Source organism: Luteibacter sp. (assembly GCF_036500425.1).
Lineage (GTDB): Bacteria > Pseudomonadota > Gammaproteobacteria > Xanthomonadales > Rhodanobacteraceae > Luteibacter.
On record NZ_DASYCB010000056.1, the window covers coordinates 57672 to 115143 of the forward strand.

The following is a 57472-nucleotide window of genomic DNA, read 5'->3' on the forward strand; positions in this document are numbered from 1 at the left end:
TTACGCCGTCACTTGCCACCATGTCCTGGAAGGCTTTCGGGGCGAAGCGACCCGGCGAAATACGATCTTGTCGCCATCACTCCACATGCCGCGAATGGTGCAGCAGCTCCATCATTTGACAGGCCGCGAACTGCGGTGGTCTTTCCACAGCTGCCGAGACTTCATCGGGGAAGCTGACATGGACAACGCCGAGGCGATAGACCGCCTTCAGCGAGAAAATGCCTCCCGCCCAGACATCGCCATTGCGGACATTAGTGTCAGCTGGGAGATCCTAACCAGGGTGCGCAAAGACGTCGGGATCGAAGCGATTGATCTCGACTCATATGTTGAACCGGATTGGTCAAACGTCGGCGATGTGTGGATGGCTTTTGGGTTCCCGAATGACCATAAGGATGAACTGGGTGAACACGTTGCGGCGCCCATGGTTCATATCGCCGCCGAGCTGCAGTCGAAACCGTTTGATCCGAACAGGGAGGGCTTCGTGCTGTTGTCCGAGCTGGCAGCGAGACATGGGTGGGGCTTCAGCGGCGTCAGCGGAGGCCCTGCCCTTGTCCCATTTAATGACGACGACGAACGCGTGAGCTTCGTGGGCCTCACCTATGAGGGTGCACCAAGCAAAACGGGCCACGAAAGCGGAGACGAGCTCGTCGGCCCCGCCACCATTTTCCTGATGTGCCTACGACTCACCCCATCGGCGTTTGACGGCTGGCTGAAAGAAGCAAGGTTCGGCGTCAGTTTCGCGCTCGACTAAAAACTCTACCTGGAGGGCCTATGTACGCATCCCGTGCCGAGGTTGGAAAGCGGGGCAGTCAACGGAAGAGCCGGTACGAGAGGGTCGGCGTCGGTGCGTCGCCGCCGCTCGCGGCTTCGCGTTTCCCCTTCCGTCTAGCAAGGCGACGCGAATGCGCCCGGCCCGCGACGGCTTGATCGTCAATGGCCGAGCGCAGGCAAAGGGCAGCCGCGATTACCACGACGCCCGAGACAACAAGGGCCGCGTACCACGGGACACCAGGTAAGCTGCCTGCGGCCACGGGAATGCTTAACGAACTACCCAGTGCTTCCGCCCCGCCCCACGCAAGCCCCGTGATGGTATATGCGCCCAGAAGGTTTTTCGGGCCGAAGACCGATGCAGTCCAGGCGTCGAGCAACGGGGACCAGAAAAGTTCAGAGATGGTCAGAAGGACGATGGCGGCAAACAACAGCGGCCAGGCTGCCGTGCGGATGGCGCACAGGAGTACGAGCGAAAGGCCAATACAGCCACACGCGGCAAGATAGACACGCCACTGATGACTAACCCGGTCAAACATCGGGGCCGCATGTTTCAGGACGAACTGCTGCAGCCCGACAATCATCACGGCGTTGACCGCAAACGCGACACCGACCCATTCTTCAGCCGGCGTGCCGCGCGCATAGACGGGGAGGACCGCAAAGAACTGCACATAGGCAAGCCAGACCATGGCCGTGGCAACGACGAAGGTAATGCGCCTGCCCCATGCCCCTGCGCCGACCGTAACGTGGACAGCGACCGCGTCTGCCCGGACCTTCGGTAGGCGCAGGCACGAGATGCCCGCAAGGGCAACAAGGAGGCTGGCCGGCAACAACACGGCGAGCGTGCCGTGCGGAGCAGCCACCGACCCGGCGAGGCCGCCCACGGCCGCGCCGCCGTTGATAGCCCGGCTCAACGCCCCGAAGGCAAGCACACGCTGACGATCATCGGCCGCAGCGGCAATCGTCGCCTTGGTCAATACATTGGCCACCGCAACAGACAAGGCGTTCGCAAACAGTGCAACCGCAAGGAACCCAAGGGGCAATCGCGCACCCATGGCCACCATGCCGAGGACGAGAAACGCGGCCGCTGCAAGGTAGAGCCAGGGCAGCGGTCGGCGCGCACCAAGCACGTGCACCACTAACCCGCTGATAATGCCTCCGGCCCGCAGGCAGAGGACATAGATGCCAACGACCATGGCGGCGAGCGATGCACTGGCCAGGTGCCCATCGAGAATCACCACGGCAAGATAGGGAAGCACGGCGAAGGTCGCCGTACTGCTCAGTCCACGGGCGACCACCACGCGGAAGGCAGGCGAGACGCCCGGCTTAGCCATGTTCAATTCCACGGAGTTCATGCCGTTACCGCTGCTACGAAGACCCGCCCTTCCCGGTCCCGGGCTACAAGGTCCGTGGTCAGACGCTCGATCTCCCCTGCATGGTCCGACTCGATGATGACGATGGCGCCAATGTGCCGCCCACGGTCGTATGCGCTGGCGAAATCGCGCGCAATGGCGGGGCGCCCCTTGCCGCGGAAGTCTGTTATCCGCGCGTACGGCGTGGCCTCCCCGAGGTCGAGTGCATCCGGGCTTTCTGTAGAGATGTTGTAGAGGTACACCGCCGCCCCGTGCCTCGCGCGCTGGCTGACCCGCCCAGCATCGGTGACGGGCTTGCGCTCAATGAGCGGGGCGAGTGGGCTGCGCTCATAGCTCAGGGCGTAAAGGTCGGTGACCGGCTGGCCGGCATACCGGTTGTTGGTCTCGACGAGAAAGACCTCCTCCGCCATGTCCCAGAAGACCTCGTTGTGGGAAAAGCCCCAGCGCACCTTCAAAGCATCAAGACAGCGGCGGACATACGCGGTTACCACGGCAAAGCCAGGGCTGGCCGTTGTATCGAACGTGACCGTGGCACGGAACACGCCCTGGTCGTCTTTCTGGTTCTCGGAGATGCCAACGCATTCATGGACACCGTCAACGGAGAGGAAGTCGACGGTAAACTCACGGTACCGCGAGGATGCCATGTATTTCTGGACCACCACTTCCTGCACGGTCTGGTCCGGGTAGTAGCCGTTTGCATGGCCGAGGCGGCGGCGGAGGTAATCGACCAAAGCGCCATGATCCGCGAGGAGTTCGACGCCGGCCATGCCAGCGGTGTCCCCGGCCGGTTTGGCGATGAAAGGCGTGCCGAGGGCTGCAATGGCCTCTACCCTCGTTGCCGCATCGCCCTCCGAGCGAATACGAACGGTGGGCACACTGGGGACGCCGGCCCTACGTAGCGTCTCGTTGACCGCATATTTATTGAGACGAACGGCAGATGCCTCGAGGTCAAGGTCCAGACCCAGCAGATGGGCCTGGATGGCATCGGCGAATACGAGCGTCGAGTCGAGGCCGTTGATGACCGCCACCGGCTTTAGGCCCTCTGCCTGGAGAACCGTGCTGATGTCGGACACCTCCTCGACGTTCCCCTGCCGGTGCAGCACATAGTCGCTATGGGCCGCAAGCCAGACTGGGTCAATGCGGGTGCCCTCCGCGCCAGTGACGATCGAGACAATGCCGAGGCCGCGAGCCCGGACGTCCGCAAACATCGACACCGCCCACATCCAGGGATGGACAAAAACCACCACGTCACGCATGAGCCGCCTCCTCGAGCGTCTGGGCTTGTCTGTCCAGCGAAAGCTCCCAAGCGCGGAACGCAAGATAGTCACGATGGATATCCAACGACGATGCCGCGACCAGGAAAAAGGCTCCCGGACAGGTGGCCACATCGACGGTGGGTTCGAGCTGTGCGCCGTCGCGCGAGCGGAAGACGATGTTGGAGAACGTGGGCAGTGTTTGCAGGAAGGCGAGCGTCCGCGCATGACTGAACACACGACGGACCCCGGTCATCAGGTGTACGCAGCGGACGCTCTGCAGCAATGGATAGACCTCGGGTGCCTCCCGGAACGCGGCAGGTCGGGTGAGCAGGTCGACCAGGAGGCCGATCTGATCGTTGCCCGTGGCGACACGGATGGCTTGCGGGTTAGCTGCGCCAGAGACACGCGCAGCGGACTCGATGAGGCGTACACCCTGTGTGCCCCGCATCACCTCGGTGTGGCCTGCGCCATGGACCATGCCGAGGACCGGAAGGAGCCTCCGGACGTAGTCGATGACGTCCTTCGCATCCGCTGATACCGGGTCGCAGAGATCGTCGAAGTCATAGAGGTTGCGGCCTTCGTCCGAAAGGTACTTCGTGACGCGCCAGACCTCGCTGACCTTGTCCTCCCCTGCCCCGGAGACCGTGTTGACCACGTACTCCGTGCCATCGAGAAATTGCTGGACCACGACCTTTTCGTTGGTGGTCAGCATCACGGAGCGCGACGCGCGGATGGTCGAGACGGCTGCTCCCAGGGAAGCCGGCGAATCGCAGATGAACACGTTGTCGGACGCGGCGCTTTCCAGCGGCTTTGCGACCGCCCTCTCCAGACCGAGCCCGACCATCCAGTGCGCTGCCTGCTCCCCATCCGTGACCATGGCCTGGGCTGCGACGGCGAGCCCCGCCGCCCCGGCCGCTTCGACCATGTCGAACTTGTTGCGCCGAAGGTGGGTGCCCCCTGCGGAGTTGGTGGGCACACCAAGGCCTACAGCGAGCGCCTCTGCAAGCCAGACGCCCCACTCACTGCCAGCCACCACTTCGGCTGGCCCATACGTGGCAAGCGCGTCGCTGATGACCTTCACATCCCCGTCCCGCCCCAGGATGAATGAATCGGTGTAGATGTCTGGTACTTCGCCCCCGGCAAAGCGGGCAAGATATCGCTCATCAGAGAGCACGTGGACGCAGGATACCCGCGCGGCCAGCTGGCCAGCGAGCACCGCTCCCATCGAAAACCCGTCTACCACTACAACCAGACCGCCCATCACTTTCTCCTGTCCTCGTACCTGGGCCCGGCTACCGCATCGGGTAGCTTGAGCCCTGAATCTTCTTCTTGCGCTGACGCTTGGGCAGAAGGCTCCTGAGCCAGTTGAGGATATTCATGCGTTCTCCAGGGCGGGTTCGTTAATACGCGCTGTCGGGTCGGCGACAAAGGCATCGTGCAAAAGACGGGCCGTCTCGATGTATCCCGCATCGTTGAAATGAAGGTGGTCGACGAAAATGTTCTCCTGCGCCACCGGGGAAGCACCGAGTGCAGCGTTGACATCGAGGAACGGGACGCCGAGCGCCCGGCAACCTTCCTCAATGCCACGCTTGTAACGCGCGTAGACTTCGGGCCCAAGCAGGCTGCCGAACATGCGCCAGAAGTTATTGGCGCAGCAGTCAATGGCGTGGAACATCGCTTCTTCCTCGTCGTGAAAGCTGTCCTTGGTCCAGCGCGACACCGGCTGGAGTGCGTAGGAGAGCTTTGCGCCGGAAGGGGCGAGAAGCGCTTGCCACTGACCGAGGGCGTTGAGAACGCTGAAGATCGCACGATCGACCCGCTGGTCACGGTCGATGCCTTCATCCGTGATGACGGTATCCGCCGGGTTGATGTCAGGGCCGGAACCGCCAAAGCGCTTCTTCAACCTCGCCAGCATCGAGCCGTCCCGTCCACTGACGGCTGATGCATAGGAGTTCTTTCTCCGTCTCAGGTCGTCGTTGTACTGCTCCATGTAGTGACCGAACTCGTAAGAGTAGTAATACCTGCCGTGTTCGGTCGCGAGTTCGTCAGGCAGTCCTTCCAGGGTCAGGGTATTTGCACCGCTGAGCAGGATGACGTGACCAATACGCTTGAAACGATGCTGGTGCATGAGGAACAGGACGAGTTCCTGCGTAGAGTTGTAACCCCGGCCAGCGAAGTTCAACCACAGCTCACCCGTCCGTTCGCAAAGCCACGACGACACCGTCGATGCATCCGAGCTGGTGCCGGTGCCAAGAGCTGTAGAACCGCCGACGACGAGGTTGACGACGCGGTCGTGCGGAAACGCCGCAATGCTGTGCCCGCCACTTTCCACACTGTTGCGGCGAAACCCGAAGGCATCGGTGTTGATGACCGCGGAGCGGTAGTCCGTGAGGTGGAAGAACATCGTGTACGGCAGCCAACGCACCCCGAGGTACATGAACTCGTCGTACTCACGAAGCTGTGGGGTGAGCCGGTACACCTCGGCGACCGCTTCCTCATGGGTCATCTTGCGGAGCGTCGCGCTCATGCGGTGCCTCCAGCGTGGCCCTGATAGCGGAAATGGGTGGCTCGGTTCCTTCGAAAACGCAGGCGTAGCGGGTCCCAGGTCGCACGGGAGACTACCCCCACGGGCAGTATGACGAGGAGGTACAAGGGCAAGACAAGCGCAGCAACCAGGCTGGCCGATAATCCGTTTCGCATGAGGTTCATTCCTTTCAGGGCTCAGTCCAGGGCAAATTCAGTGCGCCAGTCGCAGGCGTCTTCCCAGTCCGGCTGGACCTTTTTCTCGATGATGAAGTTGCCAACAATGAGGTAATCCATCTCCGTACGCATGAAGCAGCGGTACGCATCCTCCGGACTCTGCACAATGGGCTCGCCACGTACATTGAAAGATGTATTGACCACGACAGGACAGCCCGTCTGGCGGTGGAAAGCGCGAACCAGCTCACGGAACGCAGGGTTGGCATCCTCACCAATGGTCTGCAGGCGCGCGGAGTAGTCGACATGGGTGACCGCAGGCACGTCAGAGCGGATCTGGCGGAGCTTGTCGAGGCCCGTTTCCCCAAGATCCGGCAAGGTCCGGCGCCGCGTGGACGTCACGGGGTGGACAAAGAGCATGTACGGGCTCTCCGCCTCATGGTCGAACCATTCTCGCGAGTGCTCCTCAAGAACCGCTGGCGCAAAGGGTCGGAACGACTCGCGATTCTTGATCTTGAGGTTCATCGTCGTCTGCATGGCGACGTTCCGCGCGTCGCCCAGAATCGAGCGCGAACCGAGTGAGCGCGGACCGAACTCCATACGCCCCTTGAACCAGCCGACAACGTTGCCGTCGGCGAGGTACGACGCGACCTCGTCGTAGAGGATCGTTTCACTGCACTCACGGTAGGTGGCGCCGACGGCCTCAAGGCGGCCGCGGATGTCATCGGCGTTGTATTCGGTGCCCAGCAGACTTCCGCTCATCGCGTCCCGGCCGTTAACCTTGCGCGGATTGCCCCTGCGGGTGAACCACTCGGTCAGGGCTGCACCAAGCGCTCCGCCGGCGTCACCCGCCGCTGGCTGCACCCATAGGTGGTCGAAGATGCGGTGCTCCGCGATCTTCCCGTTGGCCACACAGTTGAGTGCCACGCCGCCGGCCATGCACAGGTTGCGCGCGCCAGTCGTCCGCTGGAGACTTGCCGTCATCTTGAGCATGACCTCTTCGAGGACGACCTGGATGGAGGCAGCCAGGTCGAACTCCCGCGCCGTCAGAAGCCCCTCGGGCTCGCGGCGGGGGCCACCGAAGAGCGCATCGAACTTCGGCGTCGTCATCGTCTCCCCGACCGCATAGTCGAAGTAGGCCATGTCCAGCTGGAAGCTGCCGTCGTCCTTGATGTCGATAAGATGCTGGCGGATCTGCTCGGCATAGCGCGGGATGCCATACGGTGCAAGACCCATGAGCTTGTACTCGCCCGAATCGACCTTGAAGCCGCAAAACCAGGTCACGGCACTGTAGAGCAGCCCGAGGGAATGCGGAAAGCGAATTTCCCAGAGTTTCTCAAGTGTGTTCCCATGCCCGACCCAGCCCGTCGTTGTCGCCCACTCACCCACGCCATCGACGCAAAGCACGGCCGCGTGCTCGAAGGGACCGGCATAGAACGCCGATGCCGCATGGGATTCATGGTGTTCGACGTACTCGACGTGCCGGGCCATCCGCCCGAATGCCGCCTTGAAGAGCCCCTGGAGGTTAGTGCGTACGTGCAGTTTTCGGGTCAGCCAAGCACCGGCCGTCCGGCAGAACTCCAGGCCGCCACGTGGCGCGAATGCAGCGAAGGTGCCCACGATTCGCGAGAACTTCAGGCGAGGGTCTTCGTAGTAGAGCACCTTCTCGACGTCGCCAAGGCCGATGCCTGCGTGTTCAAGACAGAAACGGATGGCATGTTCGGGAAACGCGCTGTCGTGCTTGATACGGGTAAAGCGCTCCTCCTGGACGGCGGCGACGACGACACCGTCTTGCAACAGGACAGCGGCCGAATCGTGGTAGAAGCAGGAAATGCCGAGAAGGTAGCTGCTCATGCGGCAACCTCCACGTCCGCCGGCGCGGCCGTCACGTCGGTGGGCCACTGGCCGTCCTCGCTGCGAAGCGCATCAAACCGGCGGCTTGCGAGAAACTCCGGGCGCGGCGATGCCACATCGGAGAGCGCGTTCGACACCCGGTTGTAGGAAATAAAGATGGTGCGGCGGTCCCATGGCGATGCATTCGCGCTCGATGCGTGGAGCACGTTGCAATGGAATACGAGTACGCTTCCGGCTTGCCCCTTCGCAGCCACCATGCCATTGGCGTCGATCTCGCGGGACAGGTGCGAGCGTTCGAGACTGTACTTGAGGTCCCTGGCCGTGGTCGTCCGCCACTCCTCCCCGGGCGCCGTGGCCTGCTCGAGGGTACGGTGATGCTCGTCACGAAGCACGGATTCGTGGCTGCCCGGAACGAAGAGCGTGGGTCCGTTGAAATCGTTGACGTCGTCAAGAAAGATGGCGGCAGTGATCGCATGCGGTGCCCGCATGCCGTCTTCCGCCTGCCAGAACCAGAAGTCCGAGTGCCACTCCCACTGGTCGCCGACAAACGCCCGCTTCATGTTGATCTTGTATTGGTGCAGATAGACCGGCTCGTGGAGGATCTGCTCGGCAACGGGCAGGAGCTTCGTGGAGCGCATCAGGCCCGCCATGAGCGGGCTGATGAGATGCGGACCATTGAGGCTACGGGCGGCAACGCCATCGGCCTCAAGAACGAGGCCAGGACTCGGCTCCTCGATAAGACGCTCGGTCTCCGCCCTGAGCGTCGAGACCTCATCCGGCGAGAAAACACCGGGCAGCACGATAAATCCGTCGCAGCGAAACCGCTGCAACTGGTACGCAGACAAATACACTCCGTTCTCCCTTGCACCTGATGCGAACCATTCGTTCGCTCGATGGCATCCCCCCCAAACGGGAACACCGTTCCTTTTGTTTCCATGTTTTGGCGCTGACTGCGCGGCGATTCTAGGAATCAGTCCGCGATGTGTATGTAGTCCATCACCTACAAGACCGCGTATGGTCCGAGTGCGCTGTATCGCGTAATAAGTTACGGGCGACGGAGTACCTGGTCATCGGCATGGCCACATCTCTTTGATGGTCCGAGAGTTAGTGGTTTCGCCCGTCCTGAAACGTGGGTCCGTATTCGATCCGAGGCTCGCAAGGAAACGATTACGCAGGCGCTGATGTCGCAGAAACCCTTCCTTAAAAGCGTATGCATTTCCGGCAAGACTTCACCTCGGTCCCTACATCGGTTTGAGGGCCGCGCGACCCGGCGTGACCCAAGTCGTCATGCCCTATGATCCGTCCGGGCCACCATGGCTTCTAAAGGACCAGATTGATCATGAGTTCCCTCTCCGCGATCCTCTATTTCATCACCCAGCATCCGTTCTGGTCATGGCCCCTGTTCCTGCTATTGGGCGTCGCGCTGTCCTTATTGCTTGTCAAACGGACGCGTAAGAAGCGATGGTTTCTGCTGATCCTGGCCTTTTTCATTTATGGCCAGGTCAATCTCTTCGTTGCGCATATCTTCAATGCGATGTTCCTCGAAGCGTTCGGCGTCCAGGGAACGGCAGTTATTACGCATTCCGATGAAACCAGCTCGACACTCAACGACCAGAATATCTGGGATTACGATGGTGTCTTGCAGACCGCGGATGGCAGCGACGTGGTAGTGCAGTTTGACACCATGTCTGCCAGCATCTACCCCATTACCAACGCCATTAACATTCCGCCGCAGGGCGAGGCCTTCGTGGTGAAGTACATTCCGGGTTTTCCGCGCAACTTCGTGGTCATGCGCGACCTGTCGAGCTATGGCAAGAGAATGCTGATTGCCGAAGATCGCGAGCCCGTCGAGAAAGCCAGCACACAATTTGCCGTCAGTCCTGGGAACAAGGACTTCATCGCGGAATATCGGAGCGCCTTGACCACCTTCATCGACCAGCACCGCCATGACGCGGACCCCGGACTTATCCGGGACTATCAGGCGCGGCTCGATGCTCTGCCCCCGGCAGATTAAAAGAGCTGGCGCGCTCGGGTCAGCAGCGCGCCAAGGACAAGGGACAGCGGCGCGAGGACGAGCATAAACGCCACCGACAACTGATGGGACGTCACGCCATACCCCGACGTGCCGCCAAGACAGAAGAAGCCGAAGACCGTGGCGGACGTAAAGAGGACCATCGCGTAGCGGCGGGCAAGGCTCCTGGGAAACAACCACGCCAGCGCCCTCGGCTGGAACCGGAGAAAGAACCACAGGACTGCTACCAGGTAGGGAATGCCAACGAACAGCAGGACCTGCTGCGGCGTCCAGCCAAACCCGGGTTGCACCGTATGCATGTCCGCGTGTGAGGTAAACACGCGCAACGGCACGTAGGAGATCAGGTTGCCGACGCTCATAACAACGAGCCAGTAGGCAAAGCAGGCAAGCACCGAGAGGTCACGCCGACGCGCGAGGGCAAAGAGGCAAATTCCAAGGCCGAGGCTAACTGCCATGTTCCCAAGTGCAGACCCGGCGAGCGCAATCACTCCTGCGGCGATCGCGTGGCCGCTCGCAAAGATGGGCTGGTAGTTCACGTTCTCATCGACGTCGACGTGGAGCACGAGGTTCATCAGCGAGGGATGCCCCCAGTCAAGATCGAATGGATTGCTCTTCCACCCCAAGGCGAGAGCAGTAAATGTGTGGGCGAATTCGTGAGCAAAGAACGCGACGGAATGGGCTACCAACCAAAGCACCACGGTCATAAGGAGGAAGGTCGTCCATCTCTGTGCCATTGTCGCGCCCGTTGATTGAGGTGGAGGGTCCGCCATACGGCAGGACATTGCCGATTACTGATCGAATTGCTGAACGCTCTGCTGCATGATCTCGAGCAATGCCTGCCCTTCTACGTGAATCGGATTGAAAACACCAAGTTCGCCCATGATGTCAACAGAGTACGCCACCGCATCCGCGAGCCAAGCCATATAGATGCATACGACGAATCCCTCGCTTGCCAAGGCATGCAACCTCTGGAGCATGCCTGACAGGGGCACAGCGTCGTCCAAGGATTGCTCGGTGCTGAGCGGAAATGCTCTTGTCACGAGCTCCTCGAGGTCATCCGAATCCTCACGGAAGCGTGATTCGTCGTCTTCACCCCGACCGACGAAAACGGTATAGACCTTATCGTTGTCCCGCTGGCCGTCGAATTTTACGAGTGCGTTTGTTCCGGAACGCCTCACGACTGTCGCTGCCGCCAACACGTGGGCCGCCACGTTCAGCCAGTCGATTGCTCTGTCAAATCCAGCTTTGGCGGACTGCATACCGTTTATCCCTGCTGTTGATTGCCCATTCGATGAGCAATCCAGATCTCGAGCAGATGGACCTTTGCATAAACGCTAATAGGAGGCGCCGTACGCAACATTACGAAGATAGCCACGTGTTTTGACATTTATAAGGGGTCAAGCACTGGGCCTTCCGGTCACGTATTCCATCATCATCTTGAACATGTGCTTTCGCGAGATCTTTCCCGCTCTTTGCAAAGCGCGCAGCGCTTCTTTCACCGGATCGTCCACGTCTAATTCCTCCTCCACCAGACGGGTCACATGACCCGCCCACTTGTCGAGTGCGGATTTCGCGTACGACACATGGTGTTTCCTGGCAAGGGCAACGACTTTTGCCTCTATCTCAGCCCGATAGTCAGAGGTCTTGCCTCCAAGTTGGCCTATAACGCCGGGAGGTGGCGCAATGACCCGGACCTTGTGCCCTGCATGGCGCTGCTGGAGCTTCATCAGGCGGCCCTCCTATCTACCATAGCCACCATTCTCCCTTACCCACGATTCGTCAATATACATGCTTTAAAACAGTAAGTTATGACTCACCCATGCGGCCCCCACCACATCTCGATCAGCCAGGGCAGTGCACCCAGTGGATCTCCGAGAAGATGCCGCTAGGTCGTCAGTTTCGCATCGCCGACCGGTGATCTGCCTGCCATTCGATCCGTCGGCCCACGGGGCTCCAGTGCGATGGCTCCACGGCATGGCTTACCATGGCGTGGAGCTTCGCAACTCATGTGCACTCAGGCTTTCTTGAGAAAGCACACCTTAAGCACGAGGCCCTTGATCTTCTCCGAGCTCCCTTCGATGTGCTCCGCATCGCCTTCTACCAAGCGGATATTGCGGATGACCGTGCCTTGTTTGAGTGGAATGGATGAGCCTTTTACCTTCAGGTCCTTGATCACCACGACAGTGTCGCCGTTGTTGAGCACATTGCCATGAACGTCGCGTACTGGGGCGGCGCCCTCCTCGATGGTGGAAGATTGCTCTGGCCATTCGTGTGCGCAATCGGGACAGATATACATGCCTCCGTCACTGTACGTGTTTTCCATGCGGCAAATGGGACAGGCTGGAATGCCGGGCGAGTTCATGGGTAGATCTCTTCTCTGTAGAACGAGCGCAGCATTTTACGCTGCCTTTGTCGTCCCAGTGCTGGAAACGCGAAGGCGGAGCGAGTGGGCCCGACGCCAGTTACCGCAGCACTGCCTTGGAGCGAAGTCGGTGATGAACTGTTCGAGGAATACCGTGTTCATGAACGCCTGAGCGACCTCAATGGACGGGTTGTGACCAATGCGTTCGCGAAGGCTCGTCTCGGACTCTGACCCGCCCTTAGAGACATAGAGCAGCACCTGAGGCTCTTGAGCCGGGGCGGCAGGCCGGGCGCACGCTACGGCCTATCGCAACGCTGGGTCAAGCCCCCATCAGTTAGAGGGCATCTGCCAGATTTTCGTATGCGGACCGCCATGGGCACGCGCTACGCTAACGGACACCAACCCGACCATGGAGGTCTTATGCACGTCCGTCGCACCCTACCGTTTGTCGCCCTACTCGCCGGGCTGCTTGCCGGCCCCGCCCTCGCCGCCGCACCGCCTGCCACTGGCCTAGGTGAGTCCTTGCCGAACACCACCAACGTCCACGCGTTTGTCGCTCCGCAGCCGGACGGCACCGCCCGGCTGATGATCGTGGAATGCAAGGTCGATCCGATCAACTGCAACAAGGGAAGCCCCTGAGGCTTACTGCTCCTGAAGGACCGGGTGGGTGGCAGGCGAACGCTTGCCGCCCACCATCAGCCCCGCGGAGATGACCAACGCCAGGGCGATCTGGCAGTAGATGACCGCCGGGTCGCGCACGATGTGGCTGGTTAGCGCCAGGGCGATGCTGGCGCCCGTCCCGGCGATCGCCGTGCCGTGCCAGCCATGGCGCCAGGCCATGACCACCATCGGCAGGATCATCGCCAGCCGCGCGAACTGTTGGGCACCGGGTGCTTCGGCCGTGTTGGCCAGCCAGGTCAGCGCAACCAGCACCGGCACGACCCCTATGCACATGTCCCGCAACAAAGGATTGCGCAAGACGGCCGACACCAACGGCGTTGCCCGCCACCGGTCCTGGAGGGCGAGCATCGTCGGCACGAGGGTGAGGCTGCCGAGGTAACCGCCTAGCAGATACGCGCTGAAGCCGATCGACAACAAGGGTCCTGGCGAGCCGTCCTTCGATAGCGCCATCAGCGCGATCCACAGTGAGGCTGTGTCGCGCAGGGCGCTGAGCAGCGCGCAGCACAGCGCGGCGGTGATGACGTAGCTCATGCGGATGCGACCGTCGGGGTCGCGCAACGCCCCCCATTGCCGCAGGGGCTTCATGCCGGCCATGCACACGACGATCTGCGGCACGGAGGCGGCCAGCAGCCAGGCGGGACCAAAATCGTCGAAACAGGCCAGGGCGTTTTCCAACACCGGGAGGAATTCGCCGAGCGCCAAGGCGGGCCAGAGCCGCATCGGCACCAGCAACAGGCAGCACAAACGGAAACCGACCGTGAGTTCCCAGTGGGCCACGCTCAGCTCGTAGGCAATCCGGTAGAAGGCGGCATAAGCAGCCGCCACGGCAACATGTTGACCCCAGGCTTTCCAGTGCTCCTTGCTAACGCTCACGCCAACCCCTTTAGCGTCCGTTGTGTAGCTGCCGAGGGTGGCAGAAGTGCTCGGTAAAATGTTGCGATAAGGGCTGATCGACAGCACAAAGTGTGAGCGAGTGCCGAAAATGCGTTGCGGTTCTTGCCTGAAGTCGCACGCTGTTATGACTGAGGCGGCTGACCAAGCCATTTGGCAAGCGCCTCCCCGGCATTGCTTTCGGCGGGACAGGACAGCTCCAGTAACGACGGCTGGAGGCATGGACGGAATCCCGCGAGCACGGCGGAAACCTTGCCACGTTGTGTCTCATCGAATTCCGCAAACGCGTGAATGGTTGCCGCCGAACGAGCCTTGGGGATGAACAGGACATCGAACCGTGCTTTGCCGGACTGTTCAGCCCGGACGCCTTCAATCCGAAACGCTTTCTCGTCGATATTTATCGTCCGTGTCCCTTCCACTGGCCTTGGGGCACGCCCAGCGTACACTGAAAGAACAACGACATCATTCTCACGGAAGGTGTAGCGCCGAAAGTCCGCCGGCGCATCGTATGTAACCGACATCCCTTCAGGAAGCACCGCGCACACAGACCCCATGAAAACATCGCATCGCTCCCGGGAGAGATCTAATGCTGAGGCGGGTCCGGCATAGACGAATGCTATTCCCAACAGAGCAATGAAAGGCCTGCCCCGTAGAGTCGTTCTACTTGCTTTCATCGCGATGAGTGTTTCCTTTGAAGTTGGGGCGGCCTGGTATGGGTACCACACCCTGGGCAGTCCTACCAAGGAGGGGCGATGGCAAAGGAAAAGGCGAAGGTTGCTGCAGACGCGAGCGGGGCGTGGTTCGAGGAAGATTTCGTCCTGCGAACTCTTGGGAACTTCGGGCATGATTACGAGACCGCACTTACCGAACTCGTGGCCAATGCGTGGGACGCAGGTGCTGCTCGCGTCAACCGTGCTGGGCGGCATGCAAATCTATTTGACGAGTGCAACCTGAACCTGCAAGCATCAGGAGGTCGCCAAGGGAATGACACAGGGGGAAGTAGGATGAATAACTATTCAATATGCCTCATTTTTTTGACCGGTCTGATTTTTTCAGCAACTTCGGTGGCCCAAACTAAAAAAGTCACCTATTACTACAGTGATCAGCAGGGCACCGTACTCGCAACGGCTGACGAAAGCGGGAACATCATCGACCAGTTCGATCATCGTCCTTTCGGCGAAGAGGCCATGGCGCCTAAGACCGACGACCCCGGTTTTACCGGTCATGTCGAGGACACCGAATCCGATTTCATATATATGCAACAGCGGTATTACGACCCCACGGTCGGCCGCTTTGTGTCCGTCGATCCAGCACCTGTCGATACAGTAAAGCTCCACAACATCGCTCGATATACCTACGCGAATGACAATCCGTATCTTTTCATCGACCCTGATGGCCGTGAAGCGTCGCTTTACTGGGCTTCGCCAACGAACGTTACCGCAACCATCCGATACTCTATGTCAGGCGGACGCCTTCCGTTCGACCGAACAGCGATACGGCTACAAACAGAAAGCAGTCTTTCTGGCCTCGTCGATATCAATGGATCCATTGTTCGGGTTACAACGCACCTGGAATACACCCCAAGTTTGTCGGGTCAGAAAGGAATTGCTAACGTTAACGTCGTCAAAGATACAAACGGCGTCACAAAGAGCGGAAGATCGGAAACAGACAAGATCGGTGGGAACAACATGACGGTAGGCGCGACGGGCGCCGATGCAGCCGTTGAATCAACGGTAGCGCATGAGTTCGGACACATCGCAGGCGCAGGAGATCAGTACAAGGGTGGCATTGACGTAAGCGGTAATAGACTTTCCGCCGATGTTCCGGGAGGCCCGAATATCATGAAGGTTTTGGGCGACAACAAGGCGAACGATCAAACGCTGAAAGAGATCGTGAACTCGAATACAAACACCAATTCTTGTGCGGCTGGCATACATGCAGCTAGCGGCGGATGCTGATGAAAAAACTCATCTACTTTCTTCTTCTGCTATTGGGATCGCAGCCGCTTAACGCCAGCGATCTATCTGAAGCACCGAGCGCACCTCCCAACACCTGCTCAGCACGGTTCGGTGAATGGTGCGTATTGCAGGATGTATCGACAAAGTTTGTCGATAGAACTCAGGAAAGGGATGTCATCGAGTTGTCACCTGCAAATCCGCACCCTTATCAACAATCGATAGTTGTACTTGCAGAACATGGATGCCTTGAAGGTTTTTCCAGCGAGATGACGTATGCAGGGCTTGAACTTGACCGACCTTACGCTGGAGGAACCAAGGACGCCCTAAGTGTAAAACTAAGCCAATCTTGTACCCTGCGGATACTGCTCCCCCGCTGGAGCGGTGACTCCCTGGACTGGCCATACCGTACAGGCCTTTCACTTATTCGCCCTTGCCCTGATGAACAATGCAGAGGCCCGTCTATTGGCGACTTGAGGTCTAAATTTGAAATCAAGTATCGCCGCCAAATTATCCGTCCTTGATTTCAGCTGCGGTAAGACTCTGAACCGAGTCACCCTCCATATGCGCAAGAACATCAGAATGCATAGCTGCGCGCAGCGATCAAATTCCGAAAGGACCGGACCCGATGAATGGTCGCGGCGGATACGTCGATCCAGTCACGGGCGCACAACGTATTCTTTCGCATGGACTTGCGCGGGCACGAGCTACTGCCACGCCGCGCGCTCTCCCCTAGCGGCTTCATCGAAGTCGGCCGTGGCTGCACGACGGTGACACTAGATCGATCCGGAATATCGATCAACCGAACTTCAAGCCGTCCAGGCACTTCAATCCTAGGCCTCATCGAATCGGGTGGATGCATCAGCATGAGTGACATACCGAGCCCGAGGTGAAGCACCGTGGCGATGCCGAAGAAGACACCTCTGCCAACCCATCCGGGCCGGAACTTTCGCCATACAGTTACGGGCATCCCGGGCGAGTTCCTCTTGGATTGAAATATGCGTCCCATCAGATTTCGTGTCGTCCATGCGACCCACTCACGCGAGCATACGATGATGCTTCTATGCCGTGTCCTTGACGCTACTCACTGCATCCCAATGAGCCTCTGCTCTTGCATCGCTCATCTTCTGCAGGCCTCGCAGCGTCATGGCCGCGATTGCCTCTAGCGATAGTGAAAGCTGCTTGCAGTCAAGTTCTTCCGCCTCATGAACCAGATCGGCGAGTGTTGCCGTGACGCCTCGGGCGTATTGCAGCCACATCGTTGCGTCGTTTAGCAAGTCGTGGGTGGATGGCCGATATTCTGCGTGGCTCGGATCATCCACGGGTCGTACGTTTTCGCTTGGGGTCCTCATCTCGCTCTCCTTTTGTCGCCACACCGCGCTCTAACGTGGCACGACAGGCAACGTACCTGCCGCGCCACGGACCATAGGATCGCGGGTTCTCCGGCTCGCCCGTGTCCGGGCGCCGGGTGGCTTGATTGACGAAGTGGGTGCGGCGATGACCGTCCGTGAGGCGCACCAGGCTTGACGCCTGCCTCATTCGATCAAGAAATGCCTCAAAGATGGGCCTCGCCGCGGTTCTTCAACCGTGCCTGCGGCTTATGCAGGCGGTCCGTTGACCGGGGAGGTGTCGCCGGGGGGATTCGGCGGGCGAGCGAGTGCCGTATAGTCGGGGGTAGCCATAATCAACTCTTGTTTAGTCGGTTGTGGTTAGCGAGTCAGGGGTGCTCGAACACCTCTGGCTCGCGACTTTCACCGCCGAGGCGGTGGTTGCCTGCGCAGGCGGTTCGACGTTGGTGCGCGGGCGACGAGAGCAACGTATCAGATTGGGTTGGGGTTGTGTGGGGGAATTCTTGATGACTTGCGATGTGATGCGTGATGTCGTTGCCGAAGGTCTCTATGACACATCGAGCACGGCTCGGGATGATCAGTTCTTTGCCCACGAACTCATCCGATTTTTCAGAATAGTCTGATTCCCCTCGCACAATTTCCCAGCGACTTCGCCCGTCACAGGCCCACCACCGCATCGCCCGCCCCATAGTCCTCAGGAGGGGCGGAATCCGGCTGCACGCAGACACTCAGGCTTTCTTGAGAAAGCACACCTTGAGCACGAGGCCCTTGATCTTCTCCGAGCTCCCCTCGATGTGCTCAGCATCGCCTTCCACAAGGCGGATGTTGCGGATAACAGTGCCCTGCTTGAGCGGGATGGATGAGCCTTTTACTTTCAGGTCCTTGATAACCACGACAGCGTCGCCGTTGTTGAGCACATTGCCATGGACATCGCGTACCACAGCGACACCTTCCTCGATGGTGGAAGGTTGTTCTGGCCATTCGTGTGCGCAATCGGGGCAGATATACATGCCTCCATCACTGTACGTGTTCTCCATGCCGCAGATAGGACAGGCTGGAATGCTGGGCGAGTTCATGGGTAGATCCCTTCACAAGAAAGCGGGTGCATTATTTTCTCGCCATGAACGGTGCCGGGTAGAGGCATGTCTATGAGCGAGACGTTGTGACAAGGCGTTCATTATATCTTGCCCGCTTCTGCACCGGTCCCTGCGATATGCGACTATCCTTTCATAACCATAGGAGAGAGGTCGCCGGATATGCATAACAGAGCCAAGATCGGCCTGCTATTCGTCTGTGCCATAACCATCGGAGCGGAAGCCTACGCCATGTCTGAATCTCGCAGCGCACCGGGGACATTTCCCGTATCAGCGCCTTTCGCGCTCGATGCCGCGGGCAACAGCATCACCATCCCATTCGACGTCAATGGCGGCAATGTGGATGCCAAGCGGCACCTTATGATCGGGGTCGATGTGCCCCATGCAGCGGACTTCCCGGCAGTGGATGACGTCCGACTCCACGCTCGGCTGCTCCGTGTCCGTATCGTCTACGACGACCACGGCACCCATGTGCCGATTGAGACCGAAGACACCGAAACGATCATCGCCGGGAATACGGGTAAGGCACGCCCCCGTACCGACCCGACTGTGTGCCGTCTCCATCTTTATGCAGGTGTCGATGACGTATCGAACCTCTCGGCCTGTGGTTTCTACGCCAGGCGCGATGGGCATTACATCGCCGAGATATCGACGATCGAGCCGATGCCCGCTTTCAAGGGCGTCGCCACCACCATACGCGTAGACGATTACTACAACACCGGCGAGTAATGGAGGAACGTATATGGACAAGGATAGGTACACCGTAACGGTTTACGCCGCCGCGCCCGGAACGCCCCTTACACAAGAGAAGGAACCAGGCGCCACATCCACGCCTGGGCACATGTACTACACCACGCAAAAGAATGGGGAGCCTCCGCAGAGCTACGGCTTCGCCCCCGTCAAGCACGGGTCCATCGATGGTCCAGGCCATGTCGTGCGAGACGACGTCGTCAACTACAAGGACCCGCTGTATTCGAGAACCATGGAGATCTCGAAGGACCAATACGACAAGCTGAACAACTACGGTAATCATCCGAAGGAAAACGGCTTTGACACCTACTACAAGGATGCCCGGAATAACTGCGTCGACTTCACCTGGTCGGCACTGAACCACGCGAACATCAAGCGTACCGAGGTCGGCAAGGACAAACAGCCGGTCGAGAAGGACGGTCCGGATGCCCTGCGGCCCTCCCACAACGTGGATGGGCTCAAAAGCATCAAGGATCCCGTGCCGGGAAGCGACCTCAATTCGCAGCACAGCAATCCCATGCCGAAGAACCGGGGTCCGCTTCAGTGGATGCTGAGCGAGGAGAACCGCGGCATGGACGACCCGCTCCATCCGGGCAACGGCATGTACCGTCAGGCGTACAGCGGCGTCGAGGCGCTGAACGCCAAACATGGCGTGGCCGCGTCGGAGCGGGACAGGGACTTTGCCGGTGCGATTGCCGCGAACGCCAAGGCCCAGGGCCTGGACCGGGTGGACCACGTTATCCTAAGTGACGACGGCAGCAAGACCTTTGCTGTCCAGGGAAACCTGCAAAGCACGCATGGGCTTGACCGGCAGATCGCACAGATGCAAACCACTGACGCGCTCAGTACGCCATTAGCCCAGAGCAGCCAGGCGTGGGCCCAGCACGCTGCGCGATCCGACCTGGCTGCCAGCCAGCAACAGGCATTGGCCCAAACGCAAACGCAGAACGACGCACAGCAGAGCCAGCAGACAGCTCCGTCGATGCGGATGGCCTGACTGCTACGGCATGATTCCAGGCCACGTGCTTGCCACCAACCAAGGGGACGACTACATGAAGACCGCAAGGCTCATTGCCTTCGTAGCGATAGGTATGGCGGCCGCGGCGGGCATGCCGGCGCCCGCTACTGCACAGGGCGCGCCCACTGCAACGGATGCTGCAGCTGTCTACAAGGCGTTCCTGCATGATTGGATGGGCAAGAGCCACCAACCCATCAACGTGGCGCGCGTCGCCGAGCCGATGCACCCCGAGGGTGCCGACGGCGGTTGCGAGGGCCACCCCGAGATCGAGGCGCTCATCAAGCAGCCCGCTGAGCGCATTGATGATCTCAGCACGGTGCTCGGGCCGGATCCGTCCATCCACTATGTTGACCCGTCGACCTGGCACCCTACCGACCCGCAGCACCTGATCGCACAGGGAAAGTCGGTCAAGGCGGCCGTGAAGGAGGGCATGTCAGCGGCCTTGCTCACCTTCTCGGCGATCGCCTTCAACGAACGCCGTGACGTGGCGGTTTTCAACTACTCCTTCGTATGCGGCGGACTGTGCGGAAACGGCGGGATCACGGTCATGCGTAAGAAAGGGAGCACATGGGAACCCGATCCCCGGCAGTGCACCCAGTGGATTTCTGAGACGATGCCGCTAGATCGTCAGTTGCGCATTGCCTACAGGTGACCTGACCGGGGGTTGATCGCTTGGGCTTCCGGGATTGCCTTTTCTAGTGCCGTTACCGCTGACGCGACGAAATCACAGACAGGGCCCCTGACGCGTCACGGTCCAGGTCAACGAAGTGCCCGTCCGGAAATCGCGGGAGCCGCAGTGGTCGCTCATGCCACTCATCGTCTTTTGCGTAAGCTGTCCTAGCCCACGGGAAGTCGTGGTTCTCCGAGACATGTAATGAGGACAACCCAGTCACCGGGGTGATTCTGATTCCCCAGACATCCATGCGGCTTTCTTCGATGGTCGACTCGTCGTGCGGCAGCCAAAACCCCGGATAGATGGTTCGCGAATGATCTTCCGCCAAGGCGATCGCATCAGGGATGACCGCCCAGATCTCCGGCAACAGTTCGTCCGTTTGCGAAAGGCATGCGAGACACCCCTTCTGATGGGGGCACCGCACCCAAACCAGTCGACGCCCCACCTGGTACTCCGACCGGAAGAAGCCATCAGGGTCTTCGTAAAGGCCCAGCGGCTGTTCGTCTTGAAGCCTAACCACGCGATTCTCCCAGTCCATGAAGGTCTTGTCCGAAGCAGTACGATAGACGCTTTGGGCCCCTGATGTCGCGTTCATGAACCTGGCGTTTTGGCGGACGGCCAGCTCGTCGCAGTGGTGCGGCAGTATGCCCTGACCGACGGAACACGGCCGCCTTTTGCGAGTGCGCGGCGTTCCCGCATCGCCTGGACCTAAGCGTCGTCGGCGGGGTGACCTATGTGCTGGCGGATGGCATAAGCAACGAGCACTCGATGTCGCTTCACCACGAGGTCGGCGACGGTTGCGCGCGATGATCATTGAATATCCGCGTGGCCGCTCCAGAAACAATCCACGGTGAAGAAGTCCGCTGGCCTGCCGTTAACCCCTGGACGCACCGCACAGCCGCCGGACGGGCGCCCCCCGTTCCTGCAATGACCATGCCCTGCCCCATCTCGCGCTGAAGGACCATCGCCATGCCCTTTTACTTCAGGCACTCCATCAAAGCCGGCCCCTTCCGGGTCAACCTGTCGAAATCCGGCGTGGGCCTGTCCGTCGGCGTTCGCGGATTTCGCGTTGGGGTCGGCCCCAAAGGCCACTACATCCATGCGGGCGGCCACGGGATCTACTACCGGCAGACGGGCCAGTTCCGGAAATCAACACCCGTCCGGACGACGACGCCCCAGGCGATGCCCGAACCGGCCCGGGATACGCCCATGCCCGAGGCCTGGGTCACCGAGGATGGCGTGGTGATGCGACGTGTCATATCAGACACCATTGAGTCCATGTCTGGCGGGTCACGCCAGGACGCGGTCGACAGCCTCAACGAGGCACGACGCCGCCTCCCCCTCTTTGGCCCCAGCGCCGTCTTCGGAGTCGTTGCCAGCCTTTTTGCCATGGCCAATCTCGGCCAGACAGCAGCGGTGCTGTCGGTGGCCCTCCTCACCGGCCTTGCCGCATTTGCCCATCGGATTGACGCGGGGCGACGAGGCGTAGTCTTCGCCTACGACCTGAGCGACGCCGCAAAGGCGACGTTCGAAAACCTCACCAAATCCATGGACGCCGTTGGGCGCGCGCAGGGGCTCTGGTTCGTCGACGCGACGGGCGCGATCACCAATCTCACCGCCTGGAAGCGCAACGCCGGGGCCAGCCAGCTTGTGAGTAAGAAGCCAACGAGCGTGCGCTACGAGATGCCGCCAGGGGTGCACTCGAACGTCACGCCACCGTCCATCCGCGTGCAGAGCAAGACCCTGTATTTCCTGCCGGACTGCGTACTGGTAAGGGACGGCACGCGGTACGGGTCGGTTTCATACCAGGAACTGCAAGTTGCAACCCGGCCGGGCCGCTTCATTGTCGAAAGCGCGCCACGGGATGCCGAGGTTGTGGGCCACACCTGGCAGCACCCAAGAAAGGACGGTGGCCCCGACAGGCGCTTTGCCAACAACCGTCAGCTTCCGGTTTGCCTGTTTGAGGAATTCGGCCTTCTCAGCCCATCCGGACTCAAGGCAGCCCTCGTCGTTTCCCACCGCGCCGCGGCGTCGGCCGCCGACGCGGCGCTCCATGTGCTTGCGAGGGAAACCGTGGTCGTCAAGGCAACCGCGCCCGCGCTTCTCGACTACACGCCGTAATTCCGCCGCGCGCCCGGTACAGGCAACGACAAGTGCAAGTACCGCCGGACGATGACGCATGTACCCGGTCCAGCGCTTACGACCCAACGCTTCATTCTTGTTTCCCTCTGAATGACCACTACGATCGCGTGGGCTTCTTCATCGCTGCCAGCTAAGGGCGAGCCTCATCCCACATGTCTACCGAGCTGTCCCACCGGCCGCGCCACGCGTTCAAGTCATCGACTCGCACCGCACGACCGCTAATCTCCCGTTTCATTGCTTTCTTCTGATCGCATTCACCTTGAAATCCGAGCGGGCTCTGAAGGTCAATCGTGGTCGACACCAGGATGCGCATCGCCGATTCTGAAACACTAGCGATTTCAACGACGCCATCTTTTGCAGCACCATAGCAGCCGTGCTTCCCAGGAAACGAACTGGGCCCAGCACTGAAAAACACGAAAACACTTTGGCTAGAAATGTCCAGCTTATCGCCCGCACGCGGCTTGGAATGGAAGACAACTGTCACCTTCTCGAATGCATCGTCATCGCTACGCTTGGCAGGCCAGTAGCGGCGGGTCGCGACGACATACCCCTCGCCCCGCTCAATGCGATGGCATGCAAACATGCGTTCTTTCGCGGGAGAATTCTGGCACGAAGTCACGTCTACCGTTGCATGATCGATCGAAAACGCTTCCTCCTCCGCCCAACACGATGGCGAAGTGAGCAAGAGGGCGCACATCACGAGCTTATTTTTTGCAGCCACAACCGGCCTCCCCGGACTTAATCGCTTCGGACTGCGCTTCGGAACGACGATTGGCCTCATCGTAAACGGCCTTATGCGCCTTGCCTGAGCCGCTGAACATGCCACGTGTTTTATGCAGCGCCTCGTGCACAATTGTGTAATAGAGATCTACCAATTCGACGCCAGACAAGGGTTTCAGGTAGTACGTCGACAGGTGCATCGTCCCGCTGAAATGATTGTATTCGCCCACTTGAAGGATGGGTCGACCGTCCGTATCGAGTTGCGATGGCATCGCTTCAACCACGGGAGCCGTCGTTGGGAATTTCAGGTCCTTTTCCGTCTTTTTTGCCAACGCCAGCATGCAATTGATGTCTGCCTGGGTAAGACCCCAAAGATCGTACAGCGACACTGGATTGCTGCTCACATAAGCGTAGGAATTCGGCTCACCGGCCAAGCCCGACTGACAAGTAGTGGACATGAATGGCTTGGCGGTCGGCGTTTGGCATGGCGTGCGTCTGCACCGACTCGCCCTCGTCATCGGCGGCCACGACATACTCCAGCCGCCGGTCGATTTCACCTAGGCTGTCGAGCGTCGCCGTGAGGCGCACGCGCAAGCGCGGCACATCCCCGGCGTCGATGAGTTGCATCTGCGAGAAAAATACGGGGATCGCGCCAGTGGCCTTGCCTGCCTTGGCTTCCGACAACGCAAACTCTGCCTCGATCCAGAGCGAGGCGACCTCGCCCTCTTTAGGAGCCTGTCTTTGGGAACGTGAAAATCCGAACGGACGACCTGGCGTAATCCAGGATCGGTCCCGAACATGCGGCACAACGCCGTGAGCGCCGCCGTCTTACCGACTCCGTTCGGCCCGATGAGGAACGTCATGGGTTCCAGATCAATCGTGGTCGGCGCGGGGCCGAACGACTGGAAATTGCTCACGGTCACACGCACCAACTTCATGGCATCCCCTGCGAAGCCAAGCTCAGGCACTTCCTGAGCCAACGAGAACACCATGATAGCGACCATCGCACCGCTGCGAATCCTTTACAGGTCGCATCCCCGCACGTGACGTCAGGGGTCGGCACGGGTCAGGCCCGAGGCTTCTGTCCGATGGACTCAATTCTGAGCGCCCGACAAGGACTACAAGGCGAACAGCCGCATCCAGATGCGGACGAGACGCCGAGACACCCCTGTCCTGACCGCGCGATTCCGACGACACTTCGTCACGCTTTGGTGCGCTCCGACGAATGTGGCCGAGGCGCCAGAATGGCGCGGTCGGATGCTGGTGGGCCTGAACCTGTCGGGTCACATGACGTGGGCCGCAGCGTGAGGAACGGCTGGTCATCGAGGCACATATTCGGCAGGTCTGATGGAAATACTTGTTGCGACGGAGCGTCGATGGTCCCTGCCCAACCCCATCACGGCTGTGACGGACGCCTTGGCAAGGCTGGCATCAATGAAGGCGTTAACGTTTCGCCCGAATCGACTATGCCGAAGCGTGGCCCTCCCAAATCAAGCACTTCACTATGACGACGTCTTCCTTGGGGTGTAGGTCGGTAAGCATAAATTTTCAATGCCTGACCTTCCGCGCTCTTCGACACTGGGTGCCGCCCGCGGCGTCACCGCGTGCGCTTCTGCAAATGTCTCACTTGAAGATCACAGATGCTTCAGCTCTCAGTTCTAGATATTGCCAATCTCAGGTGAACGCCGCAGGAAACAGTGCGTGCAAAGGAAAGTACAAAGCGTAAGTCAGCGTGAGCGAACCTAGGGCAAACCAAGTGGCAACCTGAGCGCATCCTACCAACGCTGCTTTTTTTGATCGCAACCCATCGGCTTCATTCACAATGTTGGCAAGGTTTTCCATCTGCCCATTGAGAAAATTATTGTGCTTCGCCTGGACTAGCGCCGTTCCTTGCGCGATCAGATCACGCACTTCTTGAGTTAGCGCTGCTTCGCCGTACGGGAGCGGATACTCCCGCAGGCGCATCGCACGAATGGCCAACACGACCCCAACGATGCTCGCGATTAAAGTCACGATCGCGGCGCCCCCGAGGAACTTGACCCAACTGACTGCGTCGCTGGCCACGTTAGGCGACCACTTGACCAAGGCGATCGTCGCGGGGATGACCACGCCTGAAACGCCCGCGCACATCTGGGCTTTTGCATCGAGCCCAAGATACACCTTGGTGATATCGTCGTAGGACTTCTCAAGCCCTTTGATGGCGACGCTGAGTGCGTCACATTGCAGTTCTTCCGAAGTCTTGGACATGATTGCCGTTCATCCAGCATTCTTTTTGACTGCGCGCCGTGCCGCTGTCTTCTTTGCACTGGCCTTCATAATGGAAGGACCACGCTTGACCCGCCCCTGCGGCAGGTGGCGGGAGCAATAGTTCTTGCCCGGTGCAGCGAGTCGCGTGCACGGACCGTCGTCTACAGAAATGCACCGATTTTTCCTAGTTTCCATCCGCCCCTACTCCTGGCTTGCGTTCGGTTCGACGCAGCATGCGTCGATCAAAGGCCAACGCCGTGCCCTTCCTGACGAGATAATGCAGGATACATCGGGCAAGGTCTGTAGGCGCATTCCTACACGGTTGAGGCCACGAGCACGGGCCATTGCTTCTTGGGTTCGTTCGCCTTGGGCGAGCCTTTCGGATGCTGCGAGGAAATCGGGGGCGCAGCCATCTTCACTACCCAAGGCGGCCCGTCAGCGCCACTTAGCGTCGATGACCTAGGCTAGGCCCGTGAGGGTGGAACCACAAGCCTCTGCCCAATCGGCCAACTGCAGCGCATCCAAGCGGATGACCCCACGCTCGGCGCTTGAGATGTAGGACTGGGGGCTGCACGCACGCTAGATCAGGACTTCATATACGCAGAGATTGTTTATCCAATGTTTTGATATTTTGTGTCGAGCTACGTTAGCCTCTCCCCACCGGCCATGACGGCCTTACTATGGGGCTGCAACAAACCCCTGCTAACGCGTTGATCGGGCGGGCGTCAATTTCTGCGCGAAGCGCGTGGACACCCCCGTACCACTCAGAATGAATACGAGAAAGCGCGAAGGCAGAGCGCCTGCGGTCGCTGTCGATTCCTCCCCTTCGGCGCTTGCGCGACTCGCCTTCGGTCAGAACGGCCTTCTGCGCTGACCCCGCTCAGCGTGCCGTTGAGACACTGCGCGCACGCTCGCGCCTCATGGGGCGAGATGGGCACCTGCTATCTTCGGTAGCCCAGCGTCGAATCTCTGCGATGCCCGTTCGAGGATGGCTTTCCCCGAGGAACGATCCCATGACCACCGAGCGTTACGTCACCGATTTACCCATCACGCCGCAGGACTTTGCTGAGTCTGGATGGAGCACCGCATTGGCCGTCTCGCGCGACGGCTATCCGTCTATGTGGCAAGCACTGTCGGCCGCCGCGCGGGAAGCCATCGCCGAGGGCCGGAGCGCCCAGGGCAAGGTGCTTTGGTTGCTGGCAGATGCTTGCTCTATGATGCTGTCGCCTTCGAGCGTCAACGAGCCCTTCAAACCTTACGCCGTCCTCCACGACCGACGATCGGTGATCCCCGACGACCTGCGCCAGGAGGACCTTGCTTTCTTCTCCGCGATTGCGCTGCAGGTCGCCGAACCATGGCTGAAGGCGCGGTTGTGCGATTTGGTCTGGCTCAAAGTACGCCCGCGCGATGTCATTTACGCGCTTGGCGCGATCGACGCTTACGGGGCCCTGCCCTTGGACAGTGAGACGTGGGTGCGCGGCGGGCGCGAGGGCTGGCAACGTGCGCTTGGATTGGCTCGCATGCTCAAGGCCGGTGCCGGCGACCGGCTTGCGCGGATGGAAGTTGCCATCGTGACCGCATTCGAGGCCGCGGTTGCTTCAGACGGATACCTAGCGCTGTGGTTGGCCGACCTGCTCGACGCCAACAGCTTGGGGCGCGATCGCTCACTTCCGATCGCCCAGCGACTGGAAGCGATGGGACATGCATTCGACGGCGAGGGCGACCTTCACCGCGCTCGCGACTACTTCGCGGCGGCGGAACAGTGGTACGCGCGAGGCACCGACCACGACAAAGCCGTCGGCATGATCGTAGCCGTTGCCGAAGGGTGGGCCAAAGAGGCCGCAGCCCATGGAGGATTTCACACGCCAAGCCACCTGATGGCAGCCAATGGCTATGAGAACGCGATCCAGGTGTACCGCCGCGTGCCGAAGGCTAAGCGCGCGGAGCATCGGGTCGATGAGCGCATTGGCGAGTTGCGTGCGCGATTGAATGAATCGGGCGCCAAGTCTTTGGGCGAGATGGGCGTGATTGAAAGCCCGGCCCAGGACATCACTGCGCTAGTCGAGCGAGCGCGCAAGGCCGTTAGCGGAAAATCAGCTCAGGCTGCGCTCGTCGCGTTTGCCGGGCTGCACCGGGGCGTTAGGGTGGCCGAGTCGCGAACAGCGGTCATCGACCGGACCCGCCAGTTTCCGCTGTCCTCGTTCTTCGGTGCGACCATGCTCAGCCGCGACGGACGCGTGATCGCCAAGCGGCCCGCGATGAGCCTGGGCGCGGCGCCGACGGCCGACGATGAAGTGGCCATCCGTGCCGAGATGGTGCGCGACTTTGGCATCTTGGTGCAGATCGTCGTCTGCGGGGACATCTTGCCGGCCCTTGAGGTGCTGCAACAAGAACACCGGCTGCGCGAAAGTGATTTCGTGGGCTTGGCTCAGCAATCGCCCATCGTGCCTAAGGACCGAGCCACCTTGTTCGGAAAGGCCCTCTTCGCTGGATACGACCATGACTTTGTCACGGCCCTGCATCTACTGGTGCCGCAGATGGAGCACTTGGTGCGCGTCCATCTGAAACAGGCTGGTGCGACGACCACGAACATCGACCTGGATGGAATTCAGAACGAGAACGGCATGAGCACGCTGATGGACCTTCCGCAAGCAGAACAGGTGTTCGGCGAGGACCTGGTGTTCGAGCTGCGATCGTTGTTCTGCGACGCTTTCGGACCGAATCTGCGCAACGAATTGGCCCACGGCTTGCTGGATGAAGACGGCTGCAACTCGATCTTCTCGGTATACGCTTGGTGGTTGGCCCTGCGATTGACCGTCAGCGCCTGGTGGAACGCGTCCCGCAGGCAGGCCGCGGACGCGGAGAAACCTCCATCGGAGGCTGCGGACGATGTTGGCGCAGCAGACTAGTTTGGCGTCATGCTACCTACGGCTACGGGGCTGCCGTCAACGGGAGCGCCATGGCTTCTCGGCCTTCTCCGTGCCTATAGCTGATACCCGCGGCGCTGCTCAAACGCCAGCTGATCATCGGCCATCCCAGGCTGGTCATACGGCACGCCCTCATCGTCCGGGTTCGCTGCCCCGTCTAGCCCCGGCATCTCACCGAGCAAGCGAGTCCATTGGCCAGGCGGTATCGGTAAGCCCACGAACGGCGCGAGGTAGCGGTCCAGGTGGCCGCCATGGGGATCCTCAATCTCGCGAGTCAGGGCGCGCAGGTAATCGGCCTTGCGGGTGTGCTCCCACGCGATGGACATTTGCGCCCGCGCGCACAGTTCGGCGTGCACGAGCAACATAGTGCGCCCGTTGCCGTCCAAAAAGGGGTGCCCATAAGCAAACATGCCCATGATGAACCCCGGTCGCGCAGCCATCTGACCCCGGTCTTGGGCCCACCGCAAGCCCTCTTCGATGGCCGCCTCACAATCGTGCGGGTGACAAAAGATCACGGACCCTTTCTTCACCGCCGCGCCCGGCAACAGCTGCGCTCGATCCTGCCCCGCCCACGGATACAACGCGCCGAACAATACGCGGTGCACCTGTAAAAAATGGGCGTAGGTGAGGCGACGCTGGCCGCGAAGGTATCGCAGTGCCTCGCCCATATGCGCGCGATACAACGCGTGTTCGGCGACCTTAATGAGGTCCGGGTCTTTTTCTCGTTGCGTGTTCCGCAAATAGCCGCGCGTCTCGAAATCGCCAAACGGGTCAAACATGCTTGAGCGCCCGGTGATGCGCGATGACATGCATCAAAAAATCGCTTTCGGAAATCTTTCCGTCGCGCCGCAGTGCCACCAGCAGGTCGTCCGTCGCATCCGGCTGCACGCTATCGCCAGCCAGTCGCGTCGCTGACGCTGCGAACTGATCGGCGTAGGTGGGACGGTAGTCCACCCGATTCTTGCGAGCCAGCGCCGCGACCAACCTTGCCGTGGGCGTCAGCTGCTGCCGAAGACGACGGCGTTGCTTTCGCGCGCGCACGAGCTTCTGACGCTGTTTTGCGCTCACGCCCGCCAGCAGCGCGGTCGCTCCGCACTTAGCCACCATCGCTGGCTTGGCATACACCCCCCGCTTGAGTCGCACGAGCAGCCCACCGTGCACCAAGGTCCGTAGCGCGACGGACACCTGAGACGGACTCCCCAATGCGTGGAGATTTTCTCGCAACAACACCCCGTCTTTTCGGGGACGCAGCGCTTGGAGGATGCGATCAGCCATGTTCACACGGCTAGTATAGCAATCATCGTATTTCTTGTCAATATCATGCACTTATGCGATTTCACAATGCCGGTCTCCGGACGATATCACGGGAGAGCCGGTAGCCGGCCGGCGGCCACCGCTTGACCGCCCACATCTAAGACCGCCATGCGGGCACCGCCCGGCGTAGCAGGGCGGTGCCCCGCCTCACGCCGTCGGTTGTCGGGGCATTCCGCCCTCTGCGCCTGCAGGCGCTTCAGTTCGCCCTGTCGCGGCCGATGGTCTCTGGACATGGGCAACCCCGGCTTGTCCGCCCGTCCCTCCACGCGCGCCAATTGCGCCGAACTTCACGGAAGCCCCAGATGGCCGTACACATGGAAGGGCTGCGTCGCTTGCATCACAGCATGCGCGCGCAGCGCGTCGATCGATATCGGTTTGAGTACAGACACGGGCGCGCCCACTTCGATGTGCTCTTCTTGGCGGACGAGGCACCGTTTCTCCTGTTGCTCGGCTTGCGCGGCGGGGCCATGGCGTTCGAATTCGAAGTCACCCGGGGCTACCTGGTTCGCGACGTCTATATGGATCCGCGCGACTACAAAGCGCTGGTCCAGCTCCTTGGTCTCGAGTTCGATCCCGCCAATCGGTTTCGACCCGCCCACTTCCTAGAATGGGTCGATCGCGCCGCGCCCGCCATCGCCCTACCATCCGGCCGCGCTGAGCCCTCCGACGTGGCCCGCTTTCGGCGCGATGTCGAAGAGCAAGACAAGATCTATTTTCTCAAGTGGCAGCACTATCCCAGTGGGACACGCGGGCCGACGGCGGAGAATTTGGCGAAAACGCGGACGCTCCTGGGCTATCGCTACTACGAGATCTGCCGCGATCGACGCATCAGCAGCTGCTGGACCGACATCGCCCGCGACGCGCAGCTCCTGTGCGACCCTTGGCGTCAAGATTGAGGCCGCCGCCGTTCCCCGCATCGGCCGATCGCTGTCAGGCTGCCCACCTGCGCAAGACTGCACGATAATCCTGCGGCGTGCGCGGAGGTCGATCCCCCAATGGTGGCGGCCTCTGTCCCTTGCCTCTCCTCCGATGGAACGAACCACCGCACACCTGGAGTCACCGCGGATGCCCGAGACTTCCCTTTCACTGCTCTCGCAGCTGCCCGATCACCAACGCCTGGAACAGCTCGCGCAGGCGCTCTGGCGCCAGCCCGGTGAGGGACCTGGCGCTGCGCTGATGGTGGGCGCCGGGTTCAGCCGCAACTGCGAGCGGGCGACACCCCAATCGCCCCTCCCACCGCTTTGGCCTCACTTGCACGCTGCGCTCGCCGCCCGACTCGCGCCAAGCATCGGATCGGGCACGCCCGATCCTTTGCGCATGGCTGAAGAGTTTCGAGCCTACTTCGGTCAAAGCGCGCTGAACGATTTCATCCGAACTCATGTCCCCGACGCGCAGTGGCGTCCAGGGCAGGCGCATCGGGCAATCGTTGAGCTGCCGTGGGCCAACCTTCTCACGACCAACTGGGATACGTTGCTCGAACGCGCCGCCCTCAAATGCCGGGCGTACAACTACGGCATCGTTTTGCGTGGCACCGACCTTGCCCAGACGCGTCCTCCACGCATCATCAAGCTGCACGGAACTGTGGGCGATGGCGATGGCTGCGTCTTTGCCGAAGACGACTACCGTACGTATGCCACGCGCCACGCCGCCTTAGTGAACGCAGCGCGCCAGGTCTTCATCGAGAATGAAGTATGCCTGCTGGGGTTTTCGGGCGACGATCCCAACTTTTTGCAATGGACCGGATGGGTGCGCGATCAATTGGGCTCGGCGGCGCGACGCATTTACTTGGTCGGCGTCCTCGCGTTGAGTCCCGCCAGCCGCCAGCTCCTTGAGCACAGGAACATTGTCGCCATTGACCTGGCTCCGCTGGTCCAGACCGTTCCGTCTGAGCAGCAACATGTCCGCGCGATCACGCTGCTGCTTGAGTATTTGAATGCTGCCAAGCCGTCGCCCGCGCAGAACTGGGAGCCACGTCACCTCGAACCGCTCGAGGCCGACGATGAGGGTCGGGTCGACGAAACCATGGCGCATCGTCCGGCTCGGTTGCTCGCCCGGCTCGAGCAGCTCGAGGCCGAGCGCCTGAACTATCCGGGCTGGATGACCATGCCCGAACCCCTGACGCACCTCGTGCGCTGGCAGGTTCATTCGCTCACCAATGCTCTTTTGCTCGCCAAGCGGCACCCTGACCTTTTCGACGACGATCTGGTGATCCGCAGCGCCCTCGAGCTGGGATGGCGGTGCTCTGTGGCGTTCGGCGGCGTGGCGCCAGCGACCCGCCGGATCCTGAGCGAGGCGTGGGAGCGCGCGCAGGCGGGCCCTCGGGCCATGGAAGCAACGCGGCTCATCGGGCCAGCCCTCCTGCGCACCGCACGCGAGCACGGCCAAGGACCCGCGTTCCGGCGCTGGTCACACCATCTGACGGCCGCTCCTGACGACGACCTAGCCGCATGCGTGGCGCATGAGACTGCCCTTTTCGCGCTCATGCGCGAAGATTGGACAGCCCTTGATCGCATCCAGGCCACCATCGGCGGGTCCGACCCCGCTTGGCGTATCCGGCGGTCGCGCCTGCTTTTTGATTTGGGACGGCCGAATGAGGCGACCGCGCTCTTGGAACAAACCTTGGAGGATATCCGTGACCAAATGGCTACCGCGCGCACCTCAATCTGGCTGCGATCTCGGCGCGCGTGTTGCCAATGGCTCCTCTACTACTCGGGCCTCACCCAGACCGATTCCCCTTACCGCACCTACGGACGCGACCTTCGCGAAGAAAGCCCCTATCGCTGCAACCCCGCCGACCAGCTCCGTGACTACAGCGAGCCTGTTGATCAGGCCGCCATGCAACGGCGGGTGGGCGGCGAAAACATCGTTGCTGGGTTCAGCCCCGGTAGCTTTGAGCGCAAGGGCTCACCGTCCTCATGGGCGTCGACAGACGAGGAGCCGGCCGCTGTCTTCGAGCGGTTTCGCCATGCGGCAGGCATTCCCTGGCGCGTTGGTGCGATATCCGTCGTCGGTAACGCGGGCGTGGAAAGCGTGATCGCCCGCAAGGCCCGAACGCCCTTCGCGTCGCTCTGGCCGTATATTCGTCAATCCGAAATTCGGACCGAATTGGTCCATCTGACGGGACGGGTGGCCGTCGCGCGCATGACGACACGCCGCGCGCGGTTTCTCAAGCGCCGACTGCTGAACATTATCGATTACTGGCTCAACCACTTGACGCGGACGGAGCCGCTCTGGGCGCGAAAGACGACGCCGATCATCGGTGGGGTGACGCTGCTCGGTCGACTCACGCCGCGCCTGCCCGAGTCCGACCTGGTCGAATGTTGGACGCTGTGCAAGACGCTGACCGCCGACGGCCGGATCCCCCTGCACACGCTCAAAGAAGCGGTGACCGAACTTGCCGAGCATGCTGCACAGGCCATGCCCAAAGCGATGCGCGCGTCACTGGCCTTGGATGCAATTAGCTCCCCTTACCCTGGCGAAGACCCCAATCGGTCAGCGCCACATGATTCGCCTCCGAGATTTTACGACTGCCTGAGAGCGGCCCCCGCGCCGGCCGAACGCGGCGACCAGAGTGCTCGTTGGGCACACCGCATCGATGAATCATCCGCGGTGTCCGCGTCCAGGCCAGCCGACGGGGCGCCACCACGCTGCTCACCGAATTACTCCTGGATGGGGCACTGACTGACGACGAGAAGACGCGCTTCTCCGTTGAGCTTTGGCGACACACGACCCACGGCGGCCTGCCGGCTGAGACGGACGTCGTGCCTGACGTCTTTCGCCACCTGCCTGCCCCGGAAGGCGTTGACGTTGAGGCCCGACTGGTCGAGCGACTGTTCCCGGCAGATGGGCTGGAACTGAATAACCCGTATCACCTGCAATCGCTGCAACATGCTGCCGAAGACGGGCTTGGGCTCACCGTGACCCCGGCGTTGGCGCGACGACTCTTGCGGCAGATCAATACAGAGGTGCGCAGCTACCCGGATGATGCGGGTCCATTTACCCCGTCTCGCTCGGATGTCACCTTGGTTATGGGAGCGGTATTGGGCCGGTTGGTGCTGCCCCGCCTGCGCCCCGCGCGTCGATCGGATGTCGATGAAGCATTTCAGGCCGTGGCGTCGTTGCGCATGACCCAGGCCATCGAGGGCTTTCCGCCGATGCTTAGCGGGCCGGGATCGCACCGACGCGACGAAGCCATCCATCTCATCCAAACGCACCTGTTGAGCGATGAATGGCGAGCCGTCGCTGCAGCGTGCCGGGCGATCGCCTGGTGGGCGCCCGATGAACCCGGCCTGCGCGCCACTCGAAAGGCCGCTTACCCGCCCGATCTGACCCCGACCATCCTCGCGGCCTTGTCAGCCAATCGTGACGAGGGCGCGCATTCCCTTTTGGAACTGCTTGCTCGGATGCTGGCCGTGGGGATGCTTAAACCGGCAGAGCGCAAGCTTCTGGTGGCGACGCTGCCGAGCTGCCTGGCGTTCAATGCCTACGCCAGCGTCGATCCGCTTTCCAAACGCGCCATCGGCGTGTCGTTGGTGCGCATGGCTTGCGCCCGGCTGGTTCGCGGGTTGCGAGCGACGGATCCATCTCCGGCGCTGAGCACGCTATATGTGATGCTGGCCAATGATCCATTGCCCGAAGTGCGCCAAGCGCTCGCGGACGCCTGATTGGAGCCTGACCACGGGATTCTTCCACGATGGCTCGAGACCCGAGACCGCACGGCACGACATCGAGCAAACATCCAGCCATCCTCTCTGCAGCACGGACGCGTTTTCGTTCTCCAGGCCGCTTGCGCGACTCGACGTGCACCCCAGTTACCGCGCCCCCAACGATTTCGCCGCAGGCCGAACCATTCGGCCTGCGGCGATCCGCCGTCCTACCGATGCGGATGCCTCACACGCGGTTTCGGGGAACCCGCGGCGTCATGCGCGGGCCGGCGCGACCGCCACGGGTGGACGGTGGCACGACCGTCGACCGGTCCGGCCGAAGCAGCTCCGGCATGTACTGCTCCAGCCATTCACGCTCCTCCTCCCATGCGACCGCCAGCAGCTGGGGCAGCGCTGCCTCATGCGCTTGGGCCAGATCGCGCAGCGATTGTTTCAACCGCGCCCGCTCCAACAGGGCCGCCTTGCGCAATGGCTTGGCTTCCGGGTCGAGGTCACTGACCTTGGCGGACGTGACCTCCACCCGCGTCGCCAATTGCCGATCGACCTTCGCGTGCTCCTCGGCCCGCCGTTCGACCTCAATCGGATCTGGCGCATCCATCCAGGCGTTGACGCCGTCGATCATGCGCTCCCACCGGTTCTTTTGCTTGAACGCATATTCCGTCAGTTCGTCATCGCGCTTTTCTTGCCGCCACTCGTCCAACGCCGCCAATGCATCGAGCCGGGCCGATTGAGCCGTCTGCGTCTCTGTGAAATTCTCCCAGAGCAGGCGACCGAAATGCCGAAGCCGCCCCATCGACTGTTCGATCAGCAGCACCAGGCGGAAGACCAGCGTCTCGCTCGGGCGCCTTCCCCCTTCTTCAAGGCCTGCAAAGGGGTCGGGCATGGAACACGTAAACATCCTTTTTCGACGTGAACGCCTTTCTTCCGCGGACGGACTGAGTATCGTCTCGTTGGGTGGGGCGGCGAAAGGGATCCTTCGCCATTCCAATCAAACGCACCCTGCCCGTGCGTCAAGGCGAATCGAGTCATTCGCAATATCTAATCTTTAGTTATGTGATTGCAATCACAACGACGTGCGTTTTGACGTCACCCATCGCCGCGACTAGCGGCGATGGGTGCCATTGCCATGCCATCAGCCCATCAGCCCATCAGCCATCTTTCCTAATCCAGCCCCACAACGCGCGAACTTTCGTCGACCACGATGCCGGCTCCGTTGGCGATGCCGTGGCGATCGGGGCAGGCTCGCTTCTAGGTGGGTCTCGTCGCTCCTGCGCATGGAGTGCGGCCTTGGCGTGCTTGGCCTGACCGCGCATCACAGCGATCTCCTTCTCGCTCATGTCGCTCGCCCAGCGCACGGCACCATCGGTGATCCAATAGTGCGAGCGGCAGGGGTATGACCAGTTACCGATGGACGGCCGCAGGGACACGTTACGGCCGTCATAGGTCAACTTCCAATCGGCCGGTGAGAGGGGCGTGACCGTCTTGCGGTTGCATCCGCACGCGCAAAGGTGGATGGCCACTGCGTGGATCATCGACACATACAGATGCCCTGCCTCCAGCTCCTCCGGGATGAACTCGACGAACTCGGGAATCAGTCGAACCTGGCTCATGACTGACCGCCTTTGTTTCCCATCTGGTTCAAGCCCACCACGAATGTCGACTCCACCTCACTGACATCATCGCAGTAGTAGCCGCATAGGCGCTTCCACCGGATCACGGCCAGCGCCGCGTTGATGGCATTGAGTTCGATGACCTGGATGTTCGAGCGGTACAGTTCATCGTCGCGATCACCGCGCGGAATGGTCGCCGCAGCCTCAGCTCGGGTGGCCTGCGTGCTGGTCGTGACCCGGCATGTGCCCCACAGGCGCTCACCATCGGGCGTCAACCCCATGCCCATCCCCACGTCGATCAGAGGGGTAGCACTGCCCGCCAGCGCGTCGACGACGATGCCACGAACGCTGCCCTTGTCCACGCACAAGAACACATGATCAAACTGGGTCAACTCTGCGGCATTTGTCTCGTCGATCATCACCGGACGCGCTTCAATCCCTTTGCGCATGGCCCCGTAGTGCTCGGCTAGCCACTCCACCTTCAGCAGGTGCCGATCCAAGGTCTCGCCCGAGATGGCCCCGGGTGAACGGAACGCGTTGTGCTGGCGCAGCGCATCCCCGTCGAAGAGATGGATTTGCGCCACGTGCGTGCGCGAGATCATGTCGAGCACGTAGCTGCCCGTGCCACCCAACCCCACGATCGCGACCTTGAGCGGGGCCAGACGCGCGGCCAAGGCGCCAACCCCCGCACGCCCCGATGCGGTGTCTTCGTAATGGAACACGCTCTGCCCATCGTCGAAGCGCACGAGCTTCCAGGTCCGTGCGTCTGCCTTCGCGTCGAGCACCCGAGCCTGGTCGGAGATCACACGAACATAGGTGGTGATCTTCTCGTAGTAGTCCTCGTAGTAGCCCCGGCGCGGCTTGTTGGAGAAGTGGTGCTGGGCCACCACCCCCGGCGCCAACTTAAATTGCGCCGTGGAGTGCTGGATGGGCGCTAACACACGGCCGTCGCTGAAACACGGGTGCTGACCAATGAAGTGCACCTGGTGCGAACCCGGCTTGTCGACGATGTCCGGCGATCGCAGCGTCAACTCCGACACAACGGTCCCGAGCGCAAGGGTGCGCTCGGGGGTGACGTAGGGCACGGAATGCACCAACAGTAGGCCATCGCGGAACTCCAGCTCATAGCCTTCGTTGAGCAACCGTGCGAGGTCAGCATTAAGATTTATCAGTCGGCGTGACATAGAACGTCATCCCCTCTTTGATTGCCACGTGCTGGCCTTCGGCAAGCGAACCTTGCGGGTTTTCCTTCGGCCCCTTGCCGTAGTCGACGCTGTAGATGATGGTTTCGCTGGGCACCGCGTCAGGGAAGGCAAGTTTGACGACATCCCAGTGGCTCACTTGGCGCTGGTGCACCGTCTTTCGCTCTGCGTTCACCACGATATGGATGGCCGTCGACTGAAAGTAGAAGCGCTCTACGCCCTCTTCGTCCAAATCCACGAAGTCGTGGGGATCAAGGCGGCGGTCCGCTTCGCCACCGCGCACGTCCTGCCAGACCTCGACCGAGGCGTCCTCGTCGGCGAGCGCGCGAAGCGTTGCCGCCGAAATGAAGCGCACGCCCCACTCATTCACCTGATCGGCGATGACCAGACGATAGGTGCGGTCGGTGCGAAAGACCAAGAAGCGTGCCACCTTGGCCGTGCGGATGTCCGTTGTCTCGTTGGGACGAATGCCTTCCAGGATGCCCGAGTCCAACATGCGGAACACCGCATATTCAATCGGGTCACGCACGCCCGCGCTTTCGAGCACCTGACTGCCGGTGACGATCGGATCGTCAACCGTATGGCGCTCGAAGGCCAGGCTCTCATCCGCCAGGGCGATGGCCCAAGGCCCGTGATCGCGCACGGCCTGGCCTGCCATCACCGCCTTCTCGACGTCTTCGACCTCGCTTATCATCGTATTCATGTTGTTTCTCCGTAAGCCTGATTTATGTGCCGCGTCGTTGCCCCGCCCGGAACCTCGATCGCGGAATCATGATTTCAAAAGCATGCGTGGTATGTCAAGCACTTTAAGCGCGCTTGGCGAAGAAAGCAGAATTGGGGTAAGCTGCTGATCAAACGGGCAGCTGTCCGCCTCACAACGGAGTGACCGTGAAACTGACGTTAGGCCAATACCTTGCATCGATTCGGCTGGACCGAAAGATGTCCTTGCGCCAAGTCGAGGAGGCCAGCCAAAAGGCGGTTTCCAACGCATACCTGAGCCAGTTGGAAAATGGCAAGGTCGCCCAGCCCAGCCCCAGCGTGCTCAACACGCTGGCCGAACTGTATGGGATCGAATACATGACGCTCATGCAGATGGCCGGCTATCTGCCGGCGACCAACGCCCGGTCGGCCGAGTCGAGGCATGGTCGCGTGGCCACCTTCGCTGAGCACAACCTCAGCCCCGATGAGGAAGCAGAGCTGATTAAATATTTGCAGTATCTGCGGACCAAGAAGCCCTGATGCTACGGCCGGATGACAGCACGCTTCCCTTGGAGGATCTGCGCGCGGTCGAGCAGCGGGCCTCGGACATGCTTCACCGGGCCGGAGCATGGAATGTGTTTCCGACCCCCGTGGATGACATCCTGGCGGCAGCGAACTTGCGCGTTGCGCCGAAGAGCGCATTCGATCTCCGCGCGATGATGGACTACGTCAGGCAAAAGTCCGCCGCCGCTGTCGGATTCTTAAAGTCTGCGCTTTCGAAGGTCTTTGGCGTCTATGACGCCAACGAACAGGTCATTCATATCGACGATGATGTCGTCGTCGCGCGGCAGACCTTCCTCAAGCTGCATGAGACCGGCCATCACACGCTGCCGCATCACCGAAAGGTGTTTACGTTCTTTGAAGAATGCGAGAAGACCCTCGCACCGGAAATCGCCGATCATTTCGAACGTGAAGCCAACAACTTCGCGCGGTTCGTACTGTTCCAAGGCGACGGATTCAAGGGCTTGGCGGCCGACATGCACATGTCGATCCGATCGCCGCTGGCCCTTGCTAAAAAGTTTGGCGCGTCGGTATACGCCTCGGCCCGTGAATTTGCGCGCACGCATCATGGGACCTGCGCGGTCTTTGTGCTCGAGCGGGTCGAACTGCTCCCCGGCGGCGGCTTTCGTGCCCCCATTCGACGCATCGAAGTGTCAGCGGCGTTCCAACAACGCTTCGGCGCGCCGGTGGACACCCTGATTGATCATCACCATCCCCTGGCGAACATCGTGCCGCTGGGCCGTCGCATGAAAGGCCCGCTGGCGATGCAGTACGTGGACCGCAATGGCGTGCGCCACGAATGCTTGGCCGACGCGTTCGACACGGGGCATAACGTCCTGATTCTCGTTCACCCAATCCAGGCGTTGACGCAGACGACGATTTTGCTGCCTGGCGTCGGACTGACCTGATCGTCTCCGCTGGGCCTGTTCACCGTTTCCCATTCGGGCCCGCCTTTGCTGGGCTCAGCAAGACCTCACTTCTTCTGCGGCTTGGTCGCCTTGGTGATTTCTACCCCGCCATCGTCTTTGAACCGCACCTCGTAGGCGCGCACCTTAGGCCCCGTCGGCGGCTCTCTGCGCTCGTTGGTCACTGCGCCGCTTCGAGTTGGGGTGCGGCTTGGACTCCGCAGGTCGGCGGAGGTGCCAGGCGCTACCGGCGGCCGATCTTTAGAACTCATGAGCGTATCCCGTGTGGGTATGGGCAAGCTTTGGCTCATTCAACTTCTTGAATGGTTCATTGCGCTGGAGCACCCCAATATGGGTGCGTCCGCCGACCGTGGCAATGCCAGATGCAAAGTGCTCCATACCTGACTGAGTGTTAACAAGAAGCGAAGCCAAGTCGATGGCGTATTGGACCGGGAGGTTCTCGAAGTCGATCTCGGGCACATACCGATCCCAAGGGTCGGTCGGCGGCAGCACCTCCTTGATTTCCAGCTTGAGGCCTTTCGGGATCGCGACCCCCTGGTCCTTGAGCCCGGCCACGACGGCTTCGGCCACGCTGGCGCGCTGGGCGCTCAACGTGCTCAGGAAGCCGCGAAGGACCGCATGCTCAAGGCGCCCGTCCGCGCCGCGCATCAATCGCTCGACGTAGCCGGCTTGGCCGCCCCACGTCAGGCCAAAGCGCTGGTGCGCAGTGAATGCGGGCACGATCTTGCTTTGACCTACATCGAGCTTGAACAGCATCCCGTCTTCGTCATCTGGCGCGTAGCCACCGACGATGAACGTCACCGAGGGAAGCTTCTGAATGACCTCGACCGGTAGCGCTTTGAGGTTCTGCTGAGCCACCCAATGGGTACCCATGAACTGGAGGAAATCACGGGCGACCGCTTCCACCTTCCGAAACGGGGTTTTTTTGACCTCGTTCTGCCGGCGATAGATGCCGGCCAGGGCCGCAATGGTTCGCCCATCGATCGTGCCCTGTCCCGATGTGACGGCGGCCACCGACATGTCTTTGGTCTGATACAGCAAAAACATTTTGCTGACGCCGCCGAACACGGTCACCGCCTGCTGCTCGACCGAATCGGCGGGAAAGCGAAAGACCGGTTGACCGGTGCCATCCACGATGGGTCTGCCATCGGCATCGACCGCTCCGGCAAAATCGGCTTTGGTGAGGTTAATCACCGGCTGCGTGATGCTCGACAGGCTGTCGCAACCCAGCACGATGGCGTCTGCGGTAGCCATGGCGACGTTGATTGTCATTGTCCAACTCCTTTTGGATTGCGGTAAGGGCTTTAGCCGGTTAGCGGCCAGTGCTCCACAAACTTGAGCCACGCCATGCCGTGGTTCGCAGGTTGTCGTCTCCGCGACACGTCGCCGGTGCCCACCCTCCCGCGGAGGTGCCCTCCCCTTCAAATTCCGCGTATGCGACCCCGTGCGCGCAAACGGCGTCGATGGGCGAGCACGCCCATGGTCGCGCGCGTGCGGAACGCGCATGCTCCTCCACTGCCACGCCCAACGCGACACGTTGCGCGCCTTCAACACTTGGTGTTTTGAAGCCATCCGAGCGACGGGGGCCTTCGAAGCAACGGACCTCTGGCACGCGCCTAGCCTGGTTGCCGCCAACGAGGCGCTCTACGCGGCGGTCCCTGACATGCCCACGGCCATCGTGTGGACGTGCCGTGCGACCGATCATCCCTACGAGGGATTCTTGGCGACCCAATCAGTAGCTTACGATGGCTTGGCGGAGAGAGTGGGAGACCGTACGCTTCTCTCCCCTCCCCCACAAAACAAGCCTTTTTCGGTGGCGACCGCCCGCAATTAAGTGCCTAGGGGAAGTGTCCAGCGCGGAACGTAGCACCGCCTAGGCGAAGTTACCAACCAATGGGCGGAGAATTGCACTCAGCAGGCAACCGCCAACACATCTGGCGCACATATCTTTTATTTTCGTTCCGCGCTAACGCGGACTTGACGAGCGCCACCACCGCTCTTACCTTCTTGCTACCGGGCTAGCGTGAGAGGCGCGGGAGTCTGTTGCGATGTCAACGGTCGACGGGGTCACCCCGCCGTCCGCCCACATCATGGCGAATAACTGACTGACTATGAGATGGGCAGCGATGTCCACGAGTAGTTCCTTCAGTGATGACTTTATCATCAGTTTGATTGCGACCGCGGTGTGGGTGGCGTGCCACTTTCGAGATACCCTTCGGGATTCCGGAAGCTGGGGGAGCTAGTATGGGTTGCCGCGACCCTCTCCCTCAGTTAACTCCATGGCCACTGACCCCCTTCGTCCACGCTCTTACCTGCACCTCGACGAGCGCACTCCCCGGGAAGTGCTGCTGAAGCTCGTATCGAACCCAGCAACGGTGGCCAAATGGCAGTTTCTGCCGCTCCTCGTAGCCAGCGTGCTCACTAAGAAAGTTCGCCGGAATGCAACCGGACTCCAGGTGAAGGAAAAGTCTCGGCCCATCTGCTACGCATCCCACCGCGATGCCGGCCTTTACGCGTATTACTCGGAAAAGCTCACGAAGCGTTACGAGGCCCTGCTTGCTGCTCGCGGCCTGAGCGACTGCGTCACCGCATTTCGTAGTGGCGATGGACGCTGCAATATTCATTTCGCACTCGATGCTTTCAACTGGATTGAAGAGCATCGCCCATGCACCGCGCTTGCCTACGACATTAGCAGTTTCTTTGATGCGCTAGACCATAAGTTGCTCAAGAAAAAGTGGAGCGAAGTGCTGGGATGCACCGAGTTGCCCTCTGACCACTACAGCCTATTTCGGGCACTGACCCGTCAGGCGAAGGTTGAACAGGTGGTGCTTTACGCGTTGTTTGGCATAAGCCGTCATGCACCGAAGGCGTCCGGCCGAAAACGCATCTGTTCTCCCGAGCAGTTCCGCAAGCTCGTAGTCGACGCAGGGCACCTGAAACTTAATGTGGGCACCAAGGGCATCCCTCAGGGCACCCCCATCAGCGCGACGCTTTCAAACATCTACATGCTCGACTTCGACGAGCGTGTGGCTGCACAGATGCAAGCGTGGGGCGGCTTTTACAGGCGGTATTGCGACGACGTATTGTGCGCTGTTCCGCCGCACCGAGCCGCAGATGCAAAAGTCTTCATCGAGTCGCTGGTTAAGGAAATCAAACTAGAGGTTCAGGAAGAAAAGTTGGAGATATGCGCCTTCGGACCGACCGGAACGGCAATTCAAAAACCTCTCCAATACCTTGGCCTGACCTTCAATGGACTAAAGATCTTGCTGCGCTCGGGGGGCGTCGGTCGCTTTTACAGCCGCCTTCGCAAAGGGGTGCGCATGGCCGACCGCGCGCGCGCCAAGGCGGCCATGAATGCAGGTGTTCCCAAGCTCGATGTGCCGATAAAGCGGGGCAAGTTGAATCGGTCCTACACGTTCACAGGACACCAAAACTTCGTGACCTACGCCCACCGTGCTGCAAAGATTACAAATAGTCCCGCCATCGCCGGACAGGTCGCTCGACGATGGTCAGCCTTGGACCGAGCGATACGGGCACGAAACAAGACCTAGGAGCTGTCACCATGACATTCAGCACTGACCACGGTGGCCTCGCCTTCTCTTGCGACGATGCAAAATTGTCCATCGGCGCAAGCACGTGGAACACGAAGCTTTCCCAGCTCGGCTCGATGAGGGGCAAGGTTTACATCGTCACCGCCGGCTTGGTCGACCTAAACTACTTATCGAGAATTATTGGAAAGCGCCCAAGCGACATTTTCATCGTCGCGCACAGCGATGCGCGCGTCGAAGCGGAGGCGCTAAAAGCGCTTTTCCCCAATGTCAGCATCGCCCTTCACCCCAGGAACAACGCCAAAGTAGTGCTCATAGCTCCCTCGACAGTCTGGATATCAAGCGCCGACTTCGGAAAGAGCGAGTCATTTGAGGCGGGTATTGGACTGCATTCGACAGTCGCCTTCGCTTCCATGGTCGAGAACGTCTTCGCGAAGCTTTGGGCTGAATCGGTGGCTGTCGACTTAGCCTAATCGATCTCCGGCCTGCTACCCCGGATAAGCGAGCTTGCGGGCTGTGGCTTGCTCGCCAGTCGTCGCTCCAGTTCCTGGATGAAGGCAACCCAGTCACCACCATAAGCCTGGACGAGGTCGCGGACGACGAGCAAGTCGAGGCCACGTTCCATGGTTTCCATGCCGCTCAGGGCCGGTTGGGTCAACCCGACGCGTTTGACCGCATCTCTCTGCGTCAGGCCTGCGGCCTGACGAAGCTCTCGAAGAAGCTGGGCCACTACCGCCTGTTCGGGCCGATGCACTGAGGTCGGCTTGGGTTTAGAACTGTGCATGGACGCGGCCTCCAACAAGGAGGCCACGGTAGGTGCCACGTGCAGTTATCCAATTTTCATATCTTGATACGTTTTTCGTATATCTTTCGTCCACGGCCCATGTAGGTCGTCGGACGCCCGGTCGGACTCGGGTCACCAACCGCCGAGCGTCATTGCGCTGGCCAAGGGGAAAGATATGAAACTACTGCGTCTAATGGGCCTTACGGCCCTCATTGTGTTACCCGGCTGCGCCACCACCACCGGCCACCCCTTCAACGCGGAAGCCGCCAGCCATTTCGCGGACGGCAAAACCACCCAGGCCCAGGTCCGCTCTGCCCTGGGCGAGCCCGAAACCATCCAGGACCGGGGCGATGGGTCAGTGATGTGGGTCTATTCCTCCAGCGAGGCGAAAGCATCTATCCGCGACTACGTGCCGTTTGCTGGCGCAACGAACCATACGTCGATGCAAGCCCTCAGCCTCGTGTTCGACCGCCGCGGTGTGCTTGAAAGCCACACCGCCATGCAGTCGCGCTGACCCGCCAACTGTCTCTTTCGCGTGCGACGTCGACCTCTGGTCGGCGACGCGCCCTCGCACCTAGGCCACGGAGCAGCCTCATGATTGGAATGGTTTTGCTGTTACTCACCCTCGGCGCCCTAGTTGTGACCCGGAGGCCTCGCTGGCAGTGGGCCGCGGGCGCCACGCTTGGTCTAGCCCTGTGGCTGCTCGCCGGGCTCCTGGGCGTTACCTCGGGTTGGGGCTGGGAAGGCATCCTCAATGCGGCGGCCGTGGGCGCCGTGGTCGGCACTGCGTTTACCTGGGCTCGCATTCACAAACCCGAACCAACCCTTTCGTTCGAGGCCACGCATCGCCATGACAACATTGCCGTCGACGGCGCCGGCCGGGTCTGGGTGCGCGACACGAACGGCGAAGAGGTCATTCTGGCGCGTTCAGATGTCCAGCAGTGGACGCATCGCTACATTGCCAACGGGAAGTATCGAGCGCGGAACAAGATTGAACTCCGGACAAATTCGGTAGACCGACCGATGGTCACCGCGCTCTTCAACCGGCACCCGGACACAATATGGGGCGCACCCCATAACTCCCGGGATGCCGAAGAATGGCATGCAAGGCTTAGCGCAGTGCTACGCGCCGAGTGAAGAAAAGGGGGCGGCGTGATGCCGCCCCTTCAGCTCGCCATCCAGCCCAGCCATACTGAAAACCTGTCCAGCGTCGCGGGTGTAAGGTCCTCCTTCTTAATCTCTCCTCCCGACACCGCGTTGAAGAATTGGACTGCCAACAGCGGCTTCGATAGCCTTAAGGTGGCAACCGCTTTGGAGTTCAATTGGCCTTCCGGGAGGTCCTTCCCGACCGCGATATGTCGAAGGAAATCCTCGCGCTCAAAGGCATCTTCAATGCCATTAATGTCCTTAAGAATGAGAACCCGGCTCGCATAGTCATCGTCCGACAACATCCATTTGGCTTTGAGCGCCCGGGCGACCTTCACCCCCTTTTCGTCGCCGTCCACAGCAACTTTAAACTCGAGGCGCCAAGCGGTAAGTAGGTCAGCGACGACCCTTATGTTGTCGGCTCCGTTGCAAGCAACAAACGAAAGTTGGGAACCAACACCCGTAAGCATGACAAAGGCGGAGAAATAGAAGTAGGCGCTATTCTCTTCCAATAGCACATTGCCGCTTCGTTTAACGAGTTGCTGCGTGGAAAGGTCCGTGCCCATTAGCGCCAGAACAGGAGCTAAGGTCAGGTGCGATGAGGCGGCCAATTCCAGTCCCCGCCTTACAATCGTATTGCTGTGCTCGTCGCTCGCGTCCCTTTCTACCGCCAGCACTCGGTCAATACGCTTGTGGTCGATAAGGTAGGGACTGTGAGTGCTGTAGATGACCGGAATTTTATCCGCGAGCTTTGTAATCAAGCGCAGCACATCACCCTGCGCAGTGGCGTGGAGATAGGCACCCGGCTCGTCGAGCAAGAGAACGATATCGTCACCATCTCGCTGCGCAGCTATGAGCTGCAAGAAGAAGGCAACATACCATCGGGTCCCCTTGCTTCGCTGGGATGGATGCAACTTCTCCCCGTCGCCTTCGGAAATCCAGAACTTTAGATAGGCCTTCCCCGCGCGCTTAGGATGGGCTGAACCATGTCGTGCAAATTCGACCTCTATTTTGATACGTCCCCGGTTGCCAAGGACTTGGGTCCAGTAGTCGGTTAGGGTTTTATCGACATCGCGGATACCCTTAGATATCAACGACGACCGGTCGCGATGATCGTCGGTCAAAAGCCCCGCTAGCGTGAGGCCTGCGCTGGCAAGAAAATTGTCAGCTCCGCTGCTCTCGCTTCCTTCAACCCATGATTCATTGTCCTCATCAATGTCGACAAGATTCGGCAGGGAGCTGTCTTCTTCTCGGAATAAAACGAAGGTAGGAATGCGCTTCCATAGAGCAACGAGAAGTTTCGACCGGACTCCCGCCGCGTAACTTTCCGCATCAAGCCGTTCTTCTCCCACCGCAGGCTCGGGCATGACCTCTGTAAACGCTTTCACCAAGGCTTCGTTAAGCGGCTCACCAATGGAAAACGCGCGATTACTCTTACTGGGCATTGCATAGAAGAACGAAAGAAAAACCAACTCCTTGCGGTTAGCGTTCAGAAGCTTCATCGCGCCGTTGGCCGCCTCACTCGGCAGTTCCGCAACTAAACTCGCAACATCGTCAGCGGACAGTTCAAGCTTCAACGCCATGTGGGGATGACCCTCGCCCCGGCGAATGTCATCAGCACTAAGCACCGCAGTAGTGCCAAAACCAGTCGACAACGCGTCCAGAATTGCTGATTTGCCCGACTCGTTTTGACCTACGAGTGCGGTCACACCGTCACCTGACATGGGAAGCCAGCCTGTCGCCGCGACCGACCTAAACGATGAGACGCTAAAAGCGAGAATTTTCATGCTGCTCCCTGAGCGCTCGGCGCGCTGGTGAAGGCTATGTCATTACAAGGTCCGATGTCACCAGCACCGGCCGAGGACTGGCTTAGACCCATCCGCCCGCTGGCGCCTCTGTTACATCGCTCGACCGGTTCGCGTGAGCCCGTCAACCCCCCAGCATCAATTGCGACACGTGCGCCAGTTCCGGCAGACTCATGGCTACCGTGACAAGGTTGGCCGCCGCGGAGATACCCTCCAGCACCCTGCCACCCAGTTCGTGGTCGCGCAGAAACGATCGGTATTCAGGGTTGGCGCGTGCGTGCCCCAGAGCCCCGTCGGTGGCTTCGACCACCGCCAATGCGCCGGTGATGTGATACTCATCGATAGCCACGATGATTTTGCGCAGGTAGTTCACCACCCAGCGCTTGACGTCTGCGGAAACATCGCTGGCTAGCACTGCCACCAGCAGCTCATTTAGCTGCTCTCGCACCTGAGACAGGTGCTCAATGTCCAGCCGAGACCGTTTCTCCAAGCCACCCAGCAAATCGGCGGTCAGGCCGAGCAGACTCATCGATTGCTCGTCGACAAACTTGATGAAGGTCTCCCATACGCCGTCGAGGTCCTGGCGCCCGAATGCGGAGGAAAGTTTGCCCACCCAATGGCTACAAGCGCCGACCCGGTGCGGGAAAGCCACCTCCATAGCGTTTAACGATTGTTGCGGCAACTCCATGACTTTGCCGAGACGTGCCATCGTCAATGCCTGGTTTGAGCCCGACCCGAGTAGCTGGCCCCATGCTGTGCGGCATGAATCAGTAGCCGGAATAATCTTGCCACGCGCAAGGATGTCGTGCAGACGGGAGGCGGGGTTATCAAGTTCCAACGAAGAGACTCCTGAGGGTATGCAATGCGTTTGCCTGTTGCCACTCGGCAACAAGACCAAAACTTTACGGCCGGCCGTCAGCATTGAGCCAAATGACCGGCTGTATCTTACATTGACCAAAGCCTGCATCGGAGCGTTAAAGCGCTTTGACTGACGTGGCTTCACACCGGCGCAGCCTTCGGTGCAGGTGGACACCACAGCCTTGGCCCCTTCTTCTTTACGAACACGGCACCCTGCTCTCGCGCCCTGGCTTCCCGCTCTCGTTCCGCCGCTTGGTGGGTCAGATAATCGTCGAAGCGCCCGGACACATACGGCGTCATCGGGATGTTCGGGAACGGCAAACCGTCGAGCACGGCTTGGCATTCCAGCACCGTGCCGTCGGCAATGTAATGCCTGCGGTCGATGCCCTCTCCCGGGGCATGCCCATGGACGGCGTGCACGATGCTGTCGGCCACGTTGCATCGTTCCATCAATGTAATCAGGTTATGCCGGAAGCAGTGCATCGTTTTGCGTTTGCTGGAGATACCGCAAGTGTCGCGCAGATGTGTAGCGTTAAACCAATGGCTGACCGTCTTGCCTGCGCCTCCTTCTTGGTGTCGGTTAAGCCCAGGGAAGAGGTCTTCCGCGTTGCTCGCTCGCACATCGTCGATGTAGCGCTCAAAGCCCAAGTCGAGAAGAGCCTGCGGCACGGGGACGTCGCGAATGCTGTAGTTCGATTTGACGCTCTGACCGACGTTATGCCGTCCGATGTCGAAGACGAGCACCTGGTGCTCGCGGCCCTCGTCATCCAGGTAGTGCTTGCGGTGAACATCGCCCAAGGTCAATTGGGAGGCTTCGTTGACGCGCATCCCGGTGAAATAACAAATGAGGGGAACCCAATATTTATAGGGCGTGCTGTGGTCTCGCAGGGCAACGGGGTCAAAGATAACGCGCAGATCTGCGTGACTAAATCGGTCCTTCTTTTTACGAACTCTCCCGGTCTCGTCTCGGCGATAGCGCTGGGTATCGAGGTAGCGAAACGGGTTAGACGTCAGATCACCGCACTTGATGACCCAATTCATCAGCGCATTCACGTGCATGAGGTGCTTGTGTTGCGTGCCGGCTTCGATGCATTGCACCTGCCCTTTTTTAGCCAGCTTTGCCGTCTGTCGCGCCGACAGACCTTCGAATTGCGGCAAATGCTGCTTGTTACGCGGCCACGAGGCCAAGACCTCGACGAAGTCGATGGCATCTTGAGACCCCAACGTTCCGATGGGCCGGTCGCCCACCACATCCAGCAGTAAGTCCAGCGCATATTGGCGGTCGCGGACTGCGGGCGTCGCCCGCTTTTCGCCGTTGCGCACGTTGGCCAAATGCAGCGCGCACAGTTCGCTTAGAAGCTTGCCGCCACCCATCGGTGGGGGTGCGGAAGGAGCAGGAACGACTACCGCTTTCCTGTCCATCGTTTTACGGTGACGCGGCCAAATGCTGGCTCCGACGCGGGTGGTCACGACGGGCCGCGGGTGGACCGCCACCGCTATCGCGGGTTCGGTAGACGGGGCGGGGCCGACGGCTCGTGCATCGCGCTCATCGTCCAATTGCCACATGCGTTCAATAAACGCCATGCCCAAGCGGTGCCCTTCCTCGCTGTGCGGTGCAAAGTGAATCACCCCATCCGGCCCGGCATGCAGGTCGTAGAGAGGCGGACGCGCTGAAGCGGATGAACCAACGGAAGGCATGGCAGACGCGTGAAGAATGGGGTGCCACGTGATACCGCGCGCAGCCATTTCGTCAACCCACGATTACGTCACAGTTCTGCCGAAATTGCCTATTGAACGTCACAATTTGAACGATCCAAAGCGCTCGCTTGACGACTGCGGCCAGTATGCGAGGGTGAGCCATGAGCAGTAAATACGCTCCGTCGCTTTCGTTTCGAAACGGTCAAATCCGACCTTGACCGTATACGGAACAGTATGACCGGTCTATAGACGTTACTAGGAAAAAACCACTAAACCACCGCAGCTCATGATAATTTTTTTCCGTATACGCTCGTTAGCATTTCCGAATGCTCCTTTGGGTTAGCCCTAACTATCTGCAGTCACCAGCTGTCAGACTCTGGCCATCGGTTTCCAGAAGCAAAGTGCGCCCATCGGAAAACGCTCTGATCGGCACTCTCTTGCTACCGCCCTAACTTGCCGTTTTCACCTATCGAAAACGAAAGTAAATTCATTACATGTAAGACAAAGACCATCGTATCTGGGTTGAATCACCCTTGGGTATGACGATGACGCGCGAGGCGACCGCGAAAAAATGGTATATCCGACGCGCTGTGTGGCTCACCCTCCGCGGCGGTCCGACCGGTCAGGACTTTCGTTTATTGATGTCTCCAAACAATTTCGTGACCGCTTCGATGTCCGTCAGCAACTCGCCCGGCTGAGGCACTGACCTTTGCTGCCCAGCCGCTTGTGCATGCGCGCGCACCTGTCGGCAAAACTTGTCGTGCAGCCGTTGCACCTCTTGGAACTCATCAGGCTGAACCAACATCACCTTATCAAGGCGGCCTACGGAAATACCATCCCGAAAGCGAACGACCGTCCCATTGAGCACCACCTCTTCAATGCCCACTTCAAGCGTGACGCGTAAATCATCATAGATGTTGCGCATCGCCAGCCGCTCATCTTCGCCTGGTGGATTTTGAAAAGTTCCCTCGAGCACTTTCTGGTCGGATCGGTGAACTTTTAACCGGTCCCCATGTTTCCGAAGGTCATATGGAAACCCATCCTCTATATAGCCAGGACCCTTCGCCCGGTAGCAGACCGTTTTCTTTTCGGGGTTCACGCCTGCGTCTTTGCAAAAAAACATAAGTTCGCCGTAGAACACGGCATCGTGAGTGAAAACGATGACCTGGCGGTTAGCCGCTTCATCCACTAGCCGCTTCGCCACGGCTGTTCGGTGTGCGTGATCTAGGCTGGTCACGGGGTCGTCCATCACAATCCCCGAGGTGGATTCAGACTGCGTCAGCTCGGCAAAAAAATAGGCCAAAGCGCACATCTTCTGCTCGGCCTCACTAAGCACCATGGACGGTGCGAGGCTCGTCTCGTCAAGTTGCACCCCCACTTTGACCGCGCCCACATCGCCGCTCGACGATAGCCCGACACGCAAGTGATAAATATCCAGCCTTGCTAACTCGGCTTGCATGGATGCAGCCAATGCATCGCTCACATGCTTTTTCCCGAGCACGGTGGCGCAACGCGAGACGGTTGTCGTCGCCGTGACGTCAGCAATGCATCGATTCAACCCCTCGACCTTGACCAAGTTGGTTATCACCGTTTGGAGCGCCGGAAGGTTAACGCCCAGCTGCTGACGGGCCTGAAGCTCGAGCAGTTGCGCGCGCATGGCTGCCAAGCGCACCGGGTCGAGGCTCGCGCGAAGCGCTGCCGCCTGTTCCAACAACGCCTTGCCAACGGCCAACAACTTTTCTTCTGGAAAGATAGGAAGGGGTGTGAGGTTTGACCAATCGGCGGTGGACATGGACGCTTTCAGTTCACCCAGCCGCTTTGCCATCGCTTCTTGCAGCGCAGTGACCAGCGCGGGCAACTGCGCATCGCGCTTTTCTAAGCTTTCGGCCATGTTGCGCAAAAACTTGACGGTGACGTCGACGTTCTTTACCTCTCCTGTTATCCGCTCCCAAGTGTCACGCGCACGCTGGGCCGCCGTTGACGCCTCCGAGCGAATGTAGGCGTCAAAGCGATGCAAGCGCTGAGCCGCCTCAGGCCCAAGCGGTTGCTGGCACAACACACAGTGCGCACCATCGCCCGTCACCGGAAATGATTGGCCGGGGTAAGCGTCAGACACCGAAAATGCACGCGCGGCACGCAACATGTCGACCCACAAGCCTTGGCCCGTGCCCGGCAGCAGCTGGTTAGGATCATCGGATGAGAGTAACTTTGCCACTTCGCGTTCGGCCGTTTCTGCCTCTCGCCGCTCGCGATGGGCCGTGTCGATAGCACGCACCCGTTCATCGGAGACATGAGCAAGGGCACCGTTGAGTGCCGTCACCAACTCTTCGACCCGCGCCGCTGCGCTTTCCAACCCCACAGCCTTGTCCGTGGGATCTGACGCGGCGATGTCCTGCGGCAAGGACACCAAAAGATGCTGCTCTTCCTCAGTGAGGTCAGCCAGCTTGGCCAATGCACCCACATCGGTGGATGTCGCGACGGGAAAGAGGACACGACCGACCTGGGTGTTCCTGGGGATGGTGTTGAATAAGGTGGTATCGACTGCCAACGCTGATGCCTCAGCAGTCAATGCAGGCTTCAGCCACTGGCTCACCTCACTGCCGAGTCGTTGCAATGCCGCAAGAGCAGACGGTTGGAAACTCGGCGACTCTTTCGATTGCAGGTAGTGCTTTGCACAATCACTGTCGAACACCGGGATGGCGCGCAACGCCGCCTTGCTAATGTGGCCATTCTTCCCGGACCAAGCTTCTTGGTCGAATTGGCCATCCACTTCGAAATCGATGTGCGCTTCCGGAGTCAGTGTCGCAAACCCTTTGGCATAAGCGTTCGCATAGACTTTGCCAGGCGTGCGGGCACGGCATGCCTGTTTAAGCACCCGTGCATAACCGGATTTCCCTGCTCCGTTGTTGCCGTAGACAATGGTCAGCCCCTTCGTTGCAAAGGTGAGCCGCTCGCCCTCAGGCATCTGCCCTACATGTTTCAGACCATGGATCGCCGCCAGGCTGACACGGCTGCCGCCGAGCGCTTCACCTGGAAAATGGTCAGCTGAAAAGGGGTGCGGTGGCGTTGCCGGAGGAGGAGCACCGTCCACTCCGTGGTGATTCCGCAGCATGGCAAGCACTTCGGACTTCGCCGCGTCGTCTAGTGGCTCGCCCAAACAGATGCGTCGCAAGACGTCCTGGCGCCAGAGGGGAATCTTGTCGCGCGACCAGGCCAGTAGCTCCGTGTAAATCTCGCTCATGTCATTCCCTGTGAACCACGTCGATGTAGCCCCGATACTGCCTGACCCCTCGACTGGCGGAAAGCGCCCCAGTGAGTCGCCGATGCCGCACCGGTTGTCCGAACCCATCCGTGGGTGCACCGGCCTACTGAACAGCCTTCACTTTCAAGGTCGCCGTCGGGCAACCGAGCGCTTTCGGTTGCTTGGCGGGGACCCACACGCCTTTGTCGCGCCCCACGGTCTACCGAAACTGTGCATTGGTCACCATGCATCGGTAGGCCGACCTTAGTTATGATGCAAAACATCGCCGCTGACTTGCGGCCGCCCGAGGAGCCATGGATGCGGACCCGATGATGCGCCCCGCCCTTGCCGTGACCGGCCTCGCAACCTCTTTGCTTCTGGCGTGTGCCGCTCCGGCGCGCGACGCGACTTCGCCACCACAGCCCGCTGGCACCAGCGTTGCCCAGGCAACACCTTCACCAGATAAGGACCATCCCATGAACGCTGCCGCTTCGCCGGCGCTGCTGCCCGGAGCGCGCGACGCCGGGGCGCGCGTGCTGTCTTTCCTCTCGATGGTTTCGTCTACGGCCGCATTCACGCCAGCGGGTATCGGCCAAGCGATGGGGGTCACCCTGGGACCCGACCCCAACAATGACCCCGGCTGGGCGGTCTACCACAGCCCCGACCTCGGTCAGGGTTGGACCTATTGGGTTCAGTTCGCGGCGGGCGAGGCCACCTTGAAGCCGGGGTTTCGCTTCTGGTTTGACCACACTGACCGCGCGGCGGATGCCGCGCCGGTGTGTGCCATGCCCCTGGGCCACCTGCGCACCGCGCTGACCGCGCACGGCTGGGTCGAACGGTCCGTGCCGTCGGAAATCGGCGGTGTTCAGGCCATCGAGTTCGCCAAGGCCGACATGAGGCTGACCCTGAGCGCGCGCGATGGCGCGGACGTGCACGGCACTGCGTGTGTGCTGTCGCTGCAAACTGCTGACGCGCGCTGACCCGAAAGGACTCCCCATGGCTACGCCCCACCCCGCCCTTGATGCGGCGGTCAACCAGTTTGCGCAGCAGCCGGGCGTGACCCCCGCCCAAGCGGCATCCCTTCGCGCGGCGCTGTCGTCGGACCCGGATTTGAGCCGGCGTCTGGACGCGGAAGTGAGTCGCGGTGCGCTGCACGGTTTTGCCCCGGCGGCTCCCAGCGCGCCCGACCGTCCCGTGGGCGACTACGATCCCACGACCCGGGCGATGACCCTGCCCGCTTCCGCCTTCCCGGCCTCTGGGCCGAGCACGGACCTGCATTCGGTATTGCGCGTGCAAGCGATGGTCGTGGAGTTTGCCGGTAAGACCTATCCCGATGCTGTCGGCGGGGCCCATCCGGCGATGCATCCCGTTACACCGGACATGTTGCACAACTTGCAAGACACCCTCAACGGCTCGCCGGCCTTGGCCGCCGACATCAAGCGCGCAGCGACGACGGTCGACCCGATTGAGCCGAAGCACCGCATCCTCGAGTCGTTTGCCTTCACCGCGCCCGGTGCGGGCGTGGGCGGCAGCTTTAGCGCGCCGACCCACTCGATGAACTTGGTCAGCGAGTCGTTGATGACCACCACGCCCCCGGGCGGGACGGGCCGTTACGACCCCCATGATTTGACCTTTGTAGTGGGACACGAAGTCCAGCACGGCTTCAACGCGCAAGCCGCGGCGCAAGCGCGCGCGGGCTTCGTGGCCGATGTGCGGACGCTCGCCGCGACGCCCGGTCCTGTGCACGATTACACCGCTCTGGTGGAGCGCCGCATCCAGGCGGGGCGCGAAGATGAAGCCAGCGCCCACATTTCCGGATGGAACGCGCTGCGCAGCCGGGTCGAGCACGAGCGCGGCAGCGTAAGTCTGGCCGCGATTGACCGTGCGGACCATTCGCGTGCCGCCGATTTCCTCGAAGTCCGTAACGGGGCGCTGGTGCCTCGCGCCAACATCCAGCTCAACGCCGACCTCTCCATGGCACACACCCCTGCGAACATCGTGGGCATGGGGCACAACTATTTCGACCGGCCGGTGAATCCGGGGCCGGGCGACAACCGCCAGGCGATGCACTTGGCCCATGGGGGCGTCGAGGACTATCCCAATTATTACGCCGGCTGGGCCGTGGCGGTCATCGGGTCGGAAGAGCGCGCAGCCTCACACCATGGAGCGCCACCGCAAATCCAAATCAACATGGCGCACGCAGGCTTGAGCGAGTCCATGATGGAACAGGCCGGGCTCGACTTGGGCAAGAGCAAGCAATCGGTCCCATACCTTGACAGCAGCACCCAGCCGGCGACGCCACATGGTTTTGACCACACGGCCGACGGTCCGCATCAATACCAGCATGTGCCGGTAGCTCCCACCCGCTTGGACGACGCCAACCATCCCGACCACGCCTTGTTTCAGCAGGTGCGCGGCCATGTCGTGGCGCTGGACCACAGCATGGGGCGCACGCCCGATGTCCACACCGACCAATTAGCGTCAGCGGCCACGGTGCAAGCCCGCGCGGACGGGCTAGACCGTGTATCGCAAATCGCGTTATCAGATGATGGCAGCCGACTGTGGGCCGTGCAGACCCCGCCGGGGCGGACCGACCATTTGTTTGACAAACAGAGCAGTGTGCCCACCGCCGAGGCCATGACCCCGATGCACGAGAGTGCGGCGAAGTGGCCGGAGGCCATGCAGCAGTTTCAGCAGACGCAACAGCAGCAGACGCAGACGCAGAGCCAGCAGGTCACGCAGGACCAAGCGCAAACCCAGGGCCCGGTGATGAGCCATGGTGGTCCAGCGCGTTAATCGATAAGGCATGCATGGGTGAAGCGATTGCGCGAACTTTAAGGCACCGCGGCGTATTTAGATTGTGTGCTGCGGCACCGTTCGGGCCTGCAAATTTGCATGCCGTCTACAGGGAAAACAAATGACTGGAGCAACCGTTTACAACGACCCGACCGAAGCGCTAGCGGAAGCCATCGAACACCGTGAGCCCGTCGATGCGATTCAATCCATGATTGACCAAGGGGCCAGTGTTGCCTCTCGCGTGGTGATGGCGTCTTTGGACGATGCCTTAGCTAGGTTGCCTTCGCATAATCCTTGGGTAACGCAGCTGTTGGCGGTGCCTGACATTCAGTTGGGACGGGCTACACGTCGAACGGCACTGGACGCTGCGCTTGCGATGAAACCTGCGTTGGCGACGGGAGAACTTTTGGTGATTCAACCGATGATGCGGGCCATGCTCGACGCCGAATTTGACGCATCCTACGACCTCGGGGGCGGCACCGTGTTGAAGTGGGCGGTGGTTCATCAGTGCCCGCCTGAAGTGATTGAACTGTTGCTCAACGAAGGCGAGGGTGACTTTGGTTGGTCGTGCCCGGATGCGCTAGAAGCGCTTAAGGAAACACCGGATGGACCATGGAAGTCGACGATGAAGCGCATTCTTGCGGTGGCCATGGCGCTCAAAGAAACACCCAAATAACATGTTGAAAAGGCGACATCGAGGCTGCTTTCCTCGAAGTCGAGCATGCGACGGCATGCCGTTACATGCGCATCCCAGGCCGGTTCACCACTTCGGTGCCACGCGGAGCCGCATTCAATCGTGCTTCCTGCGTGACCAACGCCGCTCCCTGGCCCATGTCGTGGTCCGCCATAACGGTTTTGGGGTCCATGGCGGACAACGCTGGAGCAATCCAAACTTGCTCCTGGTCGTTAGCGGCCGCCAGCAGTTGCGGCCCGTAAACCACATCCAGCGCTACGAGATCTCGCACCGCTTCATTTAACCGCCGCTGTTGGCGCTCCTGGCGAAGGCGTGAAGGGTGCGCCTCTTCGTCCAACGCCACCAATACGTCGGTGTGACGCGCAACGTTCTGCTCAAAAACCGCAGCGTGTTCCGCGTGGTTGTGCGCTTGCCGCTTGTGTATTTGCCACGGCGCGGGACCCGCGTCAGCGCCAGCCCAGGCACGTGTGGCTGCCATGCGCACCGGGTGCTCCGATGCCCAGGCGTCCGCACTCCGTTCCGCCGCTGCGCTCCGCTTTTGACTGTTGTCGCGCTCCATTTCGTTGTCGGTCTTGGCCCCCTGTTCGCGACTACGCCGCGTAGCAAGTTCACGCAAAACATTTACGACGCGTTCGAGGCTGTGCAGCACGCGTTCAATGATGAGTATCCAGCCGTGCGCTTGGGCGCGAATGTCCTCATCTTCTAAAGCGGTGGCCGTGGCCGGAGCGGCCGAGATGAACCGCGCAAGCAACGACCCTGCGACGGGCGGAGCACGATGTATCGGGTTCTTCGGGTCGGGCGTAGGAGCGGGCGTGAAGTGAATGTGCGAGCGCGACGAGGCCACGGGCCCAGCGGGGTCGGCACCCCAATCACTGGCGCGCCACGTCCGCACGCGCGCGGTGCCACGGTCGGGCGTGAAAGTGATCATGGCGACGTCGGGCAACGCGGAGGGCACCAACGTAGGAATGTGGTTGGGCTCGATGGTCTTGCCGTCGGCCTGTTCCAAGACCATTCGGACCTTTTCGCGCCCGTCCGTCAGCGTCTGGGCCGACAGCACCAGCTGTCGTATACGGTCACCTTTGGCGGTGCGATAGCCTTTACGCTCCAGCGCCGTAGCGGCCCGCCCCATGGTGGGTT

The 57472-nt window shown here is 60.7% G+C and carries 53 protein-coding genes and 1 pseudogene (2 of these 54 only partly in view); 22 read left to right on the forward strand and 32 right to left on the reverse strand.

The features are described from left to right. Window positions 1–751: the 3' portion of a hypothetical protein gene (locus tag VGN46_RS14095; RefSeq protein WP_331644350.1), read on the forward strand. Its footprint begins 149 nt before the window's first position; the window shows 751 of its 900 coding nt (coding positions 150–900); its start codon lies off the left edge, out of view; the stop codon is at window positions 749–751. Window positions 752–809: 58 nt separating this feature from the next. Here VGN46_RS14095 and VGN46_RS14100 read toward each other — a convergent pair whose 3' ends face one another. The 6 genes from VGN46_RS14100 to VGN46_RS14125 form a co-directional block, all read right to left on the reverse strand. Continuing rightward, window positions 810–2123 carry a hypothetical protein gene (locus tag VGN46_RS14100; RefSeq protein ID WP_331644351.1) on the reverse strand — a complete coding sequence of 438 codons (1314 nt, stop codon included), beginning with the start codon at window positions 2121–2123 and terminating at the stop codon, window positions 810–812. After that, window positions 2120–3397 carry a hypothetical protein gene (locus tag VGN46_RS14105; RefSeq protein WP_331644352.1) on the reverse strand — a complete coding sequence of 426 codons (1278 nt, stop codon included), beginning with the start codon at window positions 3395–3397 and terminating at the stop codon, window positions 2120–2122. The genes VGN46_RS14100 and VGN46_RS14105 overlap by 4 nt, the downstream gene beginning before the upstream one ends. Next, a complete protein-coding gene (locus tag VGN46_RS14110) occupies window positions 3390–4658 on the reverse strand; it encodes an ATP-grasp domain-containing protein (RefSeq protein ID WP_331644353.1) in 1269 nt (422 codons plus the stop codon). Before VGN46_RS14110 ends, VGN46_RS14105 begins: the two co-directional genes overlap by 8 nt. A 114-nt stretch (window positions 4659–4772) precedes the next feature. Then, window positions 4773–5924, reverse strand: coding sequence for a hypothetical protein (locus tag VGN46_RS14115; protein ID WP_331644354.1), 1152 nt, complete (start codon window positions 5922–5924; stop codon window positions 4773–4775). Between the two features lie 194 nt (window positions 5925–6118). After that, window positions 6119–7948, reverse strand: coding sequence for a carbamoyltransferase (locus VGN46_RS14120; protein WP_331644355.1), 1830 nt, complete (start codon window positions 7946–7948; stop codon window positions 6119–6121). Beyond that, a complete protein-coding gene (locus VGN46_RS14125; protein WP_331644356.1) occupies window positions 7945–8799 on the reverse strand; it encodes a phytanoyl-CoA dioxygenase family protein in 855 nt (284 codons plus the stop codon). Before VGN46_RS14125 ends, VGN46_RS14120 begins: the two co-directional genes overlap by 4 nt. Window positions 8800–9287: 488 nt before the next feature. Between VGN46_RS14125 and VGN46_RS14130 the strand changes: the two genes are divergently transcribed. Beyond that, complete coding sequence (locus tag VGN46_RS14130; RefSeq protein ID WP_331644357.1) at window positions 9288–9962, forward strand: hypothetical protein; 675 nt, start codon at window positions 9288–9290, stop codon at window positions 9960–9962. Here VGN46_RS14130 and VGN46_RS14135 read toward each other — a convergent pair. The 4 genes from VGN46_RS14135 to VGN46_RS14150 all read right to left on the reverse strand — a co-directional run bounded on the left by VGN46_RS14135 (window position 9959) and on the right by VGN46_RS14150 (window position 12342). Next, window positions 9959–10684: a hypothetical protein gene (locus VGN46_RS14135; protein WP_331644358.1), complete on the reverse strand. Its 726-nt coding sequence runs from the start codon at window positions 10682–10684 to the stop codon at window positions 9959–9961. The two genes, VGN46_RS14130 and VGN46_RS14135, sit on opposite strands and share 4 nt — an antisense overlap. Window positions 10685–10768: 84 nt before the next feature. Continuing rightward, a complete protein-coding gene (locus tag VGN46_RS14140; RefSeq protein ID WP_331644359.1) occupies window positions 10769–11239 on the reverse strand; it encodes a hypothetical protein in 471 nt (156 codons plus the stop codon). Between the two features lie 138 nt (window positions 11240–11377). After that, window positions 11378–11707, reverse strand: coding sequence for a hypothetical protein (locus VGN46_RS14145; protein WP_331644360.1), 330 nt, complete (start codon window positions 11705–11707; stop codon window positions 11378–11380). A gap of 287 nt (window positions 11708–11994) precedes the next feature. After that, a complete protein-coding gene (locus VGN46_RS14150; RefSeq protein ID WP_331644361.1) occupies window positions 11995–12342 on the reverse strand; it encodes a zinc ribbon domain-containing protein YjdM in 348 nt (115 codons plus the stop codon). 420 nt (window positions 12343–12762) lie between these two features. Between VGN46_RS14150 and VGN46_RS14155 the strand changes: the two genes are divergently transcribed. Continuing rightward, on the forward strand, window positions 12763–12981 hold the full coding sequence (locus VGN46_RS14155; protein WP_331644362.1) for a hypothetical protein: 219 nt from the start codon (window positions 12763–12765) through the stop codon (window positions 12979–12981). Window positions 12982–12984: 3 nt separating this feature from the next. On the opposite strand, the gene VGN46_RS14160 is transcribed toward VGN46_RS14155, so the two are convergent. Next, on the reverse strand, window positions 12985–13983 hold the full coding sequence (locus tag VGN46_RS14160) for an MASE1 domain-containing protein (RefSeq protein ID WP_331644363.1): 999 nt from the start codon (window positions 13981–13983) through the stop codon (window positions 12985–12987). Window positions 13984–14666: 683 nt separating this feature from the next. Here VGN46_RS14160 and VGN46_RS14165 point away from each other — a divergent pair. Both VGN46_RS14165 and VGN46_RS14170 read left to right on the forward strand, forming a co-directional pair. Continuing rightward, the gene (locus VGN46_RS14165) at window positions 14667–15872 is read left to right on the forward strand and encodes an RHS repeat-associated core domain-containing protein (protein ID WP_331644364.1); all 1206 of its coding nucleotides are present in this window, start codon (window positions 14667–14669) and stop codon (window positions 15870–15872) included. Beyond that, window positions 15872–16393 carry a hypothetical protein gene (locus tag VGN46_RS14170; RefSeq protein ID WP_331644365.1) on the forward strand — a complete coding sequence of 174 codons (522 nt, stop codon included), beginning with the start codon at window positions 15872–15874 and terminating at the stop codon, window positions 16391–16393. Before VGN46_RS14165 ends, VGN46_RS14170 begins: the two co-directional genes overlap by 1 nt. 537 nt (window positions 16394–16930) lie before the next feature. On the opposite strand, the gene VGN46_RS14175 is transcribed toward VGN46_RS14170, so the two are convergent. Beyond that, complete coding sequence (locus tag VGN46_RS14175) at window positions 16931–17191, reverse strand: hypothetical protein (protein ID WP_331644366.1); 261 nt, start codon at window positions 17189–17191, stop codon at window positions 16931–16933. A 755-nt stretch (window positions 17192–17946) separates the two neighbouring features. Next, entirely contained in the window at window positions 17947–18294 is a 348-nt protein-coding gene (locus VGN46_RS14180; protein ID WP_331644367.1) for a zinc ribbon domain-containing protein YjdM, read from the reverse strand. A gap of 249 nt (window positions 18295–18543) precedes the next feature. Here VGN46_RS14180 and VGN46_RS14185 point away from each other — a divergent pair, with 249 nt between their 5' ends. The 3 genes from VGN46_RS14185 (at window position 18544) to VGN46_RS14195 (ending at window position 20732) form a co-directional block, all read left to right on the forward strand. Next, window positions 18544–19041: a hypothetical protein gene (locus tag VGN46_RS14185; protein ID WP_331644368.1), complete on the forward strand. Its 498-nt coding sequence runs from the start codon at window positions 18544–18546 to the stop codon at window positions 19039–19041. 112 nt (window positions 19042–19153) lie between these two features. Beyond that, window positions 19154–20059 (forward strand): XVIPCD domain-containing protein, encoded by a 906-nt coding sequence (locus VGN46_RS14190; RefSeq protein ID WP_331644369.1) that lies wholly within the window; start codon window positions 19154–19156, stop codon window positions 20057–20059. A gap of 25 nt (window positions 20060–20084) precedes the next feature. Continuing rightward, a complete protein-coding gene (locus tag VGN46_RS14195) occupies window positions 20085–20732 on the forward strand; it encodes a hypothetical protein (protein WP_331644370.1) in 648 nt (215 codons plus the stop codon). Window positions 20733–20784: 52 nt separating this feature from the next. Here VGN46_RS14195 and VGN46_RS14200 read toward each other — a convergent pair whose 3' ends face one another. Further along, the gene (locus tag VGN46_RS14200) at window positions 20785–21348 is read right to left on the reverse strand and encodes a hypothetical protein (protein WP_331644371.1); all 564 of its coding nucleotides are present in this window, start codon (window positions 21346–21348) and stop codon (window positions 20785–20787) included. Between the two features lie 374 nt (window positions 21349–21722). Between VGN46_RS14200 and VGN46_RS14205 the strand changes: the two genes are divergently transcribed. Beyond that, a complete protein-coding gene (locus VGN46_RS14205) occupies window positions 21723–22874 on the forward strand; it encodes a DUF4236 domain-containing protein (protein WP_331644372.1) in 1152 nt (383 codons plus the stop codon). 151 nt (window positions 22875–23025) lie between these two features. On the opposite strand, the gene VGN46_RS14210 is transcribed toward VGN46_RS14205, so the two are convergent. From VGN46_RS14210 to VGN46_RS14230, 5 genes and pseudogenes are all read right to left on the reverse strand, one after another. Further along, window positions 23026–23616: a hypothetical protein gene (locus VGN46_RS14210; protein WP_331644373.1), complete on the reverse strand. Its 591-nt coding sequence runs from the start codon at window positions 23614–23616 to the stop codon at window positions 23026–23028. Further along, window positions 23600–24019, reverse strand: a complete 420-nt coding sequence (locus tag VGN46_RS14215; RefSeq protein WP_331644374.1) for a hypothetical protein — start codon at window positions 24017–24019, stop codon at window positions 23600–23602. The genes VGN46_RS14210 and VGN46_RS14215 overlap by 17 nt, the downstream gene beginning before the upstream one ends. A 19-nt stretch (window positions 24020–24038) precedes the next feature. Further along, on the reverse strand, window positions 24039–24299 hold the full coding sequence (locus tag VGN46_RS14220) for a hypothetical protein (protein WP_331644439.1): 261 nt from the start codon (window positions 24297–24299) through the stop codon (window positions 24039–24041). A gap of 161 nt (window positions 24300–24460) precedes the next feature. Next, window positions 24461–24619, reverse strand: a pseudogene (locus VGN46_RS14225) (hypothetical protein); the annotation flags it as partial. Window positions 24620–25289: 670 nt separating this feature from the next. Then, window positions 25290–25862 carry a hypothetical protein gene (locus VGN46_RS14230; protein WP_331644375.1) on the reverse strand — a complete coding sequence of 191 codons (573 nt, stop codon included), beginning with the start codon at window positions 25860–25862 and terminating at the stop codon, window positions 25290–25292. Between the two features lie 1013 nt (window positions 25863–26875). Here VGN46_RS14230 and VGN46_RS14235 point away from each other — a divergent pair. After that, window positions 26876–28771 (forward strand): DUF4209 domain-containing protein, encoded by a 1896-nt coding sequence (locus tag VGN46_RS14235; RefSeq protein ID WP_331644376.1) that lies wholly within the window; start codon window positions 26876–26878, stop codon window positions 28769–28771. 74 nt (window positions 28772–28845) lie between these two features. On the opposite strand, the gene VGN46_RS14240 is transcribed toward VGN46_RS14235, so the two are convergent. Both VGN46_RS14240 and VGN46_RS14245 read right to left on the reverse strand, forming a co-directional pair. After that, window positions 28846–29568, reverse strand: coding sequence for a Fic/DOC family protein (locus VGN46_RS14240; protein ID WP_331644377.1), 723 nt, complete (start codon window positions 29566–29568; stop codon window positions 28846–28848). Continuing rightward, window positions 29561–30064, reverse strand: coding sequence for a type IV toxin-antitoxin system AbiEi family antitoxin domain-containing protein (locus VGN46_RS14245; protein ID WP_331644378.1), 504 nt, complete (start codon window positions 30062–30064; stop codon window positions 29561–29563). Before VGN46_RS14245 ends, VGN46_RS14240 begins: the two co-directional genes overlap by 8 nt. A 341-nt stretch (window positions 30065–30405) precedes the next feature. Here VGN46_RS14245 and VGN46_RS14250 point away from each other — a divergent pair, with 341 nt between their 5' ends. The 3 genes from VGN46_RS14250 to VGN46_RS14260 all read left to right on the forward strand — a co-directional run bounded on the left by VGN46_RS14250 (window position 30406) and on the right by VGN46_RS14260 (window position 34767). Then, window positions 30406–30999, forward strand: a complete 594-nt coding sequence (locus tag VGN46_RS14250) for a DUF6037 family protein (protein WP_331644379.1) — start codon at window positions 30406–30408, stop codon at window positions 30997–30999. Window positions 31000–31168: 169 nt separating this feature from the next. Then, a complete protein-coding gene (locus tag VGN46_RS14255) occupies window positions 31169–33784 on the forward strand; it encodes an SIR2 family protein (protein ID WP_331644380.1) in 2616 nt (871 codons plus the stop codon). A gap of 80 nt (window positions 33785–33864) precedes the next feature. Continuing rightward, window positions 33865–34767 (forward strand): hypothetical protein, encoded by a 903-nt coding sequence (locus VGN46_RS14260; RefSeq protein ID WP_331644381.1) that lies wholly within the window; start codon window positions 33865–33867, stop codon window positions 34765–34767. Between the two features lie 226 nt (window positions 34768–34993). Here the strand turns inward: VGN46_RS14260 and VGN46_RS14265 are convergent, their stop codons facing one another. The 4 genes from VGN46_RS14265 to VGN46_RS14280 all read right to left on the reverse strand — a co-directional run bounded on the left by VGN46_RS14265 (window position 34994) and on the right by VGN46_RS14280 (window position 38282). Next, window positions 34994–35650 (reverse strand): hypothetical protein, encoded by a 657-nt coding sequence (locus VGN46_RS14265; RefSeq protein WP_331644382.1) that lies wholly within the window; start codon window positions 35648–35650, stop codon window positions 34994–34996. A gap of 265 nt (window positions 35651–35915) precedes the next feature. Then, entirely contained in the window at window positions 35916–36377 is a 462-nt protein-coding gene (locus VGN46_RS14270; RefSeq protein ID WP_331644383.1) for a DUF6527 family protein, read from the reverse strand. Then, window positions 36374–37561: a ThiF family adenylyltransferase gene (locus tag VGN46_RS14275; RefSeq protein ID WP_331644384.1), complete on the reverse strand. Its 1188-nt coding sequence runs from the start codon at window positions 37559–37561 to the stop codon at window positions 36374–36376. Before VGN46_RS14275 ends, VGN46_RS14270 begins: the two co-directional genes overlap by 4 nt. Next, a complete protein-coding gene (locus VGN46_RS14280; RefSeq protein ID WP_331644385.1) occupies window positions 37536–38282 on the reverse strand; it encodes a multiubiquitin domain-containing protein in 747 nt (248 codons plus the stop codon). Before VGN46_RS14280 ends, VGN46_RS14275 begins: the two co-directional genes overlap by 26 nt. 185 nt (window positions 38283–38467) lie before the next feature. Between VGN46_RS14280 and VGN46_RS14285 the strand changes: the two genes are divergently transcribed. Further along, entirely contained in the window at window positions 38468–38818 is a 351-nt protein-coding gene (locus VGN46_RS14285) for a helix-turn-helix transcriptional regulator (RefSeq protein ID WP_331644386.1), read from the forward strand. After that, complete coding sequence (locus tag VGN46_RS14290; protein ID WP_331644387.1) at window positions 38818–39747, forward strand: ImmA/IrrE family metallo-endopeptidase; 930 nt, start codon at window positions 38818–38820, stop codon at window positions 39745–39747. Before VGN46_RS14285 ends, VGN46_RS14290 begins: the two co-directional genes overlap by 1 nt. Window positions 39748–40005: 258 nt before the next feature. Here the strand turns inward: VGN46_RS14290 and VGN46_RS14295 are convergent, their stop codons facing one another. Next, entirely contained in the window at window positions 40006–41037 is a 1032-nt protein-coding gene (locus VGN46_RS14295) for a hypothetical protein (protein WP_331644388.1), read from the reverse strand. Window positions 41038–42044: 1007 nt separating this feature from the next. Between VGN46_RS14295 and drt2 the strand changes: the two genes are divergently transcribed. Then, window positions 42045–43316 (forward strand): antiviral reverse transcriptase Drt2, encoded by a 1272-nt coding sequence (gene drt2, locus VGN46_RS14300; RefSeq protein WP_331644389.1) that lies wholly within the window; start codon window positions 42045–42047, stop codon window positions 43314–43316. A gap of 11 nt (window positions 43317–43327) precedes the next feature. Next, window positions 43328–43786 carry a hypothetical protein gene (locus VGN46_RS14305; RefSeq protein WP_331644390.1) on the forward strand — a complete coding sequence of 153 codons (459 nt, stop codon included), beginning with the start codon at window positions 43328–43330 and terminating at the stop codon, window positions 43784–43786. Here VGN46_RS14305 and VGN46_RS14310 read toward each other — a convergent pair. Then, the gene (locus VGN46_RS14310) at window positions 43783–44097 is read right to left on the reverse strand and encodes a helix-turn-helix transcriptional regulator (protein WP_331644391.1); all 315 of its coding nucleotides are present in this window, start codon (window positions 44095–44097) and stop codon (window positions 43783–43785) included. The genes VGN46_RS14305 and VGN46_RS14310 overlap by 4 nt on opposite strands. Window positions 44098–44272: 175 nt before the next feature. Between VGN46_RS14310 and VGN46_RS14315 the strand changes: the two genes are divergently transcribed. Beyond that, complete coding sequence (locus VGN46_RS14315) at window positions 44273–44611, forward strand: hypothetical protein (protein WP_331644392.1); 339 nt, start codon at window positions 44273–44275, stop codon at window positions 44609–44611. A gap of 80 nt (window positions 44612–44691) precedes the next feature. Further along, window positions 44692–45234, forward strand: coding sequence for a hypothetical protein (locus VGN46_RS14320; protein WP_331644393.1), 543 nt, complete (start codon window positions 44692–44694; stop codon window positions 45232–45234). Window positions 45235–45263: 29 nt separating this feature from the next. On the opposite strand, the gene VGN46_RS14325 is transcribed toward VGN46_RS14320, so the two are convergent. From VGN46_RS14325 to VGN46_RS14340, 4 genes are all read right to left on the reverse strand, one after another. Continuing rightward, window positions 45264–47030: an ATP-binding protein gene (locus tag VGN46_RS14325; protein ID WP_331644394.1), complete on the reverse strand. Its 1767-nt coding sequence runs from the start codon at window positions 47028–47030 to the stop codon at window positions 45264–45266. A 142-nt stretch (window positions 47031–47172) separates the two neighbouring features. Next, window positions 47173–47886, reverse strand: a complete 714-nt coding sequence (locus VGN46_RS14330; protein ID WP_331644395.1) for a hypothetical protein — start codon at window positions 47884–47886, stop codon at window positions 47173–47175. A 161-nt stretch (window positions 47887–48047) separates the two neighbouring features. Then, window positions 48048–49604, reverse strand: coding sequence for a site-specific integrase (locus VGN46_RS14335; protein ID WP_331644396.1), 1557 nt, complete (start codon window positions 49602–49604; stop codon window positions 48048–48050). A gap of 622 nt (window positions 49605–50226) precedes the next feature. Next, the gene (locus VGN46_RS14340) at window positions 50227–52845 is read right to left on the reverse strand and encodes an AAA family ATPase (protein WP_331644397.1); all 2619 of its coding nucleotides are present in this window, start codon (window positions 52843–52845) and stop codon (window positions 50227–50229) included. 476 nt (window positions 52846–53321) lie between these two features. Here VGN46_RS14340 and VGN46_RS14345 point away from each other — a divergent pair, with 476 nt between their 5' ends. From VGN46_RS14345 to VGN46_RS14355, 3 genes are all read left to right on the forward strand, one after another. Then, complete coding sequence (locus tag VGN46_RS14345; protein WP_331644398.1) at window positions 53322–53825, forward strand: hypothetical protein; 504 nt, start codon at window positions 53322–53324, stop codon at window positions 53823–53825. A gap of 16 nt (window positions 53826–53841) precedes the next feature. Continuing rightward, a complete protein-coding gene (locus tag VGN46_RS14350) occupies window positions 53842–55641 on the forward strand; it encodes an XVIPCD domain-containing protein (protein WP_331644399.1) in 1800 nt (599 codons plus the stop codon). A 121-nt stretch (window positions 55642–55762) separates the two neighbouring features. Beyond that, a complete protein-coding gene (locus VGN46_RS14355) occupies window positions 55763–56317 on the forward strand; it encodes a hypothetical protein (RefSeq protein WP_331644400.1) in 555 nt (184 codons plus the stop codon). 61 nt (window positions 56318–56378) lie between these two features. On the opposite strand, the gene VGN46_RS14360 is transcribed toward VGN46_RS14355, so the two are convergent. Further along, window positions 56379–57472, reverse strand: partial view of a MobA/MobL family protein gene (locus VGN46_RS14360; RefSeq protein WP_331644401.1) — the 3' portion only. It continues 694 nt past the right edge of the window; only the last 1094 of its 1788 coding nucleotides appear in the window; the start codon falls outside the window, past its right edge; its stop codon occupies window positions 56379–56381.

What these genes read in the sequence shown, in the direction of transcription:
- VGN46_RS14100 (WP_331644351.1), bottom strand. Translation starts at nt 2,123, where the DNA reads ATGAACTCCGTGGAATTGAACATGGCTAAGCCGGGCGTCTCGCCTGCC.
- VGN46_RS14105 (WP_331644352.1), bottom strand. Translation starts at nt 3,397, where the DNA reads ATGCGTGACGTGGTGGTTTTTGTCCATCCCTGGATGTGGGCGGTGTCG.
- VGN46_RS14110 (WP_331644353.1), bottom strand. Translation starts at nt 4,658, where the DNA reads ATGGGCGGTCTGGTTGTAGTGGTAGACGGGTTTTCGATGGGAGCGGTG.
- VGN46_RS14115 (WP_331644354.1), bottom strand. Translation starts at nt 5,924, where the DNA reads ATGAGCGCGACGCTCCGCAAGATGACCCATGAGGAAGCGGTCGCCGAG.
- VGN46_RS14120 (WP_331644355.1), bottom strand. Translation starts at nt 7,948, where the DNA reads ATGAGCAGCTACCTTCTCGGCATTTCCTGCTTCTACCACGATTCGGCC.
- VGN46_RS14130 (WP_331644357.1), top strand. Translation starts at nt 9,288, where the DNA reads ATGAGTTCCCTCTCCGCGATCCTCTATTTCATCACCCAGCATCCGTTC.
- VGN46_RS14135 (WP_331644358.1), bottom strand. Translation starts at nt 10,684, where the DNA reads ATGACCGTGGTGCTTTGGTTGGTAGCCCATTCCGTCGCGTTCTTTGCT.
- VGN46_RS14140 (WP_331644359.1), bottom strand. Translation starts at nt 11,239, where the DNA reads ATGCAGTCCGCCAAAGCTGGATTTGACAGAGCAATCGACTGGCTGAAC.
- VGN46_RS14145 (WP_331644360.1), bottom strand. Translation starts at nt 11,707, where the DNA reads ATGAAGCTCCAGCAGCGCCATGCAGGGCACAAGGTCCGGGTCATTGCG.
- VGN46_RS14150 (WP_331644361.1), bottom strand. Translation starts at nt 12,342, where the DNA reads ATGAACTCGCCCGGCATTCCAGCCTGTCCCATTTGCCGCATGGAAAAC.
- VGN46_RS14155 (WP_331644362.1), top strand. Translation starts at nt 12,763, where the DNA reads ATGCACGTCCGTCGCACCCTACCGTTTGTCGCCCTACTCGCCGGGCTG.
- VGN46_RS14165 (WP_331644364.1), top strand. Translation starts at nt 14,667, where the DNA reads ATGGCAAAGGAAAAGGCGAAGGTTGCTGCAGACGCGAGCGGGGCGTGG.
- VGN46_RS14170 (WP_331644365.1), top strand. Translation starts at nt 15,872, where the DNA reads ATGAAAAAACTCATCTACTTTCTTCTTCTGCTATTGGGATCGCAGCCG.
- VGN46_RS14180 (WP_331644367.1), bottom strand. Translation starts at nt 18,294, where the DNA reads ATGAACTCGCCCAGCATTCCAGCCTGTCCTATCTGCGGCATGGAGAAC.
- VGN46_RS14185 (WP_331644368.1), top strand. Translation starts at nt 18,544, where the DNA reads ATGTCTGAATCTCGCAGCGCACCGGGGACATTTCCCGTATCAGCGCCT.
- VGN46_RS14190 (WP_331644369.1), top strand. Translation starts at nt 19,154, where the DNA reads ATGTACTACACCACGCAAAAGAATGGGGAGCCTCCGCAGAGCTACGGC.
- VGN46_RS14200 (WP_331644371.1), bottom strand. Translation starts at nt 21,348, where the DNA reads ATGAACGCGACATCAGGGGCCCAAAGCGTCTATCGTACTGCTTCGGAC.
- VGN46_RS14205 (WP_331644372.1), top strand. Translation starts at nt 21,723, where the DNA reads ATGCCCTTTTACTTCAGGCACTCCATCAAAGCCGGCCCCTTCCGGGTC.
- VGN46_RS14230 (WP_331644375.1), bottom strand. Translation starts at nt 25,862, where the DNA reads ATGTCCAAGACTTCGGAAGAACTGCAATGTGACGCACTCAGCGTCGCC.
- VGN46_RS14235 (WP_331644376.1), top strand. Translation starts at nt 26,876, where the DNA reads ATGACCACCGAGCGTTACGTCACCGATTTACCCATCACGCCGCAGGAC.
- VGN46_RS14240 (WP_331644377.1), bottom strand. Translation starts at nt 29,568, where the DNA reads ATGTTTGACCCGTTTGGCGATTTCGAGACGCGCGGCTATTTGCGGAAC.
- VGN46_RS14245 (WP_331644378.1), bottom strand. Translation starts at nt 30,064, where the DNA reads ATGGCTGATCGCATCCTCCAAGCGCTGCGTCCCCGAAAAGACGGGGTG.
- VGN46_RS14250 (WP_331644379.1), top strand. Translation starts at nt 30,406, where the DNA reads ATGGCCGTACACATGGAAGGGCTGCGTCGCTTGCATCACAGCATGCGC.
- VGN46_RS14255 (WP_331644380.1), top strand. Translation starts at nt 31,169, where the DNA reads ATGCCCGAGACTTCCCTTTCACTGCTCTCGCAGCTGCCCGATCACCAA.
- VGN46_RS14265 (WP_331644382.1), bottom strand. Translation starts at nt 35,650, where the DNA reads ATGCCCGACCCCTTTGCAGGCCTTGAAGAAGGGGGAAGGCGCCCGAGC.
- VGN46_RS14270 (WP_331644383.1), bottom strand. Translation starts at nt 36,377, where the DNA reads ATGAGCCAGGTTCGACTGATTCCCGAGTTCGTCGAGTTCATCCCGGAG.
- VGN46_RS14275 (WP_331644384.1), bottom strand. Translation starts at nt 37,561, where the DNA reads ATGTCACGCCGACTGATAAATCTTAATGCTGACCTCGCACGGTTGCTC.
- VGN46_RS14280 (WP_331644385.1), bottom strand. Translation starts at nt 38,282, where the DNA reads ATGAATACGATGATAAGCGAGGTCGAAGACGTCGAGAAGGCGGTGATG.
- VGN46_RS14290 (WP_331644387.1), top strand. Translation starts at nt 38,818, where the DNA reads ATGCTACGGCCGGATGACAGCACGCTTCCCTTGGAGGATCTGCGCGCG.
- VGN46_RS14295 (WP_331644388.1), bottom strand. Translation starts at nt 41,037, where the DNA reads ATGACAATCAACGTCGCCATGGCTACCGCAGACGCCATCGTGCTGGGT.
- drt2 (WP_331644389.1), top strand. Translation starts at nt 42,045, where the DNA reads ATGGCCACTGACCCCCTTCGTCCACGCTCTTACCTGCACCTCGACGAG.
- VGN46_RS14305 (WP_331644390.1), top strand. Translation starts at nt 43,328, where the DNA reads ATGACATTCAGCACTGACCACGGTGGCCTCGCCTTCTCTTGCGACGAT.
- VGN46_RS14310 (WP_331644391.1), bottom strand. Translation starts at nt 44,097, where the DNA reads ATGCACAGTTCTAAACCCAAGCCGACCTCAGTGCATCGGCCCGAACAG.
- VGN46_RS14315 (WP_331644392.1), top strand. Translation starts at nt 44,273, where the DNA reads ATGAAACTACTGCGTCTAATGGGCCTTACGGCCCTCATTGTGTTACCC.
- VGN46_RS14320 (WP_331644393.1), top strand. Translation starts at nt 44,692, where the DNA reads ATGATTGGAATGGTTTTGCTGTTACTCACCCTCGGCGCCCTAGTTGTG.
- VGN46_RS14325 (WP_331644394.1), bottom strand. Translation starts at nt 47,030, where the DNA reads ATGAAAATTCTCGCTTTTAGCGTCTCATCGTTTAGGTCGGTCGCGGCG.
- VGN46_RS14335 (WP_331644396.1), bottom strand. Translation starts at nt 49,604, where the DNA reads ATGCCTTCCGTTGGTTCATCCGCTTCAGCGCGTCCGCCTCTCTACGAC.
- VGN46_RS14340 (WP_331644397.1), bottom strand. Translation starts at nt 52,845, where the DNA reads ATGAGCGAGATTTACACGGAGCTACTGGCCTGGTCGCGCGACAAGATT.
- VGN46_RS14345 (WP_331644398.1), top strand. Translation starts at nt 53,322, where the DNA reads ATGAACGCTGCCGCTTCGCCGGCGCTGCTGCCCGGAGCGCGCGACGCC.
- VGN46_RS14350 (WP_331644399.1), top strand. Translation starts at nt 53,842, where the DNA reads ATGGCTACGCCCCACCCCGCCCTTGATGCGGCGGTCAACCAGTTTGCG.
- VGN46_RS14355 (WP_331644400.1), top strand. Translation starts at nt 55,763, where the DNA reads ATGACTGGAGCAACCGTTTACAACGACCCGACCGAAGCGCTAGCGGAA.